We start from the raw sequence: 57,516 nt of genomic DNA on the forward strand, positions 1-57,516 counted from the left end.
CGTGTAGAATTCGCGAGTTTATCAATACGGCTGCCTGTGCGGGCAGTCGCTCACATTCTGCCGACTGGGGTTCGCTTTGCCAGACTTGGGTTTGAACACGCGGATGCGACTGATTCCGCTACTGTTGTGCTGGATGTCCGGCTCTGCCATGGCTGCCGACATGCCGGCGCTGGTGGTGTCGCCGGACCTGATTCGTAACCCGGTTACTGCACGGGGCACGAAATCCGGTGCCGAGACGACGCCGAAAGCGGCTGCAGCGGCAAGCACAGGCGTCGAGGTGCGCGAGGTGAAGCCGCAGGCCGTGCAGCGGGTTGAGCCGGTTGCGCCGACCACTCGCGTGCCGGCAGCGCCGACTGGCGCTGGTGCAAAGGCCGCAAGTGCGCCTGCCGCCACGACTGCGACGAAGGCGGTGCCGACTGCACCCGTGCCGACCCGTCCGCAGCCGGCATCGTCGGGCACGAAGCCGGCGTCCGGGGCAACGGAAATCAGCGCGGTTCGTATCAGCGGCACCCGCGCGGTCGAACTGGTTGCCGATGGTGATGCCGAATTGCAGCGCGGTGAGATGTTGCTGACCGCCGACAAACTGATCTACCGCGAGCCGACCGATGAGGCCGTGGCCGAAGGCAACGTGCGTCTGCGCCAGGGCAGGGACGAGATGTCCGGTCCGTCGGCTTCGATCGTGCTGGGTGAGCGTACCGGCTCCTTCGATGCCCCGCGCTATTCGATCGTTCGAACCCGCGAACCGCTGGAGCCGGGCGACCCGCCGCGAGAGGTCAACGGTGGCGGGCGCGCGAGCGTCCTCTACTTTGAGGGCGAGAACCAGTACCGTGCCGAAAATGCCACCTGGTCCACCTGCAGCGTCGACGACCCGGACTGGTACATCAAGGCCGGGGACATGTCGCTGGACTACGATCGTGAGATGGGTGTCGCACGTGACAGCACCGTCGTGTTTCAGGGGGTACCGCTGTTCTGGATGCCGTGGGCGGAGTTCCCCCTTGCTGGTCAGCGGCAGTCGGGTGTGCTGCCACCGACCATCGGTTACTCGAACACCACCGGTTTCGACCTGGCCGTGCCGTACTACTGGAATATCGCGCCTAACTACGATGCGACGATCACGCCACGCTGGATGAGCCAGCGCGGGCTTCAGCTCGGTGGTGAAGTGCGCTACATGGGTGAAACCTATCGCGGCGACGTGAGTGCCGAATGGTTGTCACGCGACAACAAGACTGGGGAAGAGCGCACGCTCGGCTCGCTCCAGCACCAGCAATGGATTACGCCGGCACTGTATGGCTCGCTCGACCTGAACGGAGTCTCAGATGACGATTACTTCGAAGATCTGAGCTCCAACATCTCGATCGCCTCCAAAGTAAACCTGCTGCGTGAAGGGCGTCTGATCTACACGGGCAGCGAGTGGTGGAGTGCATCTGCACTGGTGCAGAGTTATCAGACCCTGAATCCCGATCCGGATGAAACGGTCACCACGCCGTATCGCAGATTGCCGCAGTTGCAACTCAATGCATCGCGCCCTGATCTCCCAGCGGGACTGAATTTTGCGTGGAACAGCGAGTTCGTCAATTTTTCACACCCGGACGAGGACAACCCCGACGCCACCCGTTTCGTGGCCTATCCACAGCTGTCGCTGCCGATCGAGCGTTCCGGTTACTACATCACGCCGAAGATCGGCGTGCATTACACCAGCTACGACATAGACCGCGATCCGACGGCAACGCTGCGGGATTCGATTACCCGCTCGATTCCCATTTTCTCGATCGATTCGGGAATGACGTTCGAGCGTGAAGCCAATTTCTTTGGCCGCGATGTCATCCAGACGCTGGAGCCGAGGCTGTACTACCTGAAGACGGCCTACCGCTATCAGGACGATATCCCGCTGTTTGACACCAGTACCTATGACTTTGGCTTTGCTCAGATCTTTTCCGAGAACCTCTACTCCGGTAGCGACCGTATTGCCAACGCCAACCAGTTGACAGCAGCGGTAACCTCGCGACTGATCAATCCCGAGACCGGTGCGGAGTGGATGAAGGTTCTGCTTGGTCAGCGCTATTACTTCGAGGATCAGCGCGTCACGAGCAACTACTACGACGAGAGTGGAACGCTGGTTGAGAACGAAACCGCGCGCACCAGCAAACAGGCCGACGTCCTGGCCGGTTTCAGCGGCAGTGTCGCGGCCAATACCACCCTTGAGTCCCTGTGGCAGTACAACCCGCGCGACGACCGTACCGAGCGCTTCAACACCACGCTGCGTTACCAGCCCGGCTTTGCCAAGACCCTGAACCTGAGCTACCGCTATACGAAGGACACCTTGCGTGACCTCGATATCTCCGGCCAGTGGCCACTTGGCGGGCGCTGGTACGGTGTGACCCGCCTCACGCATTCGCTCAAGGAAGATCGTCTGACCGAAGCGATTGGCGGCATTGAGTACGATGGCGGGTGCTGGGTCGTGCGTGTGGCGATGCACCGCTTTGCCACGGATGCCGACGATGTGACCAAGTCGGTCTTCATTCAACTTGAACTCAACGACCTCGCCAGCATCGGCACCAGTCCGGTCAACCTGATCAAACGCAGCGTGCCGGGCTATGGCACGATCAACGAGCCCGGCGGTAACCGTGTCTTCGGCGTCGAATGACCGTTTGCGGCCCATTTCATAGAGAAACCATGAACCGATTCCTGTCCCGTTCCCGTGCCCTGGTGGCAGTTGGCCTGTCTTGTGCTGCACTCGCATTGCCGGCTCATGCCGCTGTCAAGGCAGTCGAGGTCGATCGTATCGTCGCCGTCGTCAACAATGAGGTGATCACCGCCCTGCAACTGCGCGAGCGTGTTGCACAGGCGACGCGCCAGCTTCAGCGTCAGGGCGGTCAGTTGCCGCCTGTTGAGGTGCTCGAGCGCCAGTTGCTTGAGCGACTCATTGTCGAGCGTGCGCAGTTGCAACTTGCTCGCGATACCTCGCTGCGTGTCGACGACGGCATGCTCGAGCGCGCGATCGCCCGCATTGCCGCGAACAACAAGCTGTCGGTGACCGAGTTGCGTGCCGCGCTCGAGCGCGATGGCGTGAGCTGGAGCCGGTTTCGCGATGAGATCCGCACCGAGATCGTGCTGACCCGACTGCGCGAGCGTGAGGTCGACAACAAGGTGGTCGTCACTGATGCGGAAGTGGAGAATTTCCTGACCAACAACCCGGATGCCTTCTCCGGCATCGAGTTCCAGCTCGCGCACATCCTGCTGCGCGCGCCCGAAAGTGCCAGCCCGGAGCAGATCGCCCGGCTGCGCGAGCGTGCGGAGAAGGTGATGGCGCGGCTGCGTTCAGGCGAGGATTTTGCCCGCGTGGCGGCTGAAACCTCGGACGCGTCCGACGGCATCAGCGGTGGCAACATTGGCTGGCGCGAACGCGACCGGTTGCCGGCACTCTATGCGGATGCCGCGCGCGACCTGAAGCCGGGCGAGCTGTCGCCGGTCCTGCGCAGTGCCTCCGGTCTGCATATCGTCAAGCTGGTGGACAAGCGCGGCGGCGCGGCGGCTGGCCCGCAGCAACTTGAACAGACCCGTGCCCGTCATATCCTGATCAAGACTTCCGAGGTGCTCTCCGATACCGAAGCCGAGGCCCGTCTGCTCGCACTTCGTGAGCGCGTGGTCAATGGCGCGGATTTTGGTGAGCTTGCCAAGGCCAACTCTGCCGACCTGTCGGCGGCCAAGGGTGGAGATCTGGGCTGGGTGAATCCGGGCGACACCGTGCCCGAGTTCGAGCGTGCGATGAATGCCCTCAAACCCGGCGACATCAGCGCCCCGGTGCGCTCGCCTTTCGGCTGGCATCTGATTCAGGTGACGGAACGCCGCGTGCAGGACGTGACCGAAGAGCGCAAGCTGAACGCGGCGCGTGCCATCCTGCGTGAGCGCAAGGCCGAGGCCGCATACGAGGACTGGTTGCGTCAGTTGCGTGACAGCACGTACGTCGACTACCGACTGGAACGCGAGTGAACATCGTGACCGACGATTTTCCTGTGCTCGCGATCACCAGTGGCGAGCCGGCAGGCGTCGGTCCGGAGCTTTGTGCCAGCCTGGCCGACCGTGAGTGGCCTGCCCACCTGGTGGTGCTTGGCGATGCCGAGCTGATCGAAGAGCGCCTTGCCCGCATCGGCAGTGCAGTCCAGGTGCGCGCTTACCAGCCCGGACTTGCCCCCGAACCGGGGATGATCGACGTGTTGCATCAGCCGCTTGCCAGCCCTGCGGTGGCTGGCGAGTTGAATGCGGACAATGCGCCCTACGTGCTTGCCCTGCTTGACCGTGCCGTGCAGGGCTGCGTGTCGGGCGAGTTTGCAGGCATGGTGACTGCGCCGGTGCACAAGGGCGTGATTTGCGACGCCGGAGTACCTTTCACCGGCCATACCGAGTATCTCGCGGAAAAGACTTCTACGCCGCTGGTGGTGATGATGCTGGTCGGCGGCGGGATGCGGGTGGCGCTTGCCACGACCCATCTGCCGCTGTCTGCGGTGCCGGCTGCGATTACCCCGGCGCTGCTCGAACGGACGCTGCGTATCGTGCATCGTGACCTGGTGAGCCGCTTCGGCCTCGATACCCCCCGGATTCTGGTGGCCGGCCTCAATCCGCACGCAGGCGAAGGCGGGCACATGGGGCGTGAGGAGATCGAGGTGATTACGCCCGTTCTCGATCGTCTGCGCGCAGAAGGCATGTTGCTGGTCGGCCCGCTGCCGGCCGACACCCTGTTTGTGCCGCACACGCTGGCACAGGGCGATGCGGTACTGGCGATGTATCACGATCAGGGCCTGCCCGTGCTCAAGCACGCCAGTTTCGGCGGAGGCGTCAATGTCACCCTGGGCCTGCCAGTCATCCGGACCTCGGTCGATCATGGCACGGCACTTGATCTGGCCGGCAGCGGTCGCGCCGACCCCGGCAGCCTTTTTGCTGCGGTGGAGCTGGCGATTTCGATGGCGGCCTCAAAACGGAAATCCGCATGAGCAACGATCGCGAAACAGACGGCCATCGCGCACGCAAGCGCTTTGGTCAGAACTTCCTGTCCGACCCCAACATCATCCGTCGCATCATCGATGCCATTCGTCCGCAGCCGGGCGAGACCATGGTCGAGATCGGGCCCGGCCTGGGCGCGATGACTGCGCCCTTGCTCGAGCGTATCGATCATCTGCATGTCGTCGAGATTGACCGCGATCTGATTGCCCGCCTGCGCGAACGCTACTCTCCGGAACGCCTCAGCATCCACGAGGGCGATGCGCTGAAGTTCGATTTCGGCACGCTCGGCGATCCGCTGCGCATCGTCGGCAACCTCCCGTACAACATCTCGACCCCCATCCTGTTTCACCTCGCGGCCTTTGCGGAGCAGGTGCAGGACATGACCTTCATGTTGCAGAAGGAAGTGGTGATGCGGATGGTGGCCGAGCCGGGTACCGAGGACTACGGCCGCCTTTCTGTAATGCTGCAGTACCGGTTCCGCATGGGTCGGATGTTCGATGTGCCGCCAGGTGCGTTTCGTCCGGCACCCAAGGTGATGTCGAGCATCGTGCGCCTTGTGCCGCTGCCGGCTGAGGAGCTGACTGCCAGGGACGAAGCCCTCCTCGGCGCGATTGTGACTGCGGCCTTCGGTCAGCGGCGCAAGACGCTGCGCAACACCCTGCGGGAATTTCTCGATGAGGCAGGCTTCGCTGCGCTGGGGCTCGATCCAGGGCTGCGCGGCGAGCGCCTGTCGGTTGCCGAGTTTGTCGCCATCGCCAACTACTGCAGCGGGGCGGGCAAACTGGCGTGAAAAAAGCCGGGCTCGCCCGGCTTTTTCGTGTGTGCCGTGAAGTTTACTGTTTCTTCATCGGGCAGGTGTTTACACCGAGCAGGGTGTAGGCGGGGCACCAGCCCAGCAGGCCGGTGGCCAGCGGCACGATGCCGATATAGGTCCACGGCGCACCAATGCCCATGATGGCCAGTGCCAGCAACACGATGCCGGCAACGATGCGAAGAATCTTGTCCATGCTGCCCACGTTCGATTTCATGATGTGCTCCAAGGGGAAAGTGACGCCATTGGAGCACGCGGCATGACGCCGGGTCTGTAACCAGGGATACATAGCGGGCGATTTCAGCTGCATGGCGGCGCTTGCCCCGAACCGCGAGTCAGGGGCTGCGGCTGTCGGCGCCGCTGGCAACGCGGCGCAAACCTGCAGGATCGAGGATCTCGATCTGCTCCCGCGACAGTTTGACCAGACCCTGTGCGGAAAAGCCCTTGAGCAGGCGGCTGACGAATTCGCGCACGCTGCCGAGTTCATCTGCGAGGTGTTGATGCGTCGTATGCAGGATACGTCCCTTGCCCAGCAGCAGGGTGGCAAGGCGCTGATCCAGGCGGTGGAAAGCCACTTCCTCGATCAGCTGCATCAGATCGGCAATGCGTTCGGCGAACAGGTTGAAGACAAAGCCGCGAAAAGCCGGGTCGGCCAGGAGTTCATCGAACACCTGCTTCGGCAGCAGCATCAGCAGGGTGTCGGTCTCGGTGATGCCGCGGGCGTTGTAGTCCTCGTTGCCGAGCAGGCAGGACGAGGAAATGATGCAGGTTTCGCCTGGCGTAACGCGATAGAGCGGAAGCTCCCGGCCATTGGGGGCGCACTTGGCGACCCGCACCGAACCTTCGATCACGAAAGGGAAACCTTCGCAGGACTGATGGTCGTCGAAAAGCAGCGTGTCCGCTGGCACTTCCATCCATCGTGCGGCGTCGAGCAGGCGCGAGCGTGCAGCGGGCGACAGTGCGTCGATGACCGGATAGTTCTTCTGCAGGCGCTCGGCACTCGTCATGAGGTGCTCACCCTGCGAGTTCGAGGACGACCGGTGCGTGGTCGGAGGGACGCTCGAGCTTGCGCGGCGCCTTGTCGACGGTGCAACTGCTGCAATCGGCTTGCAACGCGGGCGACACCAGGATGTGATCGATGCGCAGACCGAAATTGCGCCGGAAGGCCATCATTCGATAGTCCCACCATGAAAAGCTGCGCTCGGGCTGCTCGAAGAGCCGGAAGGCGTCGATGAGGCCGAGTGCGGTGAGTGCGCGGAAGGCCGCACGCTCGGGCTCTGAAACGTGAATCTCGTCCTTCCAGTCGGGATGCGCATCGGCCGCTTCGGGAGCGATGTTGAAGTCGCCGGTCAGGACCAGTTTCGGATACTGGCGCATCTCTTCCCCGACCCATTGGGTCAGGGCCGACAGCCAGCGCAGCTTGTATTCGAACTTGTCGGAGCCGACCGCCTGACCGTTCGGAAAGTAGCCGCAGATTACCCTGACACCGTCGATGGTGGCGGCGATGATGCGCTTCTGTTCGTCTTCGAAGCCCGGAATGTTGCGGACGACGGCGTCCATCGGCTTCGGGCTCAGGATCGCGACGCCGTTGTAGGTCTTCTGTCCGATGAATGCTGCGCGATAGCCCGCTGCTTCCAGTTCGGCGACAGGAAAGGCCTTGTCCTCCATCTTCAGTTCCTGCAGGCACAGGGCATCGGGCTTGTTTGCCGCGAGCCAGTCGAGGACGTGAGGCAGGCGGACCTTCAGTGAATTGACGTTCCAGGTGGCGATTTTCATGAAACTCTTATGGCGCCGGGCGACGCGCACGCGCTTGCGTCGGGTCGACCGCTGCGACGGACAGTGGGAACAGCGCCTATTGTGCCATGAGCGCCGGCGCAGGACTTGGGGCGGCACCTTTCTTGCTGACAACTTGCGAAGGTCCGGCTGCACTGTGTGCAGACCGGCTGGATGCACCAGCATGGTGCGGTCGATGGGGCGTATTGCCCCATCCCGTGCTGCAGGCACGGGGAACGGGATGATCCGATGAGTGCGGTCGACATTGATGTGATGTGGGTGGTGTTGTGCGCGGGCCTGGTGTTTCTGATGCAGGCGGGCTTCCTTTGTCTCGAGTCGGGGCTCACCCGCAGTCGCAATGCAATCAACGTCGCGATCAAGAATGTGGTGGACTTTGCGGTTGCGGTGGCGCTTTACTGGGCGTTCGGATTCGCACTGATGTTTGGCTCGTCTGCGGCCGGACTGACCGGCACCGACCACTTCATGCTTTCGGTCGGACATGGCAGCACGAGCGCGCTGGCCGCCTTCTTCCTGTTTCAGGCCATGTTCTGTTCGACTGCTGCGACGATTGTTTCCGGTGCCGTTGCGGAGCGCATGCGCTTTTCAGCCTATCTCGGTGTAGCTGCGATCATTGGCGGGCTGATCTATCCGGTGTTCGGTCACTGGGCCTGGGGCGGTGCGCTTGGTGGCGAACGTGGCTGGCTGGCTGCCATCGGTTTTGTCGATTTCGCGGGTTCAACCGTCGTTCATGGCGTCGGAGGCTGGGTGGCGCTGGCTGGCGTACTGATCATCGGCGCGCGCAGTGGGCGCTTTGATGCGGAGGACAGGGAGCAGCCCATCTCGGGTGGCAATCTGCCGCTGGCGATGCTCGGTGTCATGCTCCTGCTGTTCGGCTGGCTGGGGTTCAACGGCGGCAGCACGCTGGCGCTCGACGGACGGGTGCCGGGCATTCTGGTCAATACCGTGCTGGCAGCGGTGGCGGGCGTGCTCGCAGGTCTGGCCCTGGGCTGGCGTCAGCGCGGCTACGCCGACGTGGTGCATACCCTGAATGGCGGCATTGCAGGTCTGGTCGCGGTGACGGCGGGGGCGCATGTGCTCGATTCCGGCGCCGCACTGATCGTCGGCGCAGGCGGTGCGCTGGCGATGGTGTCCTGCCATGAGTTGCTGCTGCGATATCGCGTCGACGACGCCGTCGGCGCCATCCCGGCGCATCTTGCGGCAGGCATATGGGGCACGCTCGCGGTTGCGCTGTTTGCCGACCCGCTGGCACTGGGTACCGGCCTCGGGCGCGGGGAGCAGTTTCTGGTGCAGCTGCTCGGGGTGGTTACGTGCGGCGTGTGGTCTTTCGGGCTGGCCTGGGTGCTGCTGCGCGGACTGGATCGCCTCATTCCCCTGCGTGTCTCTGCGGAGGAGGAGGTGCTCGGTCTCAATGTGTCCGAGCATGGCGCGCGCACCGAGCTGCTGGAGTTGCTGCAGGCGATGGAGGTGCAGGAAAAGACCGGCGAACTGTCGGTACGGGTTCCGGTGGAGCCGTTTACCGAAGTCGGGCAGATTGCCTCCGCATACAACCGCATGATGGAGGCACTGGAGCGCGCGGTGGGGCAGACCCGCGCCATCATCCGCGATGTGCGCGACGGCATTGTCACCTTTGGCCAGGACGGGCTCCTGCGCAGCCTGAATCCGGGCGCGGAGAAACTGCTTGAGGTGCAGGGCGCAGACGCCGTCGGCATGCCGCTGGCCAATCTGTTGGGCGACCCGCCGCTGCGGCCGGCACGTCAGGTCGAACGGCTGATGGGACTGCAGGACAAGATGGAGCTTCGACTGCACCGGCAGGGGAAGGCGCCCCGTGTGCTCGAGATCTCGGTCAGTGAGGGCCACGCACAGGGTGAGACGGTCTATACCGGACTGATGCGGGATGTGACCGAACGCCGCCAGATCGCCGACCAGTTGCAGCACGAGCGTGACCTCGCGCAGGTGACGCTGGCGTCGATCGGCGATGGCGTGATCACGACCGACGAGACCGGCGCGGTGCAGTACCTCAACCCGATGGCCGAGCGCCTCACCGGGTGGACGCTGGAGGAGGCCAAGGGGCGCAACATCGCGAACATCTATTGTCTTGAAGAGGAGCTCACCGGGCGTGCGCTGGAGAATCCGGTCCGCACCGTGCTCGCGCACGGCCGCGAGATGCGGGCGCCCGATCATGGCCTGCTCGTGCGCAGGGACGGGGAGCGCATTCCGGTGCAGGACTCCGCCGCCCCGATTCGCAGCCGCCTGGGTTACCTGATCGGCGTGGTGCTCGTATGTCAGGACGTCACGGTAACCCTGAACCTGACGCGCGAACTGACCCGGCAGGCCAGTCAGGATGCGCTGACCGGCATCCCCAACCGGCGCGAATTCGAACGCCGGCTTGCCGACCTCCTGACGCCTGGCGTACCTGCCGGGACAACGCACATCCTGTGTTATCTCGATCTCGACCAGTTCAAGGTCGTCAACGACACCTGCGGGCACGTGGCCGGTGACGAACTGCTGCGTCAGGTATGTACGCTGATGCGCGAACGCATGCGCGCAGCAGATCTGCTCGCGCGCCTGGGCGGGGATGAGTTCGGCGTGATCTTCTTCAACTGCCCGGTGGAGAAGGCCATTCCCATGGCAGAGGGTTTCCGCGAGGCGATCCGTGCCTACCGCTTTGCGTGGGAGGGAAAATCGTTCTCGATCGGGGTCAGCATCGGGCTGGTGCCGGTGACGGAGAACGAGCGTGAGATGGGCCGCATCCTCTCGGCTGCGGATACCGCCTGTTATGCGGCGAAGGAGGGCGGGCGCAACCGGGTGCACGTCTACCGCCCGGACGACGACCAGTTGATGGAGCGCCACGGCCAGATGCAATGGGTCGCAAGGTTGCACGGCGCGCTCGACGAGGACCGGCTGCGACTGTTCGTGCAGCCGATCGTGCCGCTTTCGGGGGGCCACTCCATCCACTACGAGGTGCTGGTGCGACTGGAGGAGGACGGGCGTCTGATCAGCCCGGGGAGCTTCATTCCGGCGGCAGAACGCTACAACCTGATGCCGCGCATCGACGAGTGGGTGTTCCGCAACGTACTGGCATGGGTGAGCGACACCTATCGCAAGGAGGGCCGGGTCGAGGGCACCTGGTGCATCAACCTGTCGGGAAACTCCCTGAGTGACGAGCGTCTGCTGGAGGACATCTGTGCCGGCCTGGTGCGGGCAGCGCTGCCGCAGGGCTCGATCTGCATCGAGATCACCGAGAGCTCGGCGGTGGCCAACCTGTCGCGGGTGGTGAGCTTCATGGGCGAGCTGAGAAAGCTGGGGTGTGCGTTTGCGCTCGACGACTTCGGCAGCGGCCTGTCCTCGTTTGCCTACCTGAAGACGCTGCCGGTCGATTATCTGAAGATCGACGGCTCCTTCGTGCGCGATATTGCAACCGACCCGACGAATCGTGCCATGGTGCAGGCCATCAACACCATCGGTCATACCATGGGCCTGGTCACGATTGCAGAGTTCGTGGAAAACGAGTCGGTGCTGGAGGTCTTGCGCGAAGTTGGCGTCGATTATGGGCAGGGCTTCCATCTTGGCGTACCCAAGCCCCTGTCCGAGATGGGGCGGGTGCGGATGATGCCGCGCTGAGCCGCGTCCGACTGAGGACTATTGCGCGTTATTTGTGCGATCCGCATGCCGCCAGCCGGAACATGCGGTGATAATGACGCCCTTTCGCGCGAATGCGCGAAGCTTTCCGGGTTAAAGAGGACGTTATGGGCAAGGCAGTTGTGGCAGCAGGTGCGATCGGTGCGGCAGCACTGGCGCTGGTCGGCGGGAGTTACGCGATCGGTGGCAACATCGAAACCGGTTTCAGGGACAGCATGACGGCGATGAGCAGTCCCGCGGTGCAGATCCGGGTGCTCGACTACAAGCGCGGCATCTTTGGTGCCAAAGCGCACACGCTGTGGACCTTGAACGATGGCGACGAGCCGATCGACTTTCGCGTAACGCACCACATCGACCATGGTCCCTTTCCCGCCGGACGCGCAGCGCAGGTTCGTTCGGAGGTGGTGCTTCCCTCTGACCTGAAGGAAGGATTCGACGCCGCGCTGCAGGGTCGATCCCCGCTTGAAGTGCTGACGCTGGTCGGCTGGGGGGGCGAAATGCAGCACCGTATCTCGTCGCCCGACTACCGTGGCAAGGCGGGCGAGGCGATGGACTTGGTCTGGGGCGGCATCAATGGCGAGATCAGGATCAGTGCCGACCGCCAGCAGGCGAAGGGTCGCATCGACCTGCCCTTGCTCGACGTTCGCGATCCGGATGGCAACGTACTGGTTGTCGAGAATCTTGCCTTGACGCTCGATTCCGCCCGGCCACAACAGTACCGGTTCTGGACCGGTCCCTCGGCGCTGAGCGTCGGTCGCGCGAGCTTCAGCGCGCGCGGCGGTGAGGCAAGCTTCAATCTTGACGGACTGAAGATGGAGTCCCAGGCCGCGCTGGATGGCGAAGTGGTCAACATGAGTGTCGATTTCGGCGTGAAGCAGATGGTCGGCGGCGGTGAGACCGTGGACGACCTCAGTTTCGTGCTCGCCCTCGAGCGCATCGACGCCGGCGCCCTCGACGCCATCACCCGCAGTGTCGAGCAGACCGCCGGCGAAGCGGCCGATATTGAAGCCCAGCAGGCAGAACTGATGGGTGCGGTAATGCAGCAGCTGCCTGTGATGCTGAAGCGCTCGCCCGCGATTGAGCTCAAGCGCGTGGGCGCGAGCCTGAACGAAGGCCGCGCCGAGATGGGCGCCCGGATCGACTACGTCGGTACCGAGGGTGAGGCTGGCATGAACCCCTTCAGCGATCTCGTTGCCAGCCTGCGCGTAAGCATCCCCAAGGCTTTGCTCGTGCGCCTGATCGAAGTGAGCGAGCGTCAGAGCATTGTCGGCTATGTGACCGAAATGGAGATCGATGCGTCCGACGCTGAGATCGATCAGGCTGTCAGTGCTGCGGTGAATGAACGCATTGCCGGGATCACGGGTAACGGTGTCGTGCTGGAGACGGACGGCTTGCTGACGACCGACATGCGCTACAAGGACGGTGCGCTGATGGTCAATGGCGCGCCACTCGATCCCGAGGCGCTCAGAGCCCTTGGGCTGCCGTTCTGACCCGTATCGATCGTCCGCGCGGGATGGTGCACGGGCGGCGTGTGCGCGGCCCGCGCGTTGTGCGACAGGCTGCGCCGGCGTCTGCTCAGGGCGCCTTGGGGTAGCCCACGTCGTTCAGCAGCCGGTTCCAGGCGCCCGGTTCAAACCCCTTGAATTGCGCGCTTCCCACACTCAGTGACGGTACCTGTTCGGGTACGCCGAAGCGTTCCCGATAGGCTGCCAGATCGGCCTGATTTGCGAGCGGATACTCGGTGTACGGAATGCCGCGCGAGCCAAGCAGGCTGCGCGCGGAGTCGCACAAATCGCCGCAGTTACTCGCCGTGTACAGCGTGACAGGGAAATCCGCCGTGAGCTTGCGCAAGGTGTAGGACAAGGTCGGGTCGGGTGGTGGCGCTGCAAAGCGCCGGGCTTCGAGCTCCTGGATCTCGGGCGGTGGAGGCCGGTCGGAATAATGCACCTGCCCTTGCGCGTCCACCCACCTGTAAGTGGTCTGCGCCGGCACCGCGGCCGACAGGCCCAGGGCAAGCAGGGGGACGAGCAGGGCAGGTCTGATCATGCGATTACCATTCCGTTGTGTCGCAACAGTGCATCGACCCGTGGCTCGCGGCCACGGAAGGCCTTGAACGACTCCAGGGCGGGACGGCTGCCACCGACTGCGAGGATTTCACGCCAGAAACGCGCTCCGGTTTCGGGGTCGAGCAAGCTGCCCTTGCCCGCGCCGGCCTCTTCAAATGCCTCGAACGCATCGGCAGACAGCACTTCGGCCCACTTGTAACTGTAGTAGCCCGCTGCGTAACCGCCAGCAAAGATATGCGAGAAGCTGTGCGGAAAGCGATGCCATGCTGGCGGAATCAGTACCGCGACCTCGTTGCGGACCTCGGTCAGCAGTGCCATCACCCGTTCGATGGCCACCGTGGCCTGGTCGCCTTCGCCACTCGGCTGGAGCTCGCTGTGCAGGCGCAGGTCGAACATCGAGAATTCGAGCTGGCGGACGGTCTGCATGCCACTCTGGAAATTCTTGGCGGCGATCATCTTGTCGTAGAGTGCGCGCGGCAAGGGCTCGCCCGTATCGACGTGCCCCGTCATGCCGCTCAACACATCCCATTCCCAGCAGAAGTTCTCCATGAACTGGCTCGGCAGCTCGACCGCATCCCACTCGACACCGTTGATGCCCGACACTGCCAGCTCGTCCACCCGCGTCAGCAGGTGATGCAGGCCGTGACCGACTTCGTGGAACAGGGTCAGGACGTCGTCGTGGGTGAAGGTTGCCGGCTTGCCGTCGACCGGTCCGGAGAAGTTGCACACCAGATAGGCGACGGGGGTCGTGGTGCCATGTCGCCCCAGGTGCCGGCTGCGGGCCGAATCCATCCATGCGCCGCCACGCTTGGTTTCGCGTGCGTGCAGGTCGAGGTAGAAGTGACCGACCAGTTCGCCCGCCTTCTCGATGCGGAAGAAGTGCGCGTCCGGATCCCACAGCGGGGCCTGGTCGGGGAGAATATCGACGCCGTACAGGGTGCGAATCACGCCGAACAGGCCGTCCAGAACCCGAGGCTCGGGGAAGTACTGCTTCACTTCGCGGTCGGAGTAGTCGTAGCGTGCCTGGCGCAGCTTCTCCGAGGCGTAGCCCACATCCCAGGGCTGCAGGTCGGCGATGTCGAGTTCGCGGCTGGCGAAGGCGCGGAGTTCCTCAAGGTCGCGCTCGGCGAACGGCTTGGCCTTGGCGGCGAGCTCGTGCAGAAAACCGAGTGCCTGCTGCGGAGTGTCGGCCATTTTCGGCACCAGCGACACTTCGGCAAAGTTGCGATAGCCCAGCATGCGCGCCTCTTCGTCGCGCAGCGCGAGAATGCGGCCGATCAGGGGGCCGTTGTCCCATTCGGGCTTGCCCAGCTCCGAGGCGCGGGTGGCATAGGCGCGATACATGCGCTCGCGCATGGCGCGATCATCGGCGTACTGCAGCACCGGCAGGTAGGACGGCATGTGCAGGGTGAACTTCCAGCCCGGCTTGCCTTCCTTCTCGGCAGCGGCGCGCGCGGCGGAGATTGCATCAGCCGGGATGCCGGAGAGCTTCGCTTCGTCTTCCACCCATTCCGCGTGTGCGTTGGTGGCGTCGAGCAGGTTCTCGGAGAACTTGGCGCCGAGCTGCGACATGGCTTCCTGGATAGCCTGGAAGCGCGGCTTGTCCGCGTCCGGCAGCTCTGCACCCGACAGGCGGAAATCGCGCAGTTCGTGGTCGAGGATGCGTTGCCGGGTGGGCGACAGCGTGGCGTATTCGGGGCTTTCGCTCAGGGCCTTGTACTTTTCGAACAGGGCGAGGTTCTGGCCAACCTCGGCATAGAAGCGTGACACTTCGGGCAGCAAAGCGTTATAGGTCTCGCGCCATTCGGGCACGTCCATCACGCTGTGGAGGTGGCCGACCACGCCCCAGGCCCGGCCCAGGCGCTCGCCCGCCTCATTCATTGGCACGACGAAATCATCCCAGGTCGGGGTATCCGTGGCGTGGGTCAGGGTTTCGATCAGGCTGCGATATTCGCCCAGCAGTTGCTGGATGGCCGGTGCGACATGCGCGGGGCGGATGTCGTTGAAACGGGGCAGGCCGGAAAAGTCCAGCAATGGGTTGGCGGTACTCGGGGTAAGCGTTTCGTGCATGATGTCCGGGTTGTCTTGGCCGTTGATGTTTCTATTGTGCCGCAAAAAATGATAAGGGCGCCGCTATTGGCGCCCTTGGCGAAATTCATGGGCGGACAGCTACTCGATCATTTCACGGTAGGCGTGCCAGCTGGCATGGCCGAGCAGGGGCAGCACGACCACCATGCCGATCATCATGGTGGCAAAGCCGATGCCGACCAGTGCCACGATGAGTGCAGCCCATACCGCCATGGCGCCGAGGTTTACGCCAACGGCGCGCATGCTGGTCATCGCGGCGGTGATGCCGTCGGTGTCGCGATCCATGGTCATCGGGATCGAGATCACCGACAGGGAAAATACCACCGCTGCGAGTATGCCGCCGATCACCAGATAGGCGACGACAAAGTGGGTGTAATCGCCGGACAGGAACACATCACGGTAGAAGTTCGACAGATCGGGCGCCCCGCCCTGATACAGCAGGGCGAACAGGATGGCCGAAATGCGCTCCCAGCTGATCAGCGCAATTGCGAAGAAGGCGCCAAAATACATCAGCCCCTCGCGGTGCTTGCGCAGGCCGGCCAGCGAGTCGGAGAACGAGGCGGTCTGTCCCGCAGCATGTCGTCGCGAGATCTCATACAGACCTGCGGCGGCCAGTGGCCCAACCAGAAAGAAGCCACAGATCGCGGCAGTGAACAGGTAAGGCATGTTCGCTGCGTAGGACAAGATGAGGTAGCCGGCGACTGCGAAGAAGACTCCGTAGGTGAGGCTGGCCGCGAGATTGTCCCGCATGTCGCTCAGGCCCAGTGCGAGCCATCTGAATGGACGGTCTGCCTTGATCTCCCGGACGTGGGGCAGGTGGAAGTGCTGATCCAGAGTGTGAAATGTCTTAGCCATGACAACCTCCTTCGGGTGGATGGATGCCGGCCGGTATCGTCATTGGCGCGGAACCGTTCCGGACGTCCCTTAGAGGGGAACTGCGGCCACGAGTTCGCGACTTGCGTGCGGATTCAGGGGGTTGCGTGAAGTCAGTCAGGACGGACGGCCCGGTTTGCCGTCGCGAGCCATGAAAGCCCTCTCCGTTGCGGAGAGGGCGGGTCGGGATCAGGTCAGCGTGTGCCCGGTCAGCCGGGCATAGGCTTCGCGATACTTGTCGGCGGTGCGCTCGACAACGTCGGCCGGCAACACCGGGCCCGGTGCCTGCTTGTTCCAGTCCAGGGTCTCGAGGTAGTCGCGCACGTACTGCTTGTCGTAGGACGGCGGGCTGATGCCTTCCTGATAGCTGTCAGCCGGCCAGAAACGGGACGAATCGGGTGTGAGTGCCTCGTCGATCAGGTGCAGGGTGCCGGCGGCATCGATGCCAAACTCGAACTTGGTGTCGGCAATGATGATCCCGCGTCCTGCGGCATAGTCGGCCGCTTCGGTGTACAGCGCGAGTGCTGCCTGACGTGCTTCCTCGGCAAGGCCTGCGCCGGTCTTGCCGGTGCCGGCAAGGCTGGCGTTGAGTTGCGCGTCGCAGTTTGCCTGTGCCTGGGCGAACGAGATGTTCTCGTCGTGCTCGCCGGCTTCGGCCTTCGATGACGGGGTAAAGATCGGCGCCGGCAGTTTTGCGGCCTGTTTCAGGCCGGCGGGCAGCGGAATGCCGCAGATTGCGCCGGTTTCCTGATAGTCCTTCCACCCGCCTCCGATCACATAGCCGCGTACCACCGCCTCGATCGGCAACGGCTTGAGGCGCTTCACCACGAGCGCACGGCCACGAACCTGGTCACGCTCGTCGGCGGCGACGACCGTCTCGGGGTCGATGCCGGTGAGCTGGTTCGGAACGACGTGGCCGAGCTTGTCGAACCAGAAGTTGGCCATCGCGATGAGCACCCGTCCCTTGTCCGGAATCGGGTTGGGCAGGATGACGTCGAAAGCGGACAGGCGATCGCTGGTCACGATCAGCAGCCTGTCGGCGTCGACTGCATAGATGTCACGCACCTTGCCGCGACCGAGCAGCGGCAGGCTCTTGATGGTGGATTCGAAAAGCGGGGAGGTCACGGTGAAGATGTCTCGTCTGGACAAAACAGCATTATAGGGCTCGCTGGCGAGTTGGCTGCGTTTCAAGCGTGGGGGCGAGGCTTGAACGTTCAGATTCGATGTTCCGTCGTCGTGGCCGATGGATGCTCCCTGATTCGCTCTATCTAAAGATCAATTGTCGAGTTTCTTTACAACTGACGGCCAAGATATGCGCAAAAATGAATTAACTTATTGATTTATAAAATGTGGCACGTAGTTTGCTAAAGGTGGTCATGTAACTGTTTATGAACTGACTGCATACTGTTTGGGGGATATGATGAAAATCAAAAAAGTTTTCGCGGCTACGGCATTGGGTCTTGCGATGGTCGGTTTTGGCACACCAGCCCAGTCCGCCATTCTCAGCGACATCATCTTTATCGTGGACGAGTCGGGTTCCATGGGCACTGTCCAGACCAACCTGCGCAATAACATCGGGCTGTTCGCTTCAACCCTGACCGGCACCGGGCAGGTTGATGCCCGATATGGCCTGGTTGGGTACGGAAACAGTTCGGTTGTGCCACGTATGGTGACGGATCTGACCTCCGCATCGCTCTTCGCGACGGCTGCTGCGGGGCTGGGGACTTCGGGTGGTACTGAACCCGCATATACTGCTTCCGCTTTCGCACTCAACGCACTTGATGGTCAGACATCGCTGTTTTCTTTCCGCAGCAATGCGGTCAAGAACATCATCATCTTTACCGACGAGCCGTCGAACGGCGATACCACCGCTCGCGGCACGGTCGGCAGCAGTGCAGTGACGCAGTCAATTGTCGATGGCCTTCTGACCACCAACAACGCGCTGTATAACGCCGTGCTGTCGGGATCGGGTACGGTTACATCGATCGGCCCCCTCGCAACGGGACATAGCGGCCAGGTCTTCAATCTGTCGCTGTTCAACACGACTAATGCAGCCCAGATCACGCAGTTCGTGACCGACTTTGCCAGCGCCAAGTTGCAGGAAACACTGACCTTCTGCCAGCTGAACCCCACGCTGCCGCAGTGTCAGGGTAACAATAACGTTCCCGAGCCTGGCGTGCTCGCGCTGCTCGGTATCGGTATCGCCGGTCTCGGCGTGCTTCGTCGTCGCAAGATGACTCAAGCCTGATTGCTTCTGTCTCAAGCAGTTCAAAACGCCAGCATTCGCTGGCGTTTTTTCATTCTGATTCCTGTGCCAGCTTCTTGCGCAAGCTCCTCAGGCTGATTGCCACCAGCCCGGCAATGACCGGGATCGACACCGCGGTGATAACTTCCGGCGTGGCCGGTTCGATGAGGTGCTTGGCGCCCTTGGCCATGTAGTTCACCAGCTGCGATGCGTAGTAGGTGATGGCGACGATGGACAGGCCTTCGACTGTCTCCTGCAGGTGGAGCTGTATTTTTGCGCGCCGGTTCATCTGCGCGAGCAGTTCCTGATTCTGGCGTTCGAGCTCGATATCGACGCGGGTGCGCAGCAGTTGCGAATTGCGCGCGATCCGGCCGGAGAGATCCTCCTGACGGCGGGCGATGGTGGCGCAGGTGCTGATGGCCGGCGTGAGCCGGCGTTCCATGAACTCGCGCACGGTCGGGAAGCCCGGCAGGCGTACCTCCCGCAGCTCGTCGATGCGCTGTCCCACGAGGCGGTAATAGGCGGCTGCGGCGCCGAAGCGGAAAGTGGTGCGGGCCACCGAGCGCTCGACCTCGGCTGCGAGACGGGTCAGCCGGGCGAGGACGGCGCGGTCGTCCTCGGTATTGCGCGCCTGCTCCAGCCCGTCCATCAGGTCCGCCAGTTCGTCTTCGGCGCGCGACAGCAGCCGCCCAACCTGTTTGGCGACCGGGAAGGCGAGCAGCGCCATCACGCGGTAGGTCTCGATCTCCACCAGGCGCTGCACCATGCGGCCGGACTGGCGCGGGGTGAGGCCGGCGTCGATCAGCAGGAAATGCGAGAAGCCGTCTTCATGGATGTGGAAATCGGTGAAGACCCAGCCCGCGCCTTCGGCGACCTGTGCGGCCACCAGGGTCTTGCCGTGTGGTGAAACCTGCACCATGACCGTATCGGGGGGCACATCCAAGACCGAGCGCAGCTCGATATGCGTGGCAGCGACGAGCTGGCCGGGAATGTCCTTGCGCCAGTTGGCCGGTACCGCCAGCAGGGCATTCTCGCCCGCGCTGTCATCTGGTGCGATGCGGTGAAAGAAGGTGTAGCTCGAGAACTCGTTGTGGCGCTCCCACTTCAGGCGGAACGATTCGGCATCGATGAAGACGTGGCCGGTCTCGGTCTGCGGTTGCGGGAGGCCGAGTTGCTCAGCCAGTGCTTCGAGGTGCCTGGTCTCGCGTCCGGCGCTGCCCTCATGGTGCAGGAAGGCCAGGTAAGTGACGAACTCAGGGGTGTCGAGCGGAACCGGGGGGCGGGCGTGAACCTCGTCGTTCAGGGACAGGCGCAGGGGATGTTCGTTGAACAGGGGCATGGCGTCGGTTCATGGCCTGGTGGCGCCACGGAGTGGGCGGGATGCCGCATTCTTGCCCAATGCACGCAGGCAGACAAGCACGCCGCGCCGGACGACGCAGCGTGCCTGCATGAATCCTTACTGCTTGATGGCTTCGATCGCGATGTCGAGGGTGACCTCGTCGCCGACGTTGGGGGCGTACTTGCCGGCGTTGAACTCGCTGCGCTTGATCACCGTCGTGGCGTTGGCGCCGATGGCATCCTTCTTCAGCATGGGGTGCGGCATGGCCTGGAAGGAGGTAACCGTCAGGGTGATCGGACGGGTGACGCCCTTGATGGTCAGGTTCCCATCGATGCTGACCGGCTTGTCGCCGTCGAACACCACGTTCGTGGATTTGAAGTGTGCGGTGGGGAAGGTGGCGGTATCGAGGAAATCGCTGCCCTGGATGTGGCCGTCGAAGAGCGCGACCCCGGTGTCCACCGATGTCATGTCGATGGTGACATCCACCGCAGCGGTCCGAGCGGCCTTGTCGAGGGTCACCGTACCCGTGGTCTTGTTGAAGCGCGACAGCTGCTTCGAGTAACCGAAGTGGGAATACGAGAAGCGCGGGAAGGTATGCGTGCCGTCAATTGCATAGGTTTCCGGCGCGGCATGCGAGGGTGCAGCGAACAGGGCGAACGGCGCTGCAAGCGCCAGAATGGCGAGGGATTTTTTCATCTTTGGTCCTGATTGAGTTGAGGGTGGGAAAGTGGCGCAGTGGTGGTGCAGTGACGATTTCAGGGTGCAGCCTGAAGCGCGCGCAACTGGAAGTTGATCTGGATTTCATCGGCGACGATGGTGGTGTCGGCCCATTCGCCTTCGCCGATCGCGAAGTCGTTGCGCTTGAGCTTCAAGCTGCCCTTTACGGTGGCCGCCGTGCCCTGCGCTTCGAAGGTGAAGGGGGCGGTCACGTTTCGGGTCTGGCCCTTGATCGTGAGTTTTCCCGCGACTTCGTAGCGCTTGTCTCCAAGTGCCTTGAATGCGGTCGATTCGAAGCGGGCAAGCGGATGTGCGGCCGTGTTGAACCAGGTCTTGGTCTTTACCTCATCATTGCCCTCGGTCGAGCCGGTGTCGATGCTGGCGACCTCGATGTCGAAGGCGGCGCGCCCGGCTTCGGGATGGGCGGGGTCGAACCTGATATTGGCGGCGAAGCGTTCGAACTTGCCATCCATGCCGACACCCATCTGGGTGTACTGGAAGGTGAAGCGGCTTGCTGCCTTATCGATGGCGGTGAATTCGGCCGCGCTTGCGGCGGTGATTGTGGCCAGCGAGAGGGCAGCGGCCGTGGCGAAGTTTCGCAGTGTGCCTGTTTTCATGAGGGGCTCCGGGTGGGTAAGCGCACTTGCACGTATGCAAGGGGTTGTTGTGGTGAATGGGGGCGGGGTTCAGGCCGATCAGCCCTGCCGTTTCCCCGGCAGCATCCGGCGCAGGATGTCGTCGCGGTCGATGAAGTGGTGCTTGAGTGCCGCGCCGATATGGGCGATGACGAGTGCGGCCAGGCTGAGGTTCAGCGCTTCATGCACCGACTGCAGCAGGTCGCCGAGTTCGGCGTTCTTCGACAACAGGTCGGGCAGCGGGACGATGCCGAACCAGACGGTCTGGAAACCCTTGGCTGAACTCATCAGCCAGCCGGAAAGCGGGATTGCAAGCATCAGCAGGTAGAGCGCGACATGGGTGCCGTGGGCGATCATCCGCAGTGCCTTGGGCATGCTCTCGGGCAGCGGCGGTGCCGGGTGGCGCAGGCGCCAGGCGAGGCGCACCAGCACCAGCATGAAAAGGCTGACGCCTGCCCATTTGTGCCATGAGTAGAGCTTGAGCTTGAATGGCGACAGCGGCAGTTCGTGCATGTAGACGCCGAGCGAGAATGCACCGATCAGCCCGAGTGCCATGAGCCAGTGCAGTGAAACGGCAGTGCGTGTGTAGGTCGTGTTCATCGTCTTGTCCGTCGGGTTTATCGGTTCGGCGGCGCGAGGCCGGGCCCGGTGCCAAACATGAAGCTGTCCATTGCAAGCACGTCGTGAGTGATGCCGCCCGAAATGCGTGCGCTCTGCGTCCAGTCCTTGCCGGCCGCGCCGATTGCCGCGAACAGGGGCAGGAAGTGTTCGTCGGTGGGGTGGGCGCGGACTGCAAATGGCGCTTTCGTACGGTAGTCCAGCAGTTCGCCAAGTGCGCCCTCATCGATCTGCTTCCATACCCAGTCGGCAAATGTGCTGGCATAGGCTTCGACGCCGGATTGCGCTGCGTGTTCAGCGAATACTTCGTGCAGGTTGTGGGTGAGGCTGCCTGAGGCGACGAACAGAATGTCCTGCTCGCGCAGCGTGGCAAGGGCCTGACCGAGCTCCAGCAAGGCGAGCGGCGAGGGGATGGCCGGTTGTGAGACCTGAATGACGGGAACGTCGGCTTCGGGGAAAAGGTGCATCAGCGGCACCCATGCGCCGTGGTCCCGACCGCGCCCGGCGTCGGCACGTGCCTCGATGCCGTGGTGGGCGAGCGTCGCGATGACTTCCGCGGCAAGCGCGGGCGCCGCAGGGGCAGGATACTGGAGCGAATACAGTTCGCGCGGAAAGCCGCCGAAGTCGTGAATGGTGTCGAGTGTGGCGCCGCTCTGAACCCTGACCCCGCGGGTCATCCAGTGCGGCGACAGCACGACTGCGGCACGTGGTCGTGGCAGTCTGCGACCCAGTTCGCCAAGCCGGGGGCCGAGCAGGCCGGGCTCGACGGCGAACATGGGTGAGCCGTGAGAGATGAAGAGTGTAGGGAGTGGCACGGGGTCCGCCTTGTCCTGGTGCGTATTCGATGCGTGCAGTGTATTGACGACTCAGGGGTGGATAAATAGTTGAGCGTTTGACTTACTGTCTCTGAAATCGAGACAATGCCCCAATGGGACGTTTTCGCGAAATGAACAGCTTTGTTGCAGTCGTCGAGGCGGGCAGTTTTGTCGCGGCGGGCGAAGTGCTGCGCCTGTCCAAGGCAGCGGTGTCGCGCAGTGTGATCGAGCTCGAGACCCGCCTCGGTGCCCGCCTGCTGCAGCGCACGACGCGGCGGCTGTCGCTGACCGAGGCCGGGCGGGCTTACTACGGGCATTGCAAACAGATCCTTGCCGAACTGGAAGAGGCGGATCGTGCAGTGGGCGTGGTCAGTGGCAATCCGGTCGGGCGTCTGCGCATCAACGCACCCTATTCTTTCGGAATACAGCACCTCGCGCCCCTGTGGGGCGGGTTCATGGCGAAGTATCCCGATGTCGAACTCGACATCAGCCTCTCCGACCGGCTGGTCGACGTCGTCGACGAAGGGTTTGATGTCGTCATCCGCATCAGCCGGCTGCAGGATTCGACCCTTGTCCATCGGCGGCTTGCGTCCACCCGGCTGTTGATCTGCGCCAGTCCGGAATACCTTGAGCAGCACGGCGTGCCAGCCTCGGTCGAGGACATTGCCCGTCACCGTGTCATTGCATACAGCTATGCAGCGCAGGGCGATGTATGGCGCTTCACGACGCCGGAGGGCGAGCAAGAGGTGCAGACCAAACCGCATGTCCGCACCAATAACGGCGACACCTGCCGTGCGCTGGCGCTCGCTCACCAGGGGCTGGTAAAACAGCCTGATTTTCTCGTGGGAAATGATCTTGCACAGGGACGTCTGGTTGAAGTGCTGCCAGAATGTCTGGTCGGGGATATCGATGTCTACGCGGTCTACCCTTCGCGCAAACACCTCTCGGTCAAGATCCGTGTGCTGATCGACTACCTGGCCGAAGCCTTCGAGCGGCCCGCGTGGGCGTGGCAGGGCGGCGCCAGCCATGATGGGGGGCGACAGGCGGGTACCGCGAGGGCGCGTCCGTGACGCAGGTGCGAGGTGGCGGACTGCGCGATGTCAGGGTGCTGCTTCATGCTGTGTGCTTGCCGGGAACGACCGAACATGACGGAATTCATACATGTGGCCTGAACAGAATACGGATGCCAGTCCTGACTTGCTCCCCGAGGCTGGGGGAACGATCCTCGTCGTCGACGACGTGCCCGACAATCTCGCGGTGCTGGGGGCGCTGCTGCAGCCTCACTACGATGTGCTGGCAGCACCTTCGGGCACGCGGGCGCTCGAGATCTGTGCGCACGGACCCGTGCCGGACCTGATCCTGCTCGACGTCATGATGCCGGGCCTGGACGGCTACGAGGTGCTGGCGCACCTTCGCGGGCAGCCTGCGACACGTGACATTCCGGTGATCTTCCTCACCGCGCTGGATGACCCGCGCGACGAAGAGCAGGGTCTGGCGCTCGGCGCGGCGGACTACATCACCAAACCGATTCACCCTGCGGTTGTGCTTGCCCGCGTGCGCAACCAGCTTGAGGTCAAACGCGCGCGAGAAGTGTTGCACAACAGGAACCTTGATCTCGAGTCAGAAGTGGCGCGGCGCATGGCCGAGAACGACATGACGCAGCTGGTGACGATCCGCGCGCTGGCTCACCTGGCCGAAACGCGCGACCCTGAAACCGGCAACCATATCCTGCGCACGCAGGGTTATGTGCGCCTGCTGGCCACCCGGCTGCAGGCTCATCCGCGTTTTCAAGCCAGGCTCGACCCGGGCTACATCGAGCTGCTGACGCGCTCGGCGCCCTTGCACGACATCGGCAAGGTCGGTATCCCGGATCATATTCTGCTCAAGCCCGGGCCACTCAGTGCCGATGAATGGATCATCATGCAGACGCACTCCCGCCTTGGTGCGGAGGCGATCGAACTGGCAGAGGGAGACATCGAGCAGCCCTTGCCCTTTCTGGCCCTGGCAAAGGAGATCGCGCGCTGGCATCACGAGTGCTGGGATGGCAGTGGCTACCCGGACGGGCTCAGGGGCGACGAGATTCCGGTTTCGGCGCGGCTGATGGCCGTTGCCGATGTTTTCGATGCGCTGATTTCGGATCGCATCTACAAGGCAGGCATGTCCTACGCCGACGCGCGGAAACTCATCGAGGCGGGGCGCGGACAGCACTTCGACCCGGACGTGGTCGACGCCTTCCTGAGCGGATTCGACGCATTTGTCGACATCGCGGAGCAACATCGGGATGTCCATCACGCCCTGCCCTCAGGCGGCACCTGACCGCTGCAGGAGACTGAACGAATGGAAGCAGACCCGTCGGCAACGGCGACAGATTCTGACAGCAGGGCGCTTCGTCGTGCCGCCTGGCGGGTGGTGCTGCCCTACGCCTTGTTCGCGAGCGTATGGATCGTGCTCTCCGACCGTGCGCTCGATCTCTTGCCCGACGCCATCGCAGACAAGGCCTGGCTGCAGACCTTCAAGGGCTGGTTCTTCGTGTTCATCACCTCACTGCTGCTCTATGGCGTGGTGCGCGACATGTTGCTGCGGCTCACCGAGGCGAGCCGGCGCCGACATGAGGAACAGCGCAGTCGTCTGCAGGCTGCACGACTGCTGAGCGCGATTGCCGAGAGTTCGAGCGATGCGATTTTTGCCAAGGACCTCAGCGGCCGCTATCTGTTGTTCAACAAGGCGGCGGCCGGCTTTGTCGGCAAGGACGCGGAGGAGGTTCTGGGGCATGACGACCGCGTGCTCTTTCCCCCTGCTCACGCGCAGATGGTGATGGCCAACGACCAGCAGGTCATGGCAGCCGGGGAGACCATGAGTTTTGAGGAAACGGTGAGACTGCCCGACCGCGAAGTCACGTATCTTGCCACGAAGGGGGTGTTGCGCGGAGCGAGTGGTGAGGTCACCGGGATGTACGGCATTTCGCGTGACATCTCCGCGCTCAAGGCCGTCGAGTCCGAACTGCGAAAGCTGTCGCAGGTCGTTGAGCAAAGCCCCGAGAGTGTCATCGTGACCGATCTCGAGGGTCGGATCGAATACGTCAACGAAGCCTTCACGGGGCATAGCGGCTATCTGGCTGCCGAGGTGCTCGGTCAGCCTGCGAGCATGTTCGGCGAGACCCTGACGCCCGCGTCAAGCTTCAAGGAACTATGGGCAGCCCTGTCGCGTGGTGAGGCGTGGAGCGGCGAGTTCATCAATCAGCGCAAGGACGGCAGCAGCTATGCCGTGTTTGCCCGGGTGGTGCCGATCCACCGCGAAGACGGCAGCATCTCGAACTACATGTCGCTGCAGGAGGACATCACCGAGAAGAAGCTTATCGAGGCTGAACTGGAGCAGCACCGCAAACATCTCGAAGAACTGGTGTCGAGCAGGACGGCCGAGCTGAGGGATGCCACCGAACGTGCGAACGCGGCCAGCGAGGCCAAGAGTGCCTTCCTGGCCAATATGAGCCATGAGATCCGGACTCCGATGAATGCGATCATCGGCCTCACCCACCTCCTGCGCCGGGATCATCCCGAGCAGCGCCAGATCGAACGCCTGGACCGGATGGGCAGTGCAGCGCGTCACCTGCTGTCCGTGATCAACGATATTCTCGACCTGTCAAAGGTCGAGGCCGGCCGGCTCCGGCTGGAGAACAGCGAGTTTGCCTTGGGCGCAGTCTTCGAGCATGTGCAGTCCCTGATTGCCGAGCAGGCGAAGGCAAAAGGGCTGACCGTTGAGCTCGATACCCGCGACGTGCCGGGACGGCTGTGCGGCGACGCCACCCGCTTGCGTCAGGCCCTGCTCAATTACGCAGTGAATGCGATCAAGTTTACCGAGCACGGTTCGGTGTCGCTGAGCGCATCCGTTGCAGAAGACCGGGGTGATGCGCTGCTCGTACGCTTCGAGGTCACGGACACCGGCATGGGGGTGGACGCAGACAAGATTCCGCGCCTGTTCGATGCCTTCGAACAGGCGGACGCCTCTACCACCCGGCGTTTCGGGGGAACCGGTCTTGGCCTGGCGATCACCCGCCGCCTTGCGGCCCTGATGGGGGGAGAGGCGGGCGCCGAGAGTGAGCCGGGGCAGGGCAGCACGTTCTGGTTCACTGCCGTGCTCAGGCGGGGGCGCGGCGCGGCGGCCAATCCCCCGTCCGTGTCCGCCGGCGAGTCCGAGCGCATCCTTCGCGAGCAGCATGCGGGCGCTCGTGTGCTGCTGGCTGAAGACAATCCGGTCAATCGCGAGGTGGCACTGGATCTGCTGAATGCAGTCGGCCTGGCTGTGGAATCGGTCTCCACCGGGCGGGCCGTGCTCGAGCACTGTCGCACCAGCGACTTCGATCTGATCCTGATGGACATGAGGATGCCCGAGATGGACGGACTGGATGCCGCGCGCGCCTTGCGGGCGCAGACGCGCAACCGTCACACCCCGGTCGTCGCCCTGACGGCCAACGTTTTCGAGGAGGATCGTCGTGCCTGTTTTGCAGCGGGCATGGACGACTTCGTGGCCAAACCCGTCGATCCGCAGGACCTGTACTCGACACTGCTGCGCTGGTTGCCGCCGCGTGCGGTGGCGAGTGCAGAAGCCGCGCAGGCACCGGTGCTTGCGGAACCCTGTTCTGCTGAGTGCGCGCCCGAAGTGTTCGAAGCTGCAGTCGCGCAAATGAAGCTGTATCTGGCGAACGCAAACATGCGCGCCAACCGCCTGCTTGAGGACGAGCGTCGTGTCTTCGCAACGGTACTCGGTTCCGTTTTTTCAGAGTTCGAGCACAATGTAGCCTGCTTCAGGTATCCGGAGGCACTGACCTTGCTCGCGCATAGCCGGACACCTGGGCGCGACTGAATGACGGAAACCGGCTCGAGCCGTTACGATGCATCGTCGGACTCGCGCTGATCCGACCACCTTTCGGAGACACGGCCGCCTTGGGTTCTACTCGCTCAGCCACTTCACTGCGTCGAACGCTGCTGCTGCGTGCCCTGCTGCTCGCCTTCGGCAGCTCGCTGGTGGTCACCATCGGCTTTGTCGCGCTTGGCATGGTGCCGGTCCTCGAACGCGTTGCCGAAAGTGATTTCAATCTTGCTGCCGAGCGCGTCGAGGCCAGGCTGCGTCAGACCTTCGAGCCCGAAGAGCGTCAGCTTGCCATCAGCCTCGCATGGATCGGTGCCAACCTGCCCGACGTAGACACTCCGGCGCGTTTCAACGACTACTTCATGCCGGTTCTCACCGCATCGCCCTATATCACCTCGGTGGTGGCCGGCACGTCGACGGGCCAGGGCTGGATGCTGCTGCAGCGTGGCGAGGGGCAGTGGCGCAACCGTCTGACCGACATCCCGCGCTGGGGCCAGATGCAGCTTTTCGTCGACCTCGCGCCGGGCGTCAAGGCGCAGGAACGTCGGGAGGCCGCGGACTACGACGCCCGCAAGCGCCCGTGGTTCACCGGAGCGCTTACGGAGGCGGCGCCCGGAACCGTGCATTGGACGCGACCCTACACCTTCTTCACCACCGGTGATCCCGGCATTACCGCGTCACGGCACACCATGCTGGCAGACGGGCGGGATCTGGTGATTGGCTTCGATCTGACCTTGCGCGACCTGTCGGCTGCGACGCTGGAAGCGGAAGTCGGCCGCCAGGGGCTGGCGCTGATCATGACCGAGGACGAAAGCGTGCTTGGGCTGCCCAGGCGACCCGAAGGTGTTGCCGTCGATGAATGGCTGGGTAGCGTGCTCCTGCCGGTTGGCACCCTGGGCATTGCAGCAGTCAACGATCTGCTGCCAGTGTGGCGACGTGCCAGAGGACAGGCGATCGGTGTGGCGCACTACGAGTCGAACGGAGCGCCCTGGCTGTTCAGTGCGCGGCCCTATCGACTGGGGAAGCAGACCTTCTGGGTACTGGTGCTTGCGCCTGAAGCCGACTTTGCGCCGGCCTGGACGGTCATCGGTTTTGGGCTAGCGGGCGGCCTTCTTTTGTTGCTGGCTGCGGCAGGCAGTGTGGCCCAGGTACAGGCGCGCATCATCGCCCGTCCGCTCGAGACACTTGCCGAGTCGAGCAAGCGCATCGGTGCGCTCGATTTCAGCCCGCCGCAACCGGTGCAGAGCCGGATCGCGGAGATTGCCCAGCTCGCACAGGCGCAAGAGAGCATGCGCGAACTGCTGCATCGCAACCAGCTGGCGCTGCGCGATCACGCCGAGCGTCTGAACACGCAGGTCAGGGAGCTGCGGGACGCAGAGGACCGCATCAACACACTCGCCTTCTATGATCCGCTCACCGGTCTGCCCAACCGCCGGCTGCTGAGCGACCGCCTGCAGCGGGCACTGACCAGTTGTGCCCGGAATCATCGCAAAGGGGCCTTGCTGTTCATCGATCTTGACAACTTCAAGACGCTCAACGACACGCTGGGGCATGATCTCGGCGATCTGCTGCTCAAGGAGATGGGCGGGCGCCTCGCCGCGACGATACGCGAGGGTGATACTGCGGCCCGGCTGGGTGGCGACGAATTCGTGCTCGTCCTCGAGGGCCTGAGTGCCGACGCCGATGAAGCCATGGCGCATACGCGGCTTGTCGGCGCCAAGCTGCTGGAGGCGCTCAACAAGCCCTATCAGCTCGGCGGGCATGAGACCTGCAGTACTGCAAGCATTGGCGCGACCCTGTTCGAGGGGCACGAGGTCAATGTCGACGAGCTCTTCAAGCAGGCAGATCTGGCGATGTACCAGGCCAAGGCCGACGGGCGCAGCCGGCTGTGCTTCTACGGGCCGGCAATGCAGGCACAGCTCAGCGAGCGCGCCGCTCTGGAGGCCGACCTGCGGCGTGCGCTGGCGCAGGAGCAGTTCGAACTGCACTATCAGCCACAGGTGAGTTCGGCTGGCGGCCTGATTGGCGTCGAGGCCCTGCTGCGATGGAATCATCCGCAGCGTGGCTTGGTGTCGCCGCTCAGCTTCATTCCGGTCGCGGAAGATACCGGGCTGATCCTCGACATCGGGCGCTGGGTGCTGCTCGCTGCTTGCCGGCAGCTTGCCGAGTGGGCCGAAGTGCCGCGCCTGGCGGCCATGACCGTGTCGGTCAATGTCAGCGCACGCCAGTTCCGGCATCCCGACTTTGTCGACGAGGTCAAGTCTGCGCTCGAGTTCACCGGGGCGGCCAGCCGCTTGCTCAGGCTCGAGCTGACCGAGAGTCTGCTGCTTGAGGATGTCGAGACGGTCATCGTCCGCATGCAGGCCTTGCGCGCGCTTGGGGTGGCGTTTTCACTCGACGATTTCGGCACCGGCTATTCTTCCCTGTCCTACCTGAAACGCCTGCCTCTGACCGAGCTCAAGATTGACATGTCCTTCGTGCGCGACGTGCTGGTGGACCCGAACGACGCGGCAATTGCGCGCACCATCATCGCGCTCGCGCACACGATGGGGTTGAGCGTGATTGCCGAAGGGGTCGAGTCCGAAGCCCAGCGCAGCTTCCTCGCGCGTTCGGGCTGCGATGCCTATCAGGGCTACTTGTTTGGCCGGCCGGCGCCTGCAGCGCAGATCATGCAGTTCGCCCAAAACGCGACCTCGGTCGCAAGCTGAGTCAGGGGCTGTCGAGACCGCGTGACCCGCACGCGTGCCTCAGCCTGGCAGGCAGACGAATCCGTCCATCAGCGTGCGCGCACTGCGGCTCATCACGGCCTTGCCCAGCGTCCAGCCGGCCTCGGTCCGGTGTGCGTCGACACTGACGCGGGTGCAACCGGAAGGCTGGCCGAGTCTGAGGGGGGCGGTGCCGTGCTCGCCGGCATGCTCGGACGCCACCGTGCCAGGGATGGCCGCCGCTGCAGCGATGGCAATGGCTGCCGTGCCGGGGATGGCGTGGTGAAACACGCCCATCGACAGCACCCGGCAGGAGAGGTCGATATCGTCGGCGGTGAACGCGCACCCGTCGGCGGCGCGGAAGGCCTTCGCGCGGTCGAGTACGGCGAGCTTGGGCGTATGAGCGCGCGCCTGCGCCTCGGCCTCGTTCGCCGCCAGCCCCATGGCGAGGGCGCCCGCAACGCGGATGTGTTCGCAGCGCGCCAGGGGCCCAGGCTGGGCATTGAGTGCCGCCTGCGAGGCGCTGCAATCGAGTCCGAGCGCGGCCGCGTTGATCAGAACCATTGGGTTCCCGGCATTGATCAGGGTGGCGTCGATGCGCTCGTCAGCCGTTTGAAGGCTGTCGCGCATCCGCCCCGTCGGGAACAGTCCGGCCGCACCGCTCCCTGCCGGGTCGAGAAACTCGAGCCGGATCTCTGCTGCGGGAAAGGCCACGCCGTCGAGCATGAAGTCGCCCGCCTCGTGTACTTCGCCAGCAAGCATCGGGACCTGTGCGAGTATGCGTTTGCCGATGTTTGCCTGCCAGATGCGCACCCTTGCCATGCCGTCGGCGGGCGCCTGCAGCAGTCCCCGGCTGATGGCAAAGGGGCCGACGGCCGCGCTCAGATTGCCGCAGTTGCCAGACCAGTCGATGCGCTCGCCTGATACCGGCACCTGCCCGAACAGGTAATCCACATCGCAGTCGGCCCGGCTCGAGGGTGCCAGGATGACGACCTTGCTGGTGCTTGAAGTGGCGCCGCCGAGTCCGTCGATCTGCTTGCCATAGGGGTCGGGACTGCCAAGCAGGCGCGCGAGCAGGGCGTCGCGGGTCGCGTCGTCGGCAGGCAGATCCCTTGCCAGTATGAACAGGCCCTTGCTGGTGCCGCCGCGCATCCACGCGGCAGGGATGCGGCGCTGACGGGTCATGCTGTGGGTGCCACCGGGGCGCCTGTTCCGTCGTTCGGGCTCTGAGCGTGGGCTGGCCGGCGGCGCTCGATTCTGATGGAGCGGGCGCGTAGCTGACCGCAGCCTGCATCGACGTCCTGGCCGGCCGAGTGGCGCAGTTTGGTCAGCACGCCTCGACGATGCAGCCAGCGCCCCAGCTCGGCCGCGCGCTCCCATGAGGGGCGGCGGAACTCGAGTTCGGGTACAGCGTTGTACGGAATCAGGTTCATGATCGCGTACTTGCCGGTGAGCAGACGAACGATGCCTTCCATCTCCTCCTCGCTGTCGTTGACGCCTTCGATCAGCGTCCATTGATACTGGATCGGATAACCGGTGGCGCGGGCATAGCGTTCGCCGAGTTCGACCAGTTCGGTAGGGGCGATGCGGGGCGCGCGCGGCAGGAGCTTCGCGCGCAGCGCGGGCAGGCTCGAGTGCAGCGACAGGGCCAGCGCCGGTTTCACCGTCATCTGCGGGAGGCGCTCAAATACACGTGGATCGCCCACCGTGGAGAACACCAGGTTCTTGTGTCCGATGCCGCCGATGGTACCGAGGAACTCGATGGCTTCGATCACGTTGTCGATGTTGTGGGCCGGTTCGCCCATGCCCATGAACACCACCTTGGTCACGCGGCGCATGCTGCGGGCGAGGGCGACCTGGGCAACGATTTCCGCACTGCCGAGCTGGCGCAGCAAACCATCCTTGCCCGTCATGCAGAACACGCAACCGACTGCGCAGCCGAGCTGACTCGATACACACAGACCGTCACGCGGCAGCAGCACGCTCTCGACGGTCTGCCCGTCGGCCAGGTCCACCAGAAGGCGTGAGGAGCCGTCGTCGCCAGGGTGCGCTGAGTTCAGCCGTGCAAGGCCGTCGAGCTCGGCCATGAGTTCGGGCAGGGCGTTGCGGATGGACTGCGGCAGGAAGTGCTCGGCGGGACGACGACCGGCGTCGAGCGGCCGGCGCTGAATCCAGCCTCGCAGCACCCTTTGCTCATGGCAGGTTTTGGCGCCGAGCTCGTGCAGGCGGCGGGAGATCTGTTCGATACGCATGGGGTCCGAATCCTAGCACCCGCGTCGATGCTGCGGACAAGAAAAAGCCCCGATGGCAGGCCATCGGGGCTTTGGTCAAGCGGTGCCGCTGAAGCGGAACTTACTTGGCGATGTTCTGGAACTTGGCCATGGCAGCCTGACCAACTTCGGTGGCCAGTGCGGTGAAGGCTTCGCCCTGCGACTGCAGGAGCTTGAACAGTGCGGTGTTGGCATCGACGTTGAAGCGAACCAGCTCTTCCGGCGTCTTCAGCTTGGTAGCCTTCTGGGCTTCGGCCTGGAAGAAAGCCATCAGCTCTTCGCTGGCCTTCTTCTGCAGTTCGATGGACTTGCCAATGGTTTGAGCCTGAACGGCCATAAGGGCCTGAACAGCTTCGATCGGGTTCTGGAATTCGGGTTTGGTCGCCATGGTGTTCCTCCGGTGGTTATGTTGCAGTGCACAATCTGGATGTCACTTTACCCCAACTGATCGTGAAGTCAATCCTTTTTTTACGAAATCTGAATGAAGCGGCGTGCAGATGTGGTGTGTGTCATCCGTATGACGCAGTCCTCACGCGCAGGGGCTGGGTGTGACGGCTTCAGCGGGTCTTGCGCGGCACCGGCCTGAGGATGGTGCTGTGTTCTCCGCGCATGACCTTGAGGAGTTCGGTGCGTGCCTTGTTGTGCTCAAGCCCGCGTTCCACCAGCGATTCGATCAACTGACCAAAGCGTTCGCGCTGTTTCAGTCCGGCCGCGCTGCGATCGCGGCGGTTGTTGAAGCAGTCCATCAGTGTCGATCCGCAAACGCAGTTGCGAAACAGTTCGACGATGACCTCGCCGTCATCATCCAGGGTTTGCTTGAGTCCGCTGCGGCCGCTACCCACGCGGCCGGTCTGGCCGATGTAGTCGTCGACGCTGGCATAGGTCCGTCCGCAGATTGCGCAGCGCTTGGGAAAAGCGTTTGCTGCGAGTTCCTGCAGGCCGGAATACAGGCTGTCGTCGATGCCGGTGTCGGGTTGTGGGTTCCGTTCGTCCGTCATTCGTACTCTCCCGGGACTGGCTTCCAGCACTGAGTGCGGGTTGTCGTTCGACCCTGATCATCAGGCACAAGCGTACCCGGAAAATGCGAAACGGAATATGTCTGATGCGACGCCAGATCGGGAGATGGAGGCTGCGGTCGATCTGGATGTCAGTCCGATGCGGCGGCCTCCGCCGACCGCAGAGGGGTCGGGTACGACGAAAAAATGTGCCCGCCATCGAGACGATGACGGGCACTCAAACCCGTAACGGGCAGGGAAGCGGATGGAGTCCGGGATGCTTCAGGCTGCGCGCCTGAGCGCGTAGCGCCGGGCGATCGCGTCCAGCGGCAGCGGCTTGATGCGGCTGCCGTGGCCGGCGCAGCCGAAAGCCTCGAAGCGCTCGCGGCAGACCGCAGCGGCGGCCTCCTTTGCGGCCTTGAAGAACTGGCGCGGGTCGAACGCCTTGCGCTCGGTGTCGGCAAGCCTGCGAATGGCACCGCTCATGGCCAGGCGCAGATCGGTGTCGATGTTGATCTTGCGCACCCCGTGGCGGATGCCTTCGATGATGGCGTCCACCGGCACGCCCCAGGTTTCGCCGATGTCGCCACCATGTTCGCGGATGATGGCGAGCCATTCCTGGGGCACGCTGCTCGAACCGTGCATCACCAGATGGGTGTCGGGAATGCTGCGGTGAATTGCAGCAATGCGGTCGATGGCGAGGATGTCACCGGTGGGCGGACGGGAAAACTTCCACGCACCGTGGCTGGTGCCGATGGCAACGGCGAGTGCATCGACGCCGGTGGCGGCGACGAATGCGGCGGCTTCGGCCGGGTCGGTGAGCATCTGTTCGTGCACCAGCGTGCCTTCCGCGCCGACGCCATCCTCTTCGCCGGCCTGGCCGGTTTCGAGCGATCCGAGGCAACCGAGCTCACCCTCGACCGACACCCCGACAGCGTGCGCCATATCGACGACCCGGCGCGTCACCTCGACGTTGTAGTCGTAGCTTGCCGGGGTCTTCATGTCTTCGCGCAGGGAGCCGTCCATCATCACGCTGGTGAAGCCGGCGCGAATCGACTGCTGGCAGATGGCGGGACTGGCGCCGTGGTCCTGGTGCAGGCAGACCGGGATCTCGGGCCATTGTTCGACGGCCGCCTCGACCATCTTCTTGATGAAGGCCTCTCCGGCGTAGCTGCGCGCACCGGCCGATGCCTGCAGGATGACCGGGCTGTCGGTCGCGGCGGCGGCCTGCATGATCGCCTGGATCTGTTCCATGTTGTTGATGTTGAAGGCGGGGATGCCGTACTCGTGATCAGCGGCGTGATCGAGCAACTGCCGCAGTGAAATCATGGCCATCGGGTGTCTCCGTGGTGGTAGCGAAAGCCGCTCAGTCGGCGCTCATCATGGCGCAGGTTGTATCGAGCATGCGGTTGGAAAAGCCCCACTCGTTGTCGTACCAGGCGGTCACGGTGACGAGTTCGCCATCGGCCTTGGTCAGGGTGGCGTCGAACAGGCTGGAGTGCGGGTTGTGGTTGAAGTCGCAGGACACCAGCGGCAGTTCGTTGATACCGAGGATGCCGCGCAAGGCGCCGTGGGCCGCTTCGCGCACGAGGTCGTTGACCTCGCCGACGCTGGTGGCGCGTGAAGCCACGAAGGTGAAATGGGTGAAGGATACGTTCGGTGTGGGAACGCGCATCGCATAGCCGTCGAGCCGTCCTGCGAGCTCGGGCAGCACCAGACCGACCGCCGTCGCCGCGCCCGTCCTGGTCGGGATCAGCGACTGTGTGGCGGAGCGTGCGCGGCGCAGGTCGGGGTGATGGACGTCGATCAGTACCTGGTCGTTGGTGTAGGAATGCACCGTGACCATGTGACCACGCACGATGCCAAGCGGGCGGTGGAGGGCGAAGGCGAGCGGCGCGAGGCAGTTGGTGGTGCAGCTCGCGTTGGAGACCACGCGGTGCTTGCGGCGCAGTGTCTGCTCATTGACGCCATAGACGATGGTGGCATCCACATCGTCGCTACCCGGTGCCGAGATCAGCACCTTGCTGGCACCGGCCGTGAGGTGTGCGCCGGCTCTTTCGCGCGAGGTGAAGAGTCCCGAGCATTCGAGCACGACGTCGATGCCCAGTCGCTGCCAGGGCAGTTGCGCCGGATCGCGTTCGGCCAGTACCTGGATGCCGTCGCCGGCAACCGTCAACGTGCGGTCGCCGACCTCGACCGGATGCGGAAACGGGCCGTGAATGCTGTCGTAACGTGTGAGATGGGCGTTGGTTTCGGGGCTGCCGAGGTCGTTGATGGCGACGATCTCGATGTCGTGGCGTTTGCCGCTTTCATAGTGCGCACGCAGCACGTTGCGGCCGATGCGTCCGTAGCCGTTGATGGCGACTCTGGTGGTCATGCTGTCTCCTCGAGTGGTGTGATCCTGTGTCAGCTCAGTCGGCGGGCCGTTTCCACGATGCGTTCGGGCGTCATGCCGAACAGAGTCGCCAGCTCGCCCGCCGGGGCCGATTCTCCAAAGCGGTCGATGCCGATGACAGCGGCGCGTGGTGCACCGGCAAGGTATTTCCACCAGCCGTCGGGCTGTGCAGCCTCGATCGCCACGCGCGGAACATTGGGCGGCAGCACGGCATCGCGCCAGCTCGCGGCCTGACGGTCGAAGGCCGCGGTGCAGGGCATGGAGACGACGCGGGTGGCGATGCCTTCGGCTTGTAGCCGCGCGCGAGCCTCCATCGCCAGCGCGACTTCGGAGCCGGTGGCAATCAGCACCATCGCAGGCTGGCCGGCGTCGGCTTCGGCCAGCACATAGCCGCCGCGTGCGATGTCGCCGAGGCGCTCGGCGTCGCGCGCCTGATGGGGGAGGTTCTGGCGCGAGCAGGCGATCACGCTGGGACCGTCGGCCCGCATCACCGACGCGTTCCAGGCCGCCTGCGTTTCGACCGCGTCGCAGGGTCGCCAGACGTCGAGATTGGGGATCTGCCGCAGGCTGGGCAGGTGTTCGACCGGCTGGTGCGTGGGGCCGTCTTCGCCGAGGCCGATGGAGTCGTGCGTCATCACGTAGACGACGCGCTGGCGCATCAGCGCGCTCATGCGCATGGCGTTGCGGGCGTAGTCAGAGAACACGAGGAAGGTGGCGCCGAAGGGGAGGTAGCCACCGTGCAACGCGATGCCATTGAGGGCGGCGGCCATGCCGAACTCGCGCACGCCCCAGTTAATGTGGCGCCCCGCCTGGTCGGCGCGCACTGCGCCGCAGCCGGGCCAGTCGGTGAGGTTGGAGTGGGTGAGGTCGGCAGACCCGCCGAGCAGTTCGGGCAGGGCGCGGGCGAGGCGGCCGATGGCGTGCTGGCTGGCCTTGCGGCTGGCAAGCGTGGCGGCTTCGTTGTGCACGCCGCGCAGGATGGCATCAGCGAGGACTTGGAGCCCGACGGGCAGGCGCTTGGTGACGCGGCGGGTGAACTCTGCGGCGAGTTCGGGCCATTCTCGGGCGTAGGCATCGAGCTGTGCCTGCCACGCTTTTTGACTGGCGGCGCCTGTTGTACGGGCATCGAAGCTGTTTCGGATTTCTTCGGGGATGTCGAACGGGGCATGATCCCAGCCGAGTGCGGCTCGGGTGGCGGCGATCTCGTCCTTGCCCAGCGGCGCGCCATGAACGCTGGCCGTCCCCGCGCGTGCCGGGCTGCCGCGACCGATGGTGGTGCGGCAGCAGATCAGGGTCGGGCCGGTGTCGTCGCGCGCGTTCCGGCGGGCGTCCCTGATGGCATGGTCGACGGCGTCGGTGTCGTGGCCGTCGACGTGTTCGATGACGTTCCAGCCATAGGCGCGAAAGCGTGCCGGGGTGTCGTCACCGAACCAGCCTGCAACGTCGCCGTCGATGGAGATGCGGTTGTCGTCCCAGAGCGCGATGAGTTTCGACAGCCGTTGCACGCCGGCAAAGCTGGCGGCTTCGTGGCTGATGCCTTCCATCAGGCAGCCGTCGCCGAGAAAGACCCAGGTGTGGTGATCGACGATGCTGTGGCCGGGTCTGTTGAATTCGGCTGCGAGGAGTTTTTCGGCGAGCGCCATGCCGACGGCGTTGCCGAGGCCCTGACCGAGGGGGCCGGTGGTGGTTTCTATGCCGGGGGTGAGTCCGTATTCGGGGTGCCCCGGGGTTTTGCTGTGCAGTTGGCGGAAGCGTTTGAGCTCGTCGAGCGGGAGGTCGTAGCCACTGAGGTGGAGCAGGGCGTAGTGCAGCATGGAGCCGTGGCCGTTGCTGAGAATGAAGCGGTCGCGGTCGGGCCAGGTGGGGTCAGTGGGGTTGTGCTTGAGGTGGCGGGTCCACAGTGCGACGGCGATTTCCGCCATGCCCATGGGCATGCCGGGGTGGCCGGATTGCGCGGCCTCGACCGCGTCGATGGCGAGGAAACGCAAGGCGTTGGCGCACAGGGTGTCCTGCGCGGTTTGTGACAGGCGCATGTTCATTGGAGTGCTCCTCCGGGTAAGGACGATCAGGAAGTCGGTTGCGGTCGTTCGATGGTGCAGCTAACCGCCGGCTGCACGGGGTATTTGTTCTGCAGCCTGCGGAACTCGCCCTGCGGGCGTGTACAGTCCTCGATCGTTGCACAAACACCTCGTTCAGCCCGCGCGGCGCCTGTGCTGGTGTTGAGTTGGGTGGAGGTCGTCACAGCAGCTTCCTTCGCCGTTCCATCAGGCGCCAGATGAAGGGGGTGAAGATCAGCTGCATCGCCAGTTCCATCTTGCCGCCGGGCACGACGATGGTGTTGGCCCGACTCATGAAGCTGCCGTGGATCATGTTCTGCAGATAGGGAAAGTCGATGCCCTTGGGATTGGCGAAGCGGATCACCACCATGGACTCGTCGGCGGTAGGAATGGTGCGGGCGATGAAGGGGTTGGAGGTGTCCACCATCGGCACGCGCTGGAAATTCACATGGGTGCGGGAGAACTGCGGCACCACGTAGTGCACGTAGTCGTGCATGCGACGCAGGATGGTGTCGGTCACCGCCTCGGTCGAATAGCCGCGCATGTTCTTGTCGCGGTGCAGCTTCTGGATCCATTCCAGGTTGACCACCGGCACCACTCCGATCAGCAGGTCGGGGAAGCGGGCGATGTCGGCGCCTTCCATCTTCACTGCACCGTGCAGGCCCTCGTAGAACAGCAGGTCGGTGCCGGTCGGGATCTCTTCCCACTCGGTGAAGGTGCCGGGTTCCTGGTTGTAGGGGGCCGCCTCCTCGAGGTTGTGAAGGTACTTGCGGCGGCGGCCACTGCCCGATTCGGCATAGGTCCGGAACAGTTTCTCCAGTTCTGAAAACAGGTTGGCCTCGGCGCCGAAGTGGCTGAAACGGGACAGCTCTCCGCCAGCTTCGGCTGCGGCCAGTTTCTCGCGCATGGTCTTGCGGTCGAAGGCATGGAAGCTGTCGCCCTCGATCACTGCAGCCGTCACGTTCTCGCGCCGGAAGATCTCCTCGAAGGTGCGCTGAACCGTGCTGGTGCCCGCGCCGGACGAGCCGGTGATGGCAACGATGGGATGGCGTTCGGACATGGTCGTCCTCCTTACTGTGAGAAGGCGTGGTTGTCGCTGAACAGCGAGCGCGTGTTGAACAGCGGCAGCGGACTGTCGAGGCCGGCTGTCGGGTCGGCGTGGTAGGTTTCGATGCGCTCAACCTCTTGGCGTGATCCGAAAACAAAGCCGATTCGCTGATGCAGTGCCTCTGGTTCGACTTCAAGAACCGGCATACGTGCCGTCGAGGCCCGACCGCCTGCCTGTTCGACAATGAATCCGATCGGATTGCACTCGTAGAGCAGGCGCAGACGGCCAGGGCGGCCGGGGTCCTTGCTGTCGCGCGGGTAGAGGAACACCCCGCCACGCATCAGGATGCGGTGGGTTTCGGCCACCAGCGATGCGATCCAGCGCATGTTGAAGTCGGCGCCGCGCGGGCCGCTGCGGCCTGCAAGGCATTCGTCCACATAGCGCCGTACTGGCGGCTCCCAGAAGCGTGAGTTGGACGCGTTGATGGCGAACTCGCGGGTGGTGTCCGGCACACGGATGTCCGGATGGGTGAGGAAGAAGTCGCCGAGAATCGGGTTGAAGGTGAAGCCCGCAACGCCGGTGCCGACACTCAGCACCAGCATTGTGGAGGGGCCGTAGATCGCATAGCCGGCCGCAACCTGGCGGGTTCCGGACTGCAGGAAGTCGTCGGCGACTGCGTCCTCGCCGGGCGTGGACGCGCGCAGGATGGAGAAGATGCTGCCGACCGCGACATTGACGTCGATATTGCTCGAGCCGTCCAGCGGGTCGAACACCAGCAGGTATTTGCCGCGGGCGTGACCTGCGGGCAAGGGGATAGGGGCTTCGTTTTCCTCCGACACCATGCCGGCGAGACCGCCGCCCCAGTGGGTGGCACGCAGGAAGATGCCGTCGGCCAGCACGTCGAGCTTTTTCTGCTGTTCGCCCTGCACGTTGGCGCTGCCATGGTCGCCGAGCATGTCGGCGAGTGCGCCGTGGGCCACGGCGCGCGAGATGGCCTTGCAGGCCTGGGCGACCTGCAGGATCAGGGCGTTGAGTTCGCCGGTGGCCTCTGGATGGTGACGGCGTTGGTCGATCAGGTATTCGGTCAGGGTGCTTCGCTCGATGTTGAACATGGTGCGGCCTCTGTGTGCGGGTTCAGTAGTCGCTGCGGTCTGTACCGCGCTCGGGGTCGAAGTCGAGTTCGGCATCAAACGCCGGTTCGGTGATCGTCACCGGCCTGGCAAACTGCCGGCTGGCGCGCACGTCGGCCTCGCTCAGCGTGCACAGAGCGCTGGCATCGACGCTTGCGCCGGACTCGAACAATCGCAGGGCCTGGCGCAGGCGCATGCGGTCGAGGGCGTTGCGAATGCTGCGCGCGTTGGCGAAGTGGGGGCGGGTGCGGCGCAGGGCGATGTACTCGTCGAAGGCGAGGCGCGCGGCTGGGTCGAAGCGATAGTTCCACTGCGCGAGCATGCGTTCGGCGATCTCGCCGAGTTCGCTGCTGGCGTAATCGGGGAAGTCCACATGGTGGGCGATGCGCGACTTCATGCCCGGATTCGACTCGAAGAAGCGCTCCATGCGGTCGGCGTAGCCGGCGAGGATCACCACCAGATCGTCGCGCTGATTCTCCATCACCTGCAGTAGGATCTCGATCGCTTCCTGACCGTAGTCCTTTTCGTTCTCGGGACGGTACAGGTAATAGGCTTCGTCGATGAACAGCACCCCGCCCATGGCGCGCTTGAGGACCTCCTTGGTCTTGGGTGCGGTGTGGCCAATGTACTGGCCGACGAGGTCGTCGCGGGTGACCGCCACGACGTGACCGCGCCGACAGTAGCCGAGACGCTGGAGGATCTCGGCCATGCGCATGGCGACCGTGGTCTTGCCGGTCCCCGGGTTGCCGGTAAAGCTCATGTGCAGCGAAGGTGCGGCGGTCGTGAGCCCGAGTCGCTGGCGCACGCGGTCGACCAGAAGCAGGGCGGCGATCTCGCGCACCCGGCGCTTGACCGGTGCGAGCCCGATCAGATCGTGGTCTAGGCCTTCGAGCACGTCGCCAATGCCGGCGTCGGCATATTCGGTGGCGAGGTCGATGCTTGCATCTGATGTGGGCGGTGTTTCGCCCGTCAGGCCTTGCAGGTCACTGGCGCTCATGTCGGTCTCCTCCATGCAGCATTCGGTGTGCGGGCGGAATGCGTTGTTCCGCCCTGCGTGCGGCCGGCTTCAGCCGGCGTATCGGGCGCCCTCTGTGCCTGCGCCCACGGCATAGCTTTCGAGCGTGTAGCGCAGGTTTCGTCCTCCGGTCTCCTGGCGTACCAGACGGAAGCCGGGTTCGCTGGGAGGGCGCTGGACGATGAAGGACATGCGCACTGTCTCCCAGCCCTTGGTCGAATCGAATGCGTTTACCCGGATGTAGTGGCCGGGATTGGCCTCGCGGCAGGCCTGCAGCTCCTGCATGACGCCGGCCGGGTCGGCCAGATCGAACATTGGCAGACCCCACATCGACCAGTAGGTGTTGCGTGGATGCGGGTCGTCCGTATATTCGAGCGCGACCGCCCAACCCTGATTCAGGCAGTAGTGGATCTGTGCCCCGATCTGGCTGTCGCTCAGATCGGGCAGGAATGAAAAGCAGCCCTGAGTGATACGCATGGTGGTGTCTCCTCGCTCTGTTTTGATGAATTCGTGTGGCACCATCAGGCCACGCTGGCGGTGGGCACGAAGTCCGATGTGTCGGTGCTGGTGTAATTGAAGGTGATATCGCCCCAAGTATCGAGGGCGGCGCGCAGGGGCTGACACCACTTGGCGGCGTCGGCGAGGATCTGCGGGCCTTCGTTGACGATGTCGCGGCCTTCGTTGCGCGCCAGCACCATGCTCTCAAGCGCCACGCGGTTGGCCTGGGCGCCGGCCTGGATACCCATCGGATGACCGATGGTGCCGCCGCCGAACTGCAGCACGACGTCGTCGCCGAAGAGGTCGAGCAGCTGATGCATCTGGCCGGCGTGGATGCCACCCGAGGCGACCGGCATCACCTTCTTGATGCTGGCCCAGTCCTGATCGAAGAACAGGCCGCGCGGCAGATCCTGCTTCGTCACGCTGTCGCGGCACACGTTGTAGAAGCCCTGAACCGTCATCGGGTCGCCCTCGAGTTTGCCCACCGCAGTGCCTGCATGAAGATGGTCGACGCCTGCGAGGCGCAGCCACTTGGCGATCACGCGAAAGCTCACGCCGTGATTCTTCTGACGGGTGTAGGTGCCGTGGCCCGCACGGTGCATGTGCAGGATCATGTCATTGTCGCGGCACCAGTTGCTGATCGACTGGATGGCCGTCCACCCGATGATGAGGTCGACCATCACCACGCAGGAGCCCAGTTCGCGGGCAAGTTCCGCGCGCCTGTACATCTCCTCCATGGTTCCGGCAGTGATGTTGAGGTAGTGGCCCTTGATCTCGCCCGTCTGTGCCGCAGCCTGATTGACCCCTTCCATGCAGTACAGGAAGCGGTCGCGCCAGTGCATGAAGGGCTGCGAGTTGATGTTCTCGTCGTCCTTGGTGAAGTCCAGCCCGCCACGCAGCGCTTCGTACACGACGCGGCCGTAGTTCTTGCCGGAGAGCCCGAGCTTGGGCTTCATCGTTGCGCCCAGCAGCGGCCGGCCGTACTTCTCCAGGCGCTCACGCTCGACCACGATGCCGGTGGGCGGGCCGCGAAAGGTTTTCACATACGCAACCGGCAGGCGCATGTCTTCGAGGCGCGCAGCCTTGAGCGGCTTGAAGCTGAACACGTTGCCGATGATCGACGCGGTGAGGTTGGCGATCGAGCCTTCCTCGAAAAGGTCGAGGTCGTAGGCCACCCAGCAGAAGTACTGGCCTTCCTGGCCCGGCACCGGGTCGATACGGTATGCCTTTGCGCGGTATGTGTCGCTGGCGGTGAGTCGGTCGGTCCACACCACGGTCCAGGTGGCAGTGGAGGATTCGCCGGCGACTGCCGCTGCCGCTTCGACCGGATCCACGCCGTCTTGGGGCGTGATGCGGAAGACCGCGAGCACATCGGTGTCCCTGGGTTCGTAGTCCGGATCCCAGTAGCCCATCTGGGCATACTTGAGCACGCCGGCCTGGTAGCGCTTCTTCGGGTCGAGAATCTGCTGCGGAGTATCGGGTGCGCCCATGTCTGTCTCCTCTGGTCTGGTGAGCAGACATTACGGTTTTGTTGAGATAAGCTCCAATGATGAATGTTGGGGTTTTGAGATAAGGTTTTCTGATGAGACTCGCACATCGCCTGACCATGAAGCAGCTACGTGCAATTGTCGCCGTGGCCGATACCTCCAGCTTCACGCAGGCGGCGCGCCTGCTGCACCTCACCCAGCCGGCCGTGTCGATGCAGATCAAGGAGCTCGAGACCGTGGTCGGTCAGGTGCTGGTGGACGGGCGGCGGGAGATCCGTCTCACGCCCGCCGGGGAGGTGCTCGTGCGCAGGGCGCGTGAGGCACTGGCTGCACTGGAGATGGCGGAGGTGGAGCTCAAGTCGATGCGTGGTGTGGCCTCGGGAACGCTCGAGGTCGTGGCCATCACCACCGCAGAGTATTTCGTGCCCCACCTGCTGGCGGAGTTCGGACGCCGCTACCCGGACATCAAGTTCCGCCTGACGGTGGAGAATCGCGACCGCGTGCATGCACTGCTTCAGGAGCAGCGTGCCGACCTCGCGATCATGGGCCAGCCGCCGGGTGGCATGGCCTTGCGCCGAATTCCGTTTTCGCCACATCGTCTGTCCTTCGTTGCCCGTCCCGACCACCCGCTGGCGGCGCGGCGCAACATCCCGCCCGCCGCGCTCGCCGGTGAGCGCCTGTTGCTGCGCGAACGCGGGTCGGGCACGCGCAGCAACCTCGAGCGCTTTCTGCGCGCGCACGGCGTCAAGCCACTTGCCGCAGATGAACTCGGCAGCAACGAGACCCTGAAGCAGGCAGTGATGGCGGGCATGGGCATCGCCTTCCTGTCCCACCACACCTTTGCAATGGAGGTCGAGAGCGGTCGCCTGGTCCGACTCGATGTGGTCGACACGCCGGTGATCCGCGAGTGGAATGTGCTGGTCCATGCCGAACGTCCGCTGACACCGGCGCTGGAGGCGCTGCTCGACTTTCTGCAGTCGGACGGCGCATCGATGATGCGCGCGATCACCGGGTGACTCGCTGCTGGCCGGGTCTTCAGCCTGCACGGATGAGAACCGGCGCCCGCGGGCAGGGCCCACATCGCGGGAACAGGGGCAGGGCGCGCGGCCGCAACAGGGTGGTGTGTCTTGGCGTAGAGAAGTGGTCCGGGCAGAAGGAAACCGGCGGCGCGGTCGCCGCGCTCAGTCGCCCCGGTTGCCGACGAACTTGAGCTCGAAGCGCTGCCGCCCCTCGCGCTCGAACGCGGCGACGTCCCAGTCGCCCGGCAGCAGCAGATCCGCGTATTCGGGCCGAAACACGTAGGCCTCGGCAGCCAGTTGTCTGCCCGCTGCGTCCACGACCGTCACTGCGCTGCGCTGGTACTGCTCGCCCTCGAATGCGTCCAGGCGCGCCAGCGCCGCCGGTGGGACGTCGAGGTAAAGCATGCCGCTGACTGCATGCCCGCGGGTGGCGACCATGCCCGGGTAATCCTCGCCGCACACCGGATGCCTGCGATGGCCCTCGAGCGTGGCGGGGATCGCCGCCGGCTTCATTCCGCACACCTCGAACATGATGTGCGGTGTCATCAGTGAACCGTAGGTAAAGCAGTGTCGATTGTGTCCGTTCATCGGGGCAGGTCCGTTCTGTAGTGTCCGAGGCGAAAAAAAGCGCGCCAGTGGCGCGCTCTTGTGCAGCTTCGTCGCCGGAAGGCGATCAGCGTACGACTTGCGTCAGTTCGCCGGTCTTGTAGCGCGCAGCGATCTTCTCCAGCGACAGCGGCTTGATCTTCGAGGCCATGCCAGCGCAGCCAAAGGCTTCGAAACGCGCCTTGCACACCAGCTTGGCGGCTTCGCGAGCGGGCTTGTTGAACTCGCGCGGGTCGAACTTGGACGGGTTCTCGAACAGGAACTTGCGCACCGCGCCCGTCATCGCCAGCCGGATGTCGGTGTCGATGTTGATCTTGCGCACGCCGTGCTTGATGCCCTGCACGATCTCCTCGACCGGCACGCCGTAGGTTTCCTTCATGTCGCCGCCGTACTGGCGAATGATCTCGAGCAACTCCTGCGGCACGGACGACGAACCGTGCATCACCAGGTGGGTGTTGGGCAGGCGGGCGTGGATGGCCTTGATGCGCTCGATGGCGAGGATGTCGCCGGTGGGCTTGCGGGTGAACTTGTAGGCGCCGTGGCTGGTGCCGATGGCGATGGCGAGCGCGTCGCAGTCGGTCTGCTTGACGAAGTCGGCAGCCTGGTCCGGATCGGTCAGCATCTGGCTGTGGTCGAGCGTGCCTTCGGCGCCGACGCCGTCTTCCTCGCCGGCCTGGCCAGTTTCGAGCGAGCCGAGGCAGCCCAGTTCGCCTTCGACGCTGACGCCGATCGCGTGCGAGAACTTCACGACCTCGCGGGTGACGGCGACGTTGTACTCGTAGGAGGAGGGGGTCTTGCCGTCTTCGAGCAGCGAGCCGTCCATCATCACGCTGGAGAAGCCGGAGCGGATCGCGCCCATGCAGATGGCGGGGCTCTGGCCGTGGTCCTGGTGCATCACGACGGGGATGTTCGGGTAGGTTTCGACTGCAGCTTCGATGAGGTGGCGCAGGAAGGCTTCGCCGGCATACTTACGGGCGCCGGCGGAGGCCTGCATGATCACCGGGCTGTCGGACTCGGCGGCCGCTTCCATGATGGCCTGAACCTGTTCAAGGTTATTGACGTTGAATGCGGGCAGACCATAGGTGTGTTCGGCGGCGTGGTCGAGCAGCTGGCGCATGGACACGAGAGGCATCAGAAATCTCCGGGGGTCGCCGGCGCTGGGTGGCCGGTCAATGGTCAGGTTGAATAAAGCGGCATTTTATCCCGTGAGCGGCTCCAGCCGGAACCGGCTCACACGGATTGAGACAAACGACGCGGTAATTTCACCACACGTACGGCCTATTCGTCGCTGTTTGGCGGGTGATGATCGCCGACGCGCACGATCTTCAGGGTGTTGGTGCCGCCGGTGGTGCCGATGGGTTCGCCGATCGTGAGCACGATCAGGTCGCCGTACTCGACTACGCCCTGGTCGAGCAGGATCTGCTCGGCTTCCCACAGCAGTACGTCGCGGTCGACATGGAGCTGGCTCATCAGTAGCGGATACACCTCGCGATACAGCGTCATCTGGTTGCGCGCGCTGATCTCCGGGGTGAGGGCGTAAATCGGCACGCCGCAGATCGGTCGGCTCATCCACAGCGCGGTCGATCCGGTCTGGGTCAGCGAGGCAATGGCCTTTACCTTCAGGTGATAGGCGGTCCAGATTGCCGCCATGGCGATCGATTGGTCGATGCGGGTGAATACGCGGTCGAGCACCTCGCGGTCGAGCCCGATTTCAGCCGACTTTTCCGCTTCGAGACATACCCGGCTCATTGCCTCGACCACTTCAACCGGAAACTTGCCGGAGGCGGTTTCGGCCGACAGCATCACGGCATCGGTGCCATCGAGCACCGCATTGGCGACGTCCGAGACCTCGGCGCGGGTTGGCACCGGGCTGGCGATCATCGACTCCATCATCTGGGTGGCGGTGATGGTCAGTTTGTTGAGATCGCGTGCGGCGCGGATCATTTTTTTCTGCAGCGCGGGTACGGCGGCATCGCCCACCTCAACGGCGAGGTCGCCGCGTGCCACCATGATGCCGTCGGAGGCATCGAGAATTTCGTTCAGGTTGGCGACCGCCTCGGTACGTTCGATCTTGGCGATCAGCAGCGATTCGCTGCCTGCCGCGCGCAGGAGCTGACGCGCCATGTACATGTCAGCTGCACTCTTGGGGAAAGACACCGCCACGAAGTCGACGCCGATTTGCGCCGCGGTCTTGATGTCGTCCATGTCCTTGGCGGTGAGCGCCGGCGCCGTCAGTCCGCCGCCCTGGCGATTGATGCCCTTGTTGTTCGACAGCTCTCCGCCGACGCGCACGCGGGTGTGGATCTCGTGACCGAACACGCGCTCCACCACCAGTTTGAGTCGGCCGTCGTCGAGCAGCAGGACGTCACCGGGTTTGACGTCCTTGGGCAGGTCCTTGTAGTCCAGCCCGACACGTTCGCCGTTGCCGGTCTCGCAGCGCGCATCGAGGATGAAGGGCGCGTCTCCCGTGAGCGTCACCCGGCCATTCTCGAACTTTCCCACCCGGATCTTGGGCCCTTGCAGGTCGGCAAGGATGCCCACCGGCCGGCCGGTACGCGCCGATGCCTCGCGGATCGCGCTGGCGCGGGCAATGTGATCCTCCGCCTTGCCGTGGGAAAAGTTCATCCGTACCACATCCACGCCCGCATGGACCATGCGTTCGAGCACATGAGGGTCGGTTGAGGCGGGGCCCAGTGTGGCTACGATCTTGGTATGGCGCGGCATGCAGTCTCCTTGTCTTGTGTTCCTCGCCATGGATGCTCGCCCTGGCGTGGCTGGCTCATGATTCTATCGGAGTGTGGAATGCAAAGGCGGGGGCGACGATGTGCATATCGTGTTCTATGCTGAAAAGAGAACTGCAAGGAGACGCTTTATGGAAAATGCAGCAATGCTGATGGCCTTGGTAGCGGTGGGACTGCTGGCGTTTGTGATCATAAGGAAGAAGGCGGAGGGAGACGAACCCGATCAGGAAGTCATACGTGAGCAGCCGCACAGACGGTCCTTTCACGCTGTGGAGGTGCGGGCTTCCGGCAAGGCGTGTGCATCCTCACGTGCGCTTAAGGGCAAGCGTTACCTGTCCACCGAAGCCCCGCCCATACCCTTGCCTTCCTGTACCCAGGAAGCCTGCTCCTGTGTCTATGTCCATTTCGACGACAGGCGTGCAACCCAGCGACGCGACGTCTACCTGCATGGTGCGTACGAGCAGGGCGAGCGCAAGCAGGAGCGGCGTGCGCAGAATGGCCGCAGGCAGTCCGATCGTCTGCTGTTCGGGGGCGGCCACTGAATGAAGGCATTCGAGGCGCAGCGTCGAGGATATGCGTTGGTCTTGCCGTGACGCGTGGTGAGTCTGATCCGGCGTGATGAGCTGGCGGGTTGCCATGTGTCGCGCGACTGATCGCTTGACGAAGAATTGAAGCCTGAATGCCACTGCAAGAAAAACGGCCATCCGCAGATGGCCGTTTTCGATAGCACGACGACTTCAGTCGTTGTAGCGCGCCTCAAGTGCGGCAATCGCGGGCAGCGTCTTGCCTTCGAGGAACTCGAGGAAGGCGCCGCCGCCGGTGGAGATGTAGCCGACGTCGTCTGCGATATGGAACTTGGCAATGGCCGCGAGGGTGTCGCCGCCGCCTGCAATCGAGAACGCTTCGGAGTGGGCGATGGCCGACGCCATCATCTTCGTGCCGCCTGCGAACTGGGCGTGTTCGAAGACACCCACCGGGCCGTTCCAGACGATGGTGCCGGCATGGGCGATGATGTCGGCGAGTTTTGCCGAGCTCTTGGGGCCGAAGTCGAGGATGCGGTCCTGCGGGCCGACTTCGTCGACCGGGATGCGGTTGGCACGCGCCAGCGCAGAGACCTCGTCCGCCACGACCACATCAACCGGCAGCGGCACTTCGGCGCCACGGGCCTTCATGATGTCCATGACCTGATGCGCTTCGCGCACCATTTCCGGCTCGGCGAGGGATTCGCCGATGCGCTTGCCTGCGGCGAGCAGGAAGGTGTTGGCAATGCCGCCGCCGACGATCAGCTGATCGACTTTCTCGGCCAGAGTCTTGAGGATGGTGAGCTTGGTCGACACCTTGGCACCGCCGACGATGGCGACCAGGGGGCGTGCAGGCGCATGCAGGGCCTTCGACAGCGCGTCGATCTCTGCGCCCATCAGCATCCCGGCGCAGGCCACGGGGGCAAAGCGGGCGATACCGTGGGTGGTGGCCTCGGCACGGTGGGCCGTACCGAAGGCGTCGTTAACGTAGATGTCGCACAGCGCGGCCATCTTCTTCGCCAGCTCTTCGTTGTCCTTCTTTTCGCCCTTGTTGCAGCGGCAGTTTTCGAGCAGAACAACCTGCCCGGGTTCGACGACAAAGCCGCCATCAACCCAGTCGGCGATCAGCTTTACCGGTTTGTTGAGCAGTTGCCCGAGACGCACGGCAACCGGCGCCAGGGTGTCGTCGTGGCTGACGGTGCCCTCGGTGGGGCGACCGAGGTGGGAGGTGACCATCACCGCGGCGCCATTGTCCAGACAGTACTGGATGGACGGAATCGAGGCACGGATGCGGGTGTCTTCCGTGATGTTGCCGGCGTCGTCCTGGGGGACGTTGAGGTCGGCTCGGATGAAGACCTTCTTGCCGCGCACATCGAGCTCGGCGAGTTTCTTTACTTGCAGGGGCATGTTGTGACTTCCGGAGTAAGAAGGGCCGGGCACAGGCCCGACCCTTCTGGGTGATTACTGGTAACCGTCTTCGGTTGCGTCGTGGTTGATGCCGATCAGCACGCCACGTCCGCCGCCGATGCCGCCGCCGGTATAGATCAGACTGCCCTGACCCTTGTAGTAGGTCTCGAAGCGATGTCCGTCAGTGCCGAAGTAGAAAGGAATCCAGGCTTTGCCGGTGACATAGCTCTTCATGTCGGAGCCGCGGCCGATCTTGTCTTCGACTTCGCCCTGCGACATGCCGATCTGCAGCGAAGTAAACTTGCTGTTCCTGGCGGGCTTGCCCCAGATCTCGCCATCGAAGCTGCCGTCGCGCGACTTGACGGTGCGATAGTCCTTGCCGTCTGCGGTTGTGCTTGCAGCAGCAGGCTTGTCGGCAGCCTGTTCGGCCGGCTTGAGCGGGTTGGAGACGCAGCCGCCAGCGAGCAGCGCTGCGGCCGAAAGGAGTGCGACGAGGGAACGGTTCATTGTTGTGAATTCCTCGCAGGATCAGGCTTGAGCGACGGCTTTGGCAGCGTCGAGCATGCGGCAGGAATAGCCCCATTCGTTGTCGTACCAGGCCAGCACCTTGACCAGCGTGCCGTCCATGACGCGCGTCTGGGTGGCGTCGAAGGTGGACGAGTGCGGGTCGTGGTTGAAGTCCATCGACACGAGCGGTGCCTCATTGACCGCCAGCACACCCTTGAGCGCGCCCTTGGAGGCTTCGGTCATGAGCTGGTTGATCTCTTCCTTCGAGGTCGGGCGGCTTGCGGTGAAGGTGAGGTCGACCAGCGATACGTTCATGGTCGGCACGCGCAGTGCGAAGCCGTCGAACTTGCCCTTGAGCGCCGGCAGCACCAGGCCGACGGCCTTGGCCGCGCCGGTCTTGGTCGGGATGATGTTCTGTGCGGCGGCACGTGCGCGACGCAGGTCCTTATGACGCACATCCACCAGCACCTGGTCGTTGGTGTAGGCGTGGATGGTGGTCATCAGGCCTTGTTCGATGCCGATGTTGTCCTGCAGAACCTTGGCGACCGGTGCCAGGCAGTTGGTGGTGCATGAGGCGTTGGAGACCACGGTCATCGCGCTCGTGAGCACGTCGTGGTTGACGCCATAGACGATGGTCGCATCGACGTCGTCGCCGCCCGGCGCGGAAATCAGGATCTTTTTTGCGCCCTGCTTGAGGTGAACTTCGGCCTTGGCCTTGGTGGTGTAGGCACCGGTGCACTCGAGCAGCACATCCACACCGAGCTCGCCCCAGTTGATGTCGAGCGGGTTCTTGGTGGAGAAGAAGGGGATGCGGTCACCGTTGATGATGATCATGTTTTCGCCTTCGGTTTCAACCGGGAAGGCGAAGCGACCATGGGTGGTGTCGTACTTGGTCAGGTGAGCGTTGGTGGCCAGGTCGCCTGAGGCGTTGATGGCGACGATTTCGAACTGGTCGCGCAGACCGAGTTCGTAGAGGGCGCGGACGGTACAGCGGCCGATGCGGCCGTAGCCGTTGATGGCGATCTTGATGGTCATCGAAAAATCTCCCTGACTGGAATGGCTGAAAAATCGAGTACCGACGCCCCCGGCGCCGGCACCTCGCGCGCCGGTCCGGGAGCGACGGCTTGCTTAGCTGATGCGTTGTTTTACGGACTGGACCACATGCTCGGTGGTGATGCCGAAATGCTTGAAAAGCTCGCCGGCGGGTGCCGATTCGCCAAAACTGTCGATGCCGATGACGTCACCTTCGAGGCCGACATACTTGCGCCAGCCGTCGGTGACGCCCGCTTCCACCGCAACACGCGGCACGCCTGCCGGCAGCACCGACGCCTTGTAGGCGGCATCCTGACGGTCGAACACGTTGGTCGAAGGCATCGACACCACACGCACCGTGATGCCGTCTTCCAGCAACGCCTTCTGCGCTGCGATGGCAAGGGCGACTTCGGAGCCGGTGGCGATGATGACCGCCTGCGCCTTGCCGCCTGCGGCCTCGGACAGGATGTAGCCACCGCGACGGATCTCGGTGATCTGTTCGCCGCTGCGGGCCTGGAAGGGCAGGTTCTGGCGCGAGAAGCACAGCGACGACGGGCCGGTCTTGCGCTCGATTGCGCATGCCCAGGCAACGGCGGATTCCGTGGTGTCGCAAGGACGCCATACATCCATGTTCGGGATCAGGCGCAGGGTGGCGGTCTGTTCCACCGGCTGGTGGGTCGGGCCGTCCTCGCCGAGGCCGATCGAATCGTGGGTGAAGACGAACACCTGACGCAGCTTCATCAGCGCAGCCATGCGCAGTGCATTGCGGGCGTACTCGCTGAACATCAGGAAGGTGGCGGTGTAGGGGATCAGGCCACCATGCAGGCTGAGGCCGTTGGCAATGGCCGCCATGCCGAACTCGCGCACACCGTAGTACACATAGTTGCCACCGGTCTCGCGGCTGACGCCCTTGGCGCCGGACCACAGCGTGAGGTTGGAGCCGGCGAGGTCGGCCGAGCCGCCGATCAGTTCGGGCAGCCTGGGCGCAAATGCTTCGATGCTGTTCTGGCTCGCCTTGCGGGTGGCGATGGTCTCGGCCTTGTCGGTGATCTTTGCGATCACGGCTTCGACGTGCGAGGACCAGTCGGCCGGCAGTTCCTTGTCGATCACGCGGCGGCGGAATTCGGCCGCCTGCTCGGGGAAGGCTGCAGCGTAGGCAGCAAGCCTGTCGTTCCAGCCGGCTTCTGCGGCAGCGCCCGCCGAACGGGCATCCCAGGCGGCATAGACATCGGCCGGCACTTCGAACGGCGCATGGTTCCAGCCGATCAGCGCGCGCGCAGCTTCGATCTCTGCTGCACCCAGTGGCGCACCATGTACGTCGTGGCTGCCCTGCTTGTTGGGGGAGCCTGCACCGATCACGGTCTTGCAGCAGATCAGGGTCGGCTGCGAGGTGTTGGCCTGCGCCGCCTTGATCGCAGCGTCGATCTCGACCGGGTCGTGGCCCTGCACGTCGCGGATCACCTGCCAGCCATAGGCCTCGAAGCGCTTCGGCGTATCGTCGGTGAACCAGCCGTCCACATGGCCGTCGATCGAGATGTTGTTGTCGTCGTAGAAGGCAATCAGCTTGCCCAGGCCCCAGGTGCCGGCCAGCGAACAGGCTTCGTGGCTGATGCCTTCCATCAGGCAGCCGTCGCCAAGGAAGGTATAGGTGTGGTGATCGACGATGTCGTGGCCGGGGCGGTTGAATTCGGCGGCGAGCACCTTTTCGGCCAGCGCCATGCCCACTGCGTTGGTGATGCCCTGACCCAGCGGACCGGTCGTGGTTTCAACGCCCGGGGTGTAGCCGTATTCGGGATGGCCCGGCGTCTTGCTGTGCAGCTGACGGAAGCGCTTGAGCTCCTCGATCGGCAGATCGTAGCCGGTGAGGTGGAGCAGGGCGTAGATCAGCATCGAGCCGTGGCCGTTGCTGAGCACGAAGCGGTCACGGTCTGCCCACTGCGGATTGGCCGGGTTGTGCTTGAGGTGATGGCGCCAGAGGACTTCGGCAATTTCAGCCATACCCATCGGAGCGCCCGGATGGCCGGAGTTGGCCTTCTGCACTGCATCCATTGCCAGCGCGCGGATCGCGCCTGTGATGGGGTTGAAAACCGGGGGCTTGACGTTTCTGGACTGCGACATGGTTTCCTCAAAGCCGGGGGGGGCGGCTGGAAAAAACGCGAATTATCGCCGAAAACAGGGGGTGTTTGGTAGTGGCGAGCCCTTTTGCAACAGTGGTTCGCCTGACCGTTCAAAGCACATCGGCATGAATGGCCGGTCGGGCAGGCGCGCCAGCGGCGGACTCAGACCCACTGCCGGCGTCTTTCCATGAGCTTCCAGATGAGCGGGGTCAGGATCAGCTGCATGGCAAGGTCGAGCTTTCCGCCGGGGATTACGATGGTGTTGGCCCGGCTCATGAAGGCATCGTGGATCATTCGCAGCAGGTAGGGAAAGTCCACGCCGCGCGGGTCCTTGAAGCGGATGACCACCATGGATTCATCCTGCGTGGGGACATCCCGCGCGATGAAGGGGTTCGATGTGTCGACAACCGGCACGCGCTGGAAATTGATGTGGCTGCGGGAGAACTGCGGCACGATGTAGTGCACGTAATCGTGCATGCGGCGCAGGATGGTGTCCTGCACTGCTTCCGGGGAGTAGCCGCGTACCCGTGTGTCGCGGTGGATCTTCTGAATCCACTCGAGGTTGATCGTGGGTACGACGCCGATCAGCAGATCGACGTGGCGGGAAACATCCACCCGCTCGGAGACCACTGCACCGTGGAGACCTTCATAGAACAGGCAGTCGGTGCCGACCGGGAGGTCTTCCCACGCGGTGAAGCTGCCCATGGGAAGGTTCCAGCGCATGGACTGGGCTTCGTTGTGGATGTAGTAGCGGCGGCGGCCGGTGGCGGATTCGCCGTAGGCGCGGAACAGGTTCTCGAGATCTTCCAGCAGGTTGGCTTCGGGGCCGAAGTGGCTGATGCCGCGTTCGCCCGCGCGCTCGGCCTCCTCGATGTGCGCTTTCATCTCGGCGCGGGTGAAGCGATGAAAACTGTCGCCCTCGACGATCGCTGCATTGACGTTTTCGCGATGAAAGATCGCCTCGAAAGTATGCTTTACCGTCGTCGTGCCTGCGCCCGAGGAGCCGGTCACCGCGATGATGGGATGTTTCAGGGACATGATCTGATCCGGAAGCGATGGTCGGAAGGAGGGCTGGGGGCGGGGCGGGTGCTCAGCGGCCGACTCAGTCGTCCGCGTAGATGCGGGCGCATGCCACCACCAGGACGTGAACCTCGGCCGCAGTCAGTTCGGGATAGCGGTCCCTGACGACGCGATAGGCAAGGTGGTCGAGCGTACTGTTCGCCCAGCGGCTCTCACGCGCAAAAAAGGGCGCGATCAGCACGCTGGCCTCGTCGAAGATCTCCCGTACGCGGTGATATCGGCGCTGTTCAGCGCTTGCATCCTGCATGGACAGGGCTGATGCGGGTGAGTTCATAACGCTATCGGGGATGACTGTTTGCCCAAATCATAACGCGATATGGTGCAGTGCAGTATCTTGCGATGATCCCTTTCGGGCTCAGGAGTGCGACTGCAGCCACGCGCGCCACTCGTCGAACAGGGCCGGGCTGGCGGCCGCAATCACGCCGCGTTTGACCGCGGGGCCGGCCATCAGGGTGCCGCCATCAAGTGCCATCGCCAGTCCGCCGGACTCCGAAAGAATCAGCTGGCCGGCTGCATAGTCCCAGAGCATCTGTCCGCCGTGCAGGTAGACGTCGAGCCGTCCGGCGGCCACGAAACACCACTCCAGCGCGCTCGAGCCGAAATTCCGTTGCGAATAGTAGGGCGGCCGTACCGCCAGCTCGTCCCCGAGATGGTGGCTGATGCGCTTGAAGTCGACGCCCGCAACTGCCTCCCCAAGGCGCTTGGAGCCCTTGCGCAGGGGCAGTTCGGTACCGTTGAGAAAGGCGCCCGCACCCTTTGCGGCATAAAAGCTCTCGTCCGTGATCGGGTTGTACACCACGCCGAAGCGGGGCTCGTAATCGACGAGGTAGGCGATCGAAACCGCAAAGAAGGGGATGCCGTTGGCGAAGTTCGTCGTGCCGTCGATCGGGTCGATGCACCACATGCCACGCCGGCCCTTGCTCCACAGATGGCCCTGCTCTTCGGCGCTCATCTCCTCGCCGAGCACCGGCCCGGGCATCAGTTTGGGCAGGGCCTCGGTGAAGCGCTGCTGGGATGCGACGTCTGCCTCGGTGAAGAAGCTGCCGTCCGCCTTGCTGTTGCGTGAGGATTTCAGGTAGCGGGGCAGGATCTCGTCACGCGCGATCTCCCGAACCAGGGATTCGAGGGCGCGGGCGCGGGCCAGGCGTTGTGCTGCAGTGGGCATCTCAGGCACTCCGTCGTGGGTGTGGGTTACGAAAAGCGCGGCCTCGCCAGCATCCGGCATGCCCTGCGAGCAGGGAAGATGTTGGTGGCGAGGTGCCGCGGGGGAAGGTGCATGCCTATAATCTTACGATGATTTCACGCTTTCATTTTGATGGTGTCCTCCCGCCTGACGGCGAGGTCCCCCTTCCCGATGCCGTTTCTCACCATGCCTTGCGCGTATTACGTCTGGCCGAGGGTGAGCCCATGGTGCTGTTCGACGGTTCCGGTATCGAGGTCGATGCCCGCCTTGTGGTGCGGGGAAAACAGGGTTTCGCCGTGCTCGGTGAGCGGCATGAAAACAGCCGGGAGTCTCCGCTCGAGCTGATTCTGGTGCAGGCGCTGGCAAGCGGGGACAAGATGGACTGGATCGTGCAGAAAGCGGTCGAGCTTGGCGTGGCCCGGGTGATCCCGGTGCAGGCCGAGCGCTCTGTTTTGCGGCTCTCCGGCGAGCGGGCGCAGAAACGCCAGGCACACTGGCAGCAGGTGGCGATTTCCGCCTGCGAGCAGTGCGGGCGTAATGTCGTTCCCGAGGTGGCGCCGATCCAGTCGCTTCCCGCCTATCTCGAAGCGAATGCGGGCGCGGACAGGCTGGTGCTTGCGCCCGGGGGGGAGCGGCCGCTGGCCGAACTGCCGCGGCCCGGGGCTGCGCTGCATCTGATGATCGGCCCCGAGGGCGGATGGAGCGATTCCGAATTGAATGCATGCCGTGCGACGGGTGCCATTGCGCTTGGCCTCGGACCGCGGATACTACGCACTGAAACTGCGGGATTGGCCGCCATTGCGGCCATGCAGGCGCGCTGGGGCGATCTCTGAGGTCCGAGCCCGGCCGTCCTCCCGAACGCTGATGCGATCACGAAAGGATGCCTGATGTTTGAATCCGCCGAGTTGGGTCACCGCACCGACAAGGAAACCTACGACGAGGCCGTCCCCGCATTGCGTGCCGCCTTGCTCGACGCGCAGTTCGAGTTGCTCGACTCGAAGCAGTTCGCGGTGGTGGTGCTGATCAATGGCATCGACGGTGCGGGCAAGGGGGAGACAGTCAACCTCCTCAATGAATGGATGGACCCGCGACATATCGAGGCCTGGGCGTTCGATACGCCGACCGATGAGGCTTCGGTCCGCCCCTTCATGTGGCCGTTCTGGCGCGCGCTGCCGCCGAAAGGCAAGATCGGCGTACTGTTCAACAACTGGTACACCGAACCGATCCGCGAGCGGGTGGAGCGCAGCAGCAAGAAGGCCGATTTTGACCAGCAGATGGACGAGATTCGCCGCTTCGAGGAGATGCTGGCCCACGAGGGTGTGCTGCTGATCAAGCTCTGGTTCCACCTCTCCAAGGACGGTCAGAAAAAGCGCCTGAAGGAACTTGAAAAAGATCCCAAGACGCGCTGGCGTGTCACCGACCGGGACTGGCATTACTTTGAACGCTACGAGCGCTACCGGGACGTCGCCGGGCGCGCGCTGCGTCTGACCAGTACCGGTGACTGCCCGTGGACGATCGTCGACGGCAGCGATGCGCGCTTTCGTGCGCTGTTTGTCGGCCGTGTGCTGCTCGACGGCCTGCGCAAGCGCCTCGACACCGCACAGCGGCACTGGATGCCGCGCAAGACCGCAGCGCCGCTGCCGCCTGCGATCGATTCGCTCAATCTGCTCAACAGCTTGCAACTCAAGCAGGACATGAGCAAGAAGGAGTACGAGGACCTGCTGGAGCGTTACCAGGGCCGGCTGGCGCTGCTGACCCGCGATCCTGCCTTCCGCAAGCACGGCGTGGTGCTGGTCTTCGAGGGGGGCGACGCCGCAGGCAAGGGCGGCGCAATCCGGCGCATCACGGCCGCGCTCGATGTACGTCAGTACCGCATTATCCCGATTGCTGCGCCGAGCGAGGAGGAGCTTGCCCAGCCCTATCTGTGGCGCTTCTGGCGTCACCTGCCGGGCCGAGGCAAGGTCGTGATCTTCGACCGCTCCTGGTATGGCCGGGTGCTGGTCGAGCGGGTCGAGGGGTTCTGCTCCGAGGCGGACTGGATGCGGGCGTATGGCGAGATCAACGATTTCGAGGATCAGCTCGTGCAGGCCGGTACGGTCGTCGTGAAGTTCTGGCTTGCGATCAGCAAGGATGAACAGCTGGCGCGGTTCAAGGCGCGTGAAGCTGAGCCGCACAAGCGCTTCAAGATCACCGAGGAGG

The 57,516-nt window shown here is 63.9% G+C and carries 49 protein-coding genes (1 of these 49 only partly in view); 15 read left to right on the forward strand and 34 right to left on the reverse strand.

Annotated features, from left to right (window positions below; genetic code table 11):
- Window positions 1-103: 103 nt before the first annotated feature.
- From AC22G6_RS10460 to rsmA, 4 genes are read left to right on the forward strand one after another with little or no spacing between them, the layout of a single operon-like run.
- A complete protein-coding gene (locus AC22G6_RS10460) occupies window positions 104-2,644 on the forward strand; it encodes an LPS-assembly protein LptD (RefSeq protein WP_487366738.1) in 2,541 nt (846 codons plus the stop codon).
- A gap of 29 nt (window positions 2,645-2,673) precedes the next feature.
- Complete coding sequence (locus tag AC22G6_RS10465; RefSeq protein ID WP_487366739.1) at window positions 2,674-3,990, forward strand: peptidylprolyl isomerase; 1,317 nt, start codon at window positions 2,674-2,676, stop codon at window positions 3,988-3,990.
- A complete protein-coding gene (gene pdxA / locus AC22G6_RS10470; RefSeq protein ID WP_487366740.1) occupies window positions 3,987-4,988 on the forward strand; it encodes a 4-hydroxythreonine-4-phosphate dehydrogenase PdxA in 1,002 nt (333 codons plus the stop codon). Before AC22G6_RS10465 ends, pdxA begins: the two co-directional genes overlap by 4 nt.
- Window positions 4,985-5,788, forward strand: coding sequence for a 16S rRNA (adenine(1518)-N(6)/adenine(1519)-N(6))-dimethyltransferase RsmA (rsmA, locus tag AC22G6_RS10475; protein ID WP_487366741.1), 804 nt, complete (start codon window positions 4,985-4,987; stop codon window positions 5,786-5,788). Before pdxA ends, rsmA begins: the two co-directional genes overlap by 4 nt.
- A gap of 43 nt (window positions 5,789-5,831) precedes the next feature.
- Here rsmA and AC22G6_RS10480 read toward each other — a convergent pair whose 3' ends face one another.
- The 3 genes from AC22G6_RS10480 to xth form a co-directional block, all read right to left on the reverse strand.
- Entirely contained in the window at window positions 5,832-6,026 is a 195-nt protein-coding gene (locus tag AC22G6_RS10480; RefSeq protein ID WP_108951005.1) for a YgaP family membrane protein, read from the reverse strand.
- Between the two features lie 118 nt (window positions 6,027-6,144).
- A complete protein-coding gene (locus AC22G6_RS10485) occupies window positions 6,145-6,816 on the reverse strand; it encodes a Crp/Fnr family transcriptional regulator (RefSeq protein ID WP_487366742.1) in 672 nt (223 codons plus the stop codon).
- A 7-nt stretch (window positions 6,817-6,823) separates the two neighbouring features.
- A complete protein-coding gene (xth, locus tag AC22G6_RS10490; RefSeq protein ID WP_487366743.1) occupies window positions 6,824-7,585 on the reverse strand; it encodes an exodeoxyribonuclease III in 762 nt (253 codons plus the stop codon).
- 246 nt (window positions 7,586-7,831) lie between these two features.
- Here xth and amt point away from each other — a divergent pair, with 246 nt between their 5' ends.
- Together amt and AC22G6_RS10500 are read left to right on the forward strand one after the other, a co-directional pair.
- Window positions 7,832-11,224 carry an ammonium transporter gene (amt, locus tag AC22G6_RS10495; RefSeq protein ID WP_487366744.1) on the forward strand — a complete coding sequence of 1,131 codons (3,393 nt, stop codon included), beginning with the start codon at window positions 7,832-7,834 and terminating at the stop codon, window positions 11,222-11,224.
- 125 nt (window positions 11,225-11,349) lie between these two features.
- The gene (locus tag AC22G6_RS10500) at window positions 11,350-12,732 is read left to right on the forward strand and encodes a YdgA family protein (RefSeq protein WP_487366745.1); all 1,383 of its coding nucleotides are present in this window, start codon (window positions 11,350-11,352) and stop codon (window positions 12,730-12,732) included.
- 85 nt (window positions 12,733-12,817) lie between these two features.
- On the opposite strand, the gene AC22G6_RS10505 is transcribed toward AC22G6_RS10500, so the two are convergent.
- The 4 genes from AC22G6_RS10505 to AC22G6_RS10520 form a co-directional block, all read right to left on the reverse strand.
- Complete coding sequence (locus AC22G6_RS10505) at window positions 12,818-13,288, reverse strand: DUF4124 domain-containing protein (protein WP_487366746.1); 471 nt, start codon at window positions 13,286-13,288, stop codon at window positions 12,818-12,820.
- Window positions 13,285-15,378, reverse strand: coding sequence for a M3 family metallopeptidase (locus AC22G6_RS10510; protein ID WP_487366747.1), 2,094 nt, complete (start codon window positions 15,376-15,378; stop codon window positions 13,285-13,287). The genes AC22G6_RS10505 and AC22G6_RS10510 overlap by 4 nt, the downstream gene beginning before the upstream one ends.
- A gap of 99 nt (window positions 15,379-15,477) precedes the next feature.
- Window positions 15,478-16,251, reverse strand: a complete 774-nt coding sequence (locus AC22G6_RS10515) for a DUF2189 domain-containing protein (protein WP_487366748.1) — start codon at window positions 16,249-16,251, stop codon at window positions 15,478-15,480.
- A 207-nt stretch (window positions 16,252-16,458) separates the two neighbouring features.
- Window positions 16,459-17,394 (reverse strand): phosphoribosylaminoimidazolesuccinocarboxamide synthase, encoded by a 936-nt coding sequence (locus AC22G6_RS10520; protein WP_487366749.1) that lies wholly within the window; start codon window positions 17,392-17,394, stop codon window positions 16,459-16,461.
- Between the two features lie 292 nt (window positions 17,395-17,686).
- Here AC22G6_RS10520 and AC22G6_RS10525 point away from each other — a divergent pair, with 292 nt between their 5' ends.
- Window positions 17,687-18,517 (forward strand): vWA domain-containing protein, encoded by an 831-nt coding sequence (locus tag AC22G6_RS10525; protein WP_487366750.1) that lies wholly within the window; start codon window positions 17,687-17,689, stop codon window positions 18,515-18,517.
- Between the two features lie 49 nt (window positions 18,518-18,566).
- Here the strand turns inward: AC22G6_RS10525 and AC22G6_RS10530 are convergent, their stop codons facing one another.
- The 5 genes from AC22G6_RS10530 to AC22G6_RS10550 form a co-directional block, all read right to left on the reverse strand.
- On the reverse strand, window positions 18,567-19,853 hold the full coding sequence (locus tag AC22G6_RS10530; RefSeq protein WP_487366751.1) for a DUF3422 family protein: 1,287 nt from the start codon (window positions 19,851-19,853) through the stop codon (window positions 18,567-18,569).
- Window positions 19,854-19,970: 117 nt separating this feature from the next.
- A complete protein-coding gene (locus tag AC22G6_RS10535) occupies window positions 19,971-20,549 on the reverse strand; it encodes a YceI family protein (protein ID WP_487366752.1) in 579 nt (192 codons plus the stop codon).
- A gap of 59 nt (window positions 20,550-20,608) precedes the next feature.
- Complete coding sequence (locus AC22G6_RS10540; RefSeq protein WP_487366753.1) at window positions 20,609-21,187, reverse strand: YceI family protein; 579 nt, start codon at window positions 21,185-21,187, stop codon at window positions 20,609-20,611.
- A 78-nt stretch (window positions 21,188-21,265) separates the two neighbouring features.
- Complete coding sequence (locus AC22G6_RS10545) at window positions 21,266-21,805, reverse strand: cytochrome b (protein ID WP_108951016.1); 540 nt, start codon at window positions 21,803-21,805, stop codon at window positions 21,266-21,268.
- Window positions 21,806-21,822: 17 nt separating this feature from the next.
- Window positions 21,823-22,638, reverse strand: coding sequence for a DODA-type extradiol aromatic ring-opening family dioxygenase (locus tag AC22G6_RS10550; protein ID WP_487366754.1), 816 nt, complete (start codon window positions 22,636-22,638; stop codon window positions 21,823-21,825).
- A gap of 113 nt (window positions 22,639-22,751) precedes the next feature.
- Here AC22G6_RS10550 and AC22G6_RS10555 point away from each other — a divergent pair, with 113 nt between their 5' ends.
- The 4 genes from AC22G6_RS10555 (at window position 22,752) to AC22G6_RS10570 (ending at window position 30,212) form a co-directional block, all read left to right on the forward strand.
- On the forward strand, window positions 22,752-23,708 hold the full coding sequence (locus AC22G6_RS10555) for a LysR family transcriptional regulator (protein WP_487366755.1): 957 nt from the start codon (window positions 22,752-22,754) through the stop codon (window positions 23,706-23,708).
- Window positions 23,709-23,799: 91 nt separating this feature from the next.
- Window positions 23,800-24,954, forward strand: coding sequence for an HD domain-containing phosphohydrolase (locus AC22G6_RS10560; protein ID WP_487366756.1), 1,155 nt, complete (start codon window positions 23,800-23,802; stop codon window positions 24,952-24,954).
- A gap of 21 nt (window positions 24,955-24,975) precedes the next feature.
- Window positions 24,976-27,498, forward strand: coding sequence for a PAS domain-containing hybrid sensor histidine kinase/response regulator (locus AC22G6_RS10565; protein ID WP_487366757.1), 2,523 nt, complete (start codon window positions 24,976-24,978; stop codon window positions 27,496-27,498).
- Between the two features lie 80 nt (window positions 27,499-27,578).
- Entirely contained in the window at window positions 27,579-30,212 is a 2,634-nt protein-coding gene (locus AC22G6_RS10570; protein WP_487366758.1) for a bifunctional diguanylate cyclase/phosphodiesterase, read from the forward strand.
- Window positions 30,213-30,251: 39 nt separating this feature from the next.
- Here the strand turns inward: AC22G6_RS10570 and prpF are convergent, their stop codons facing one another.
- The 12 genes from prpF to AC22G6_RS10630 form a co-directional block, all read right to left on the reverse strand.
- Window positions 30,252-31,394, reverse strand: coding sequence for a 2-methylaconitate cis-trans isomerase PrpF (gene prpF / locus AC22G6_RS10575; protein WP_487366759.1), 1,143 nt, complete (start codon window positions 31,392-31,394; stop codon window positions 30,252-30,254).
- Window positions 31,391-32,461: an RNA methyltransferase gene (locus AC22G6_RS10580; RefSeq protein ID WP_487366760.1), complete on the reverse strand. Its 1,071-nt coding sequence runs from the start codon at window positions 32,459-32,461 to the stop codon at window positions 31,391-31,393. Before AC22G6_RS10580 ends, prpF begins: the two co-directional genes overlap by 4 nt.
- Before the next feature lie 100 nt (window positions 32,462-32,561).
- Window positions 32,562-32,867 (reverse strand): hypothetical protein, encoded by a 306-nt coding sequence (locus tag AC22G6_RS10585; RefSeq protein WP_108951023.1) that lies wholly within the window; start codon window positions 32,865-32,867, stop codon window positions 32,562-32,564.
- Window positions 32,868-33,036: 169 nt separating this feature from the next.
- Window positions 33,037-33,477 (reverse strand): oxidoreductase, encoded by a 441-nt coding sequence (locus AC22G6_RS10590; RefSeq protein WP_487366761.1) that lies wholly within the window; start codon window positions 33,475-33,477, stop codon window positions 33,037-33,039.
- Window positions 33,478-33,756: 279 nt separating this feature from the next.
- A complete protein-coding gene (gene fba, locus AC22G6_RS10595) occupies window positions 33,757-34,809 on the reverse strand; it encodes a class II fructose-bisphosphate aldolase (protein WP_487366762.1) in 1,053 nt (350 codons plus the stop codon).
- Window positions 34,810-34,840: 31 nt separating this feature from the next.
- Window positions 34,841-35,851, reverse strand: coding sequence for a type I glyceraldehyde-3-phosphate dehydrogenase (gap, locus tag AC22G6_RS10600; RefSeq protein ID WP_487366763.1), 1,011 nt, complete (start codon window positions 35,849-35,851; stop codon window positions 34,841-34,843).
- 29 nt (window positions 35,852-35,880) lie between these two features.
- Window positions 35,881-37,908 carry a transketolase gene (gene tkt, locus AC22G6_RS10605; RefSeq protein ID WP_487366764.1) on the reverse strand — a complete coding sequence of 676 codons (2,028 nt, stop codon included), beginning with the start codon at window positions 37,906-37,908 and terminating at the stop codon, window positions 35,881-35,883.
- A 199-nt stretch (window positions 37,909-38,107) separates the two neighbouring features.
- The gene (locus AC22G6_RS10610; protein WP_108951027.1) at window positions 38,108-38,986 is read right to left on the reverse strand and encodes a phosphoribulokinase; all 879 of its coding nucleotides are present in this window, start codon (window positions 38,984-38,986) and stop codon (window positions 38,108-38,110) included.
- Between the two features lie 11 nt (window positions 38,987-38,997).
- Complete coding sequence (locus tag AC22G6_RS10615) at window positions 38,998-40,086, reverse strand: class 1 fructose-bisphosphatase (protein WP_487366765.1); 1,089 nt, start codon at window positions 40,084-40,086, stop codon at window positions 38,998-39,000.
- Window positions 40,087-40,108: 22 nt separating this feature from the next.
- Window positions 40,109-41,101, reverse strand: coding sequence for a CbbX protein (cbbX, locus tag AC22G6_RS10620; protein ID WP_487366766.1), 993 nt, complete (start codon window positions 41,099-41,101; stop codon window positions 40,109-40,111).
- Between the two features lie 69 nt (window positions 41,102-41,170).
- The gene (locus AC22G6_RS10625) at window positions 41,171-41,596 is read right to left on the reverse strand and encodes a ribulose bisphosphate carboxylase small subunit (RefSeq protein WP_108951029.1); all 426 of its coding nucleotides are present in this window, start codon (window positions 41,594-41,596) and stop codon (window positions 41,171-41,173) included.
- A 44-nt stretch (window positions 41,597-41,640) separates the two neighbouring features.
- Complete coding sequence (locus AC22G6_RS10630) at window positions 41,641-43,107, reverse strand: form I ribulose bisphosphate carboxylase large subunit (RefSeq protein ID WP_108951030.1); 1,467 nt, start codon at window positions 43,105-43,107, stop codon at window positions 41,641-41,643.
- Between the two features lie 92 nt (window positions 43,108-43,199).
- On the opposite strand from AC22G6_RS10630, the gene AC22G6_RS10635 reads away from it, so the two are divergent.
- Window positions 43,200-44,120, forward strand: coding sequence for a LysR substrate-binding domain-containing protein (locus AC22G6_RS10635; protein WP_487366767.1), 921 nt, complete (start codon window positions 43,200-43,202; stop codon window positions 44,118-44,120).
- Between the two features lie 165 nt (window positions 44,121-44,285).
- On the opposite strand, the gene AC22G6_RS10640 is transcribed toward AC22G6_RS10635, so the two are convergent.
- From AC22G6_RS10640 to pyk, 3 genes are all read right to left on the reverse strand, one after another.
- Window positions 44,286-44,711 (reverse strand): gamma-glutamylcyclotransferase family protein, encoded by a 426-nt coding sequence (locus tag AC22G6_RS10640; RefSeq protein ID WP_487366768.1) that lies wholly within the window; start codon window positions 44,709-44,711, stop codon window positions 44,286-44,288.
- An 85-nt stretch (window positions 44,712-44,796) separates the two neighbouring features.
- A complete protein-coding gene (fba, locus tag AC22G6_RS10645) occupies window positions 44,797-45,861 on the reverse strand; it encodes a class II fructose-bisphosphate aldolase (protein WP_487366769.1) in 1,065 nt (354 codons plus the stop codon).
- A gap of 146 nt (window positions 45,862-46,007) precedes the next feature.
- A complete protein-coding gene (pyk, locus tag AC22G6_RS10650; protein WP_487366770.1) occupies window positions 46,008-47,453 on the reverse strand; it encodes a pyruvate kinase in 1,446 nt (481 codons plus the stop codon).
- 148 nt (window positions 47,454-47,601) lie between these two features.
- Between pyk and AC22G6_RS10655 the strand changes: the two genes are divergently transcribed.
- Window positions 47,602-48,012, forward strand: a complete 411-nt coding sequence (locus AC22G6_RS10655) for a hypothetical protein (protein ID WP_487366771.1) — start codon at window positions 47,602-47,604, stop codon at window positions 48,010-48,012.
- Between the two features lie 195 nt (window positions 48,013-48,207).
- Here the strand turns inward: AC22G6_RS10655 and AC22G6_RS10660 are convergent, their stop codons facing one another.
- The 7 genes from AC22G6_RS10660 to AC22G6_RS10690 form a co-directional block, all read right to left on the reverse strand.
- On the reverse strand, window positions 48,208-49,392 hold the full coding sequence (locus AC22G6_RS10660; protein WP_108951559.1) for a phosphoglycerate kinase: 1,185 nt from the start codon (window positions 49,390-49,392) through the stop codon (window positions 48,208-48,210).
- 60 nt (window positions 49,393-49,452) lie between these two features.
- On the reverse strand, window positions 49,453-49,905 hold the full coding sequence (locus AC22G6_RS10665) for a hypothetical protein (RefSeq protein ID WP_487366772.1): 453 nt from the start codon (window positions 49,903-49,905) through the stop codon (window positions 49,453-49,455).
- 21 nt (window positions 49,906-49,926) lie between these two features.
- Window positions 49,927-50,940 (reverse strand): type I glyceraldehyde-3-phosphate dehydrogenase, encoded by a 1,014-nt coding sequence (gene gap, locus AC22G6_RS10670; protein WP_487366773.1) that lies wholly within the window; start codon window positions 50,938-50,940, stop codon window positions 49,927-49,929.
- Between the two features lie 93 nt (window positions 50,941-51,033).
- Window positions 51,034-53,055, reverse strand: coding sequence for a transketolase (gene tkt / locus AC22G6_RS10675; protein WP_487366774.1), 2,022 nt, complete (start codon window positions 53,053-53,055; stop codon window positions 51,034-51,036).
- A 161-nt stretch (window positions 53,056-53,216) separates the two neighbouring features.
- Window positions 53,217-54,092: a phosphoribulokinase gene (locus AC22G6_RS10680; RefSeq protein ID WP_487366775.1), complete on the reverse strand. Its 876-nt coding sequence runs from the start codon at window positions 54,090-54,092 to the stop codon at window positions 53,217-53,219.
- 64 nt (window positions 54,093-54,156) lie between these two features.
- Window positions 54,157-54,408, reverse strand: a complete 252-nt coding sequence (locus tag AC22G6_RS10685; protein ID WP_487366776.1) for a hypothetical protein — start codon at window positions 54,406-54,408, stop codon at window positions 54,157-54,159.
- Window positions 54,409-54,489: 81 nt separating this feature from the next.
- Window positions 54,490-55,299 (reverse strand): inositol monophosphatase family protein, encoded by an 810-nt coding sequence (locus AC22G6_RS10690; protein ID WP_487366777.1) that lies wholly within the window; start codon window positions 55,297-55,299, stop codon window positions 54,490-54,492.
- Between the two features lie 128 nt (window positions 55,300-55,427).
- Between AC22G6_RS10690 and AC22G6_RS10695 the strand changes: the two genes are divergently transcribed.
- Together AC22G6_RS10695 and pap are read left to right on the forward strand one after the other, a co-directional pair.
- A complete protein-coding gene (locus tag AC22G6_RS10695; RefSeq protein ID WP_487366786.1) occupies window positions 55,428-56,150 on the forward strand; it encodes a 16S rRNA (uracil(1498)-N(3))-methyltransferase in 723 nt (240 codons plus the stop codon).
- Window positions 56,151-56,204: 54 nt separating this feature from the next.
- Window positions 56,205-57,516: the 5' portion of a polyphosphate:AMP phosphotransferase gene (gene pap, locus AC22G6_RS10700; protein ID WP_487366778.1), read on the forward strand. Its footprint extends 176 nt past the window's final position; the window shows 1,312 of its 1,488 coding nt (coding positions 1-1,312); it begins with the start codon at window positions 56,205-56,207; its stop codon lies off the right edge, out of view.

The sequence above is a fragment of the Parazoarcus sp. PS-13 R2A genome (assembly GCF_057621855.1).

Excerpts from the sequence above, each read along its gene's own strand:
- AC22G6_RS10460 (WP_487366738.1), top strand. The coding sequence starts at position 104 with ATGCGACTGATTCCGCTACTGTTGTGCTGGATGTCCGGCTCTGCCATG.
- AC22G6_RS10465 (WP_487366739.1), top strand. The coding sequence starts at position 2,674 with ATGAACCGATTCCTGTCCCGTTCCCGTGCCCTGGTGGCAGTTGGCCTG.
- rsmA (WP_487366741.1), top strand. The coding sequence starts at position 4,985 with ATGAGCAACGATCGCGAAACAGACGGCCATCGCGCACGCAAGCGCTTT.
- AC22G6_RS10480 (WP_108951005.1), bottom strand. The coding sequence starts at position 6,026 with ATGAAATCGAACGTGGGCAGCATGGACAAGATTCTTCGCATCGTTGCC.
- AC22G6_RS10485 (WP_487366742.1), bottom strand. The coding sequence starts at position 6,816 with ATGACGAGTGCCGAGCGCCTGCAGAAGAACTATCCGGTCATCGACGCA.
- xth (WP_487366743.1), bottom strand. The coding sequence starts at position 7,585 with ATGAAAATCGCCACCTGGAACGTCAATTCACTGAAGGTCCGCCTGCCT.
- amt (WP_487366744.1), top strand. The coding sequence starts at position 7,832 with ATGAGTGCGGTCGACATTGATGTGATGTGGGTGGTGTTGTGCGCGGGC.
- AC22G6_RS10500 (WP_487366745.1), top strand. The coding sequence starts at position 11,350 with ATGGGCAAGGCAGTTGTGGCAGCAGGTGCGATCGGTGCGGCAGCACTG.
- AC22G6_RS10505 (WP_487366746.1), bottom strand. The coding sequence starts at position 13,288 with ATGATCAGACCTGCCCTGCTCGTCCCCCTGCTTGCCCTGGGCCTGTCG.
- AC22G6_RS10510 (WP_487366747.1), bottom strand. The coding sequence starts at position 15,378 with ATGCACGAAACGCTTACCCCGAGTACCGCCAACCCATTGCTGGACTTT.
- AC22G6_RS10515 (WP_487366748.1), bottom strand. The coding sequence starts at position 16,251 with ATGGCTAAGACATTTCACACTCTGGATCAGCACTTCCACCTGCCCCAC.
- AC22G6_RS10525 (WP_487366750.1), top strand. The coding sequence starts at position 17,687 with ATGATGAAAATCAAAAAAGTTTTCGCGGCTACGGCATTGGGTCTTGCG.
- AC22G6_RS10530 (WP_487366751.1), bottom strand. The coding sequence starts at position 19,853 with ATGCCCCTGTTCAACGAACATCCCCTGCGCCTGTCCCTGAACGACGAG.
- AC22G6_RS10535 (WP_487366752.1), bottom strand. The coding sequence starts at position 20,549 with ATGAAAAAATCCCTCGCCATTCTGGCGCTTGCAGCGCCGTTCGCCCTG.
- AC22G6_RS10540 (WP_487366753.1), bottom strand. The coding sequence starts at position 21,187 with ATGAAAACAGGCACACTGCGAAACTTCGCCACGGCCGCTGCCCTCTCG.
- AC22G6_RS10545 (WP_108951016.1), bottom strand. The coding sequence starts at position 21,805 with ATGAACACGACCTACACACGCACTGCCGTTTCACTGCACTGGCTCATG.
- AC22G6_RS10555 (WP_487366755.1), top strand. The coding sequence starts at position 22,752 with ATGGGACGTTTTCGCGAAATGAACAGCTTTGTTGCAGTCGTCGAGGCG.
- AC22G6_RS10560 (WP_487366756.1), top strand. The coding sequence starts at position 23,800 with ATGTGGCCTGAACAGAATACGGATGCCAGTCCTGACTTGCTCCCCGAG.
- AC22G6_RS10565 (WP_487366757.1), top strand. The coding sequence starts at position 24,976 with ATGGAAGCAGACCCGTCGGCAACGGCGACAGATTCTGACAGCAGGGCG.
- prpF (WP_487366759.1), bottom strand. The coding sequence starts at position 31,394 with ATGACCCGTCAGCGCCGCATCCCTGCCGCGTGGATGCGCGGCGGCACC.
- AC22G6_RS10580 (WP_487366760.1), bottom strand. The coding sequence starts at position 32,461 with ATGCGTATCGAACAGATCTCCCGCCGCCTGCACGAGCTCGGCGCCAAA.
- AC22G6_RS10585 (WP_108951023.1), bottom strand. The coding sequence starts at position 32,867 with ATGGCGACCAAACCCGAATTCCAGAACCCGATCGAAGCTGTTCAGGCC.
- AC22G6_RS10590 (WP_487366761.1), bottom strand. The coding sequence starts at position 33,477 with ATGACGGACGAACGGAACCCACAACCCGACACCGGCATCGACGACAGC.
- fba (WP_487366762.1), bottom strand. The coding sequence starts at position 34,809 with ATGGCCATGATTTCACTGCGGCAGTTGCTCGATCACGCCGCTGATCAC.
- gap (WP_487366763.1), bottom strand. The coding sequence starts at position 35,851 with ATGACCACCAGAGTCGCCATCAACGGCTACGGACGCATCGGCCGCAAC.
- tkt (WP_487366764.1), bottom strand. The coding sequence starts at position 37,908 with ATGAACATGCGCCTGTCACAAACCGCGCAGGACACCCTGTGCGCCAAC.
- AC22G6_RS10610 (WP_108951027.1), bottom strand. The coding sequence starts at position 38,986 with ATGTCCGAACGCCATCCCATCGTTGCCATCACCGGCTCGTCCGGCGCG.
- AC22G6_RS10615 (WP_487366765.1), bottom strand. The coding sequence starts at position 40,086 with ATGTTCAACATCGAGCGAAGCACCCTGACCGAATACCTGATCGACCAA.
- cbbX (WP_487366766.1), bottom strand. The coding sequence starts at position 41,101 with ATGAGCGCCAGTGACCTGCAAGGCCTGACGGGCGAAACACCGCCCACA.
- AC22G6_RS10625 (WP_108951029.1), bottom strand. The coding sequence starts at position 41,596 with ATGCGTATCACTCAGGGCTGCTTTTCATTCCTGCCCGATCTGAGCGAC.
- AC22G6_RS10630 (WP_108951030.1), bottom strand. The coding sequence starts at position 43,107 with ATGGGCGCACCCGATACTCCGCAGCAGATTCTCGACCCGAAGAAGCGC.
- AC22G6_RS10635 (WP_487366767.1), top strand. The coding sequence starts at position 43,200 with ATGAGACTCGCACATCGCCTGACCATGAAGCAGCTACGTGCAATTGTC.
- AC22G6_RS10640 (WP_487366768.1), bottom strand. The coding sequence starts at position 44,711 with ATGAACGGACACAATCGACACTGCTTTACCTACGGTTCACTGATGACA.
- fba (WP_487366769.1), bottom strand. The coding sequence starts at position 45,861 with ATGCCTCTCGTGTCCATGCGCCAGCTGCTCGACCACGCCGCCGAACAC.
- pyk (WP_487366770.1), bottom strand. The coding sequence starts at position 47,453 with ATGCCGCGCCATACCAAGATCGTAGCCACACTGGGCCCCGCCTCAACC.
- AC22G6_RS10655 (WP_487366771.1), top strand. The coding sequence starts at position 47,602 with ATGGAAAATGCAGCAATGCTGATGGCCTTGGTAGCGGTGGGACTGCTG.
- AC22G6_RS10665 (WP_487366772.1), bottom strand. The coding sequence starts at position 49,905 with ATGAACCGTTCCCTCGTCGCACTCCTTTCGGCCGCAGCGCTGCTCGCT.
- gap (WP_487366773.1), bottom strand. The coding sequence starts at position 50,940 with ATGACCATCAAGATCGCCATCAACGGCTACGGCCGCATCGGCCGCTGT.
- tkt (WP_487366774.1), bottom strand. The coding sequence starts at position 53,055 with ATGTCGCAGTCCAGAAACGTCAAGCCCCCGGTTTTCAACCCCATCACA.
- AC22G6_RS10680 (WP_487366775.1), bottom strand. The coding sequence starts at position 54,092 with ATGTCCCTGAAACATCCCATCATCGCGGTGACCGGCTCCTCGGGCGCA.
- AC22G6_RS10685 (WP_487366776.1), bottom strand. The coding sequence starts at position 54,408 with ATGAACTCACCCGCATCAGCCCTGTCCATGCAGGATGCAAGCGCTGAA.
- AC22G6_RS10690 (WP_487366777.1), bottom strand. The coding sequence starts at position 55,299 with ATGCCCACTGCAGCACAACGCCTGGCCCGCGCCCGCGCCCTCGAATCC.
- AC22G6_RS10695 (WP_487366786.1), top strand. The coding sequence starts at position 55,428 with ATGATTTCACGCTTTCATTTTGATGGTGTCCTCCCGCCTGACGGCGAG.